The organism is Pseudomonas sp. P1.31 (assembly GCF_001269815.1).
Lineage (GTDB): Bacteria > Pseudomonadota > Gammaproteobacteria > Pseudomonadales > Pseudomonadaceae > Aquipseudomonas > Aquipseudomonas rustica.
In genome coordinates, this window is sequence record NZ_LHVN01000026.1 from 1 (window position 1) to 57,671 (window position 57,671).

Consider the following 57,671-nt stretch of genomic DNA (forward strand, 5'->3'; position numbering starts at 1 on the left):
TCTTTTGATCCTGTTTTTTTACCATCAAGATCAAAAGATCGCAGCCTGCGGCAGCTCCTACAGGGGATCGCATAACAATAATAAGAATGCTACATCAGAGGCTGACTGCCATGGCCGCACCTGCCCCGCCGCTGTCCCACGACGCGATCGTCCAGAATTCCTGGCAACGTTGCCGCGCGTTCGGTCTCGACCACCAAACCACGCCCGCCTTCGACCAGCTCCCCGCCGCCGGCATCATGCACCTGCTCGACCGCCATCACTCACTGGTGCAGACCACGCATCAGGAAGTCCTGCCCTATTACGAAAACATCCTGAGCAATTCCAACTGCCTGATCATGCTCGCCGACAATCAGGGCCAGGTGCTGACGTCGTGGGGCACGCAGCGTTTTATCGAACCGAATCTGGCCCGGGGTTTTCAGGCCGGTGCGAGCTGGATGGAACGCTGCAGCGGCACCAACGCGATCGGCACGGCACTGGCGTGCGAACAAGCGGTACACATCGAACACGATGAACACTTCCTCAAGGCCAACCGCTTTATGACCGGTTCCGCCGCGCCGATTTTCGATGCCGAGCGCAAGGTGATCGCCGTGCTCGATGTGTCCAGCGACAGTTATCTACCGCCGTCGCACACCTTGGGCATGGTCAAGATGATGAGCCAGACCGTGGAGAACCGGCTGATCCTCAACCTGTTCCATGGCCAGCATTTTCAACTGACCTTCAATACCGGGCTGAACAACCTCGACAGCCAGTGGGCCGGGTTGTTGATTTTTGATGAGAGCGGGCAAGTGCTGTCGGCCAATCGTCGGGCGGATAACCTGCTCGGTGTGCGCTTGTCGCGGGTCAGTGTTGAGAGTTTGTTTAATGTGTCGCTGCTGGAGTTGCTCAATCAGCCGGATGATCTGCCGTTTGCCTTGCAGACTTCTGGGCGCAACCGCTTTCAGTGTCTATTGAAACGGCCGAAGCAGGCGTTGGTTCAGCCACGGGTGTTTGTTGCGGAAGCCAGAACGGCCGCACCATCGGGCATCAGTCTCAACACCTTGCACTTCGGTGACAGTCGCGTTGAAAAAGCCGTGCGTCAGGCGGAACGGCTGTTGGAGAAAGACATTCCACTGCTGATCCACGGCGAAACCGGCGTCGGCAAGGAAGTCTTCGTCAAAGCCCTGCATCAAGCCAGTTCGCGCAGCAAACAGGCCTTCATCGCCGTCAACTGCGCAGCGATCCCCGCCGAACTGGTCGAATCCGAACTATTCGGCTACGAGAAAGGCGCGTTCACTGGAGCCAATCAAAAAGGCAGCATCGGCCTGATTCGCAAGGCGGACAAAGGCACGCTGTTTCTTGATGAAATCGGCGACATGCCGCTGCCGACTCAGGCGCGGTTGCTGCGGGTATTGCAGGAGCGTTGTGTGCAACCGGTGGGGAGTAGCGAGTTGTTCCCGGTGGATTTGCGGATTATCTCGGCGACCAATCGCTCTTTACGCGAACAGGTGCAATTGGGTCGGTTCAGGGAGGATTTGTATTACCGCATTGGTGGGCTGACGCTGGAACTGCCCCCGCTGCGGGAGCGCAGTGATAAAGAGGCGTTATTTAAACGCTTGTGGGAGCAGCATCGCGAGCCGACGCAATGGGCGGGATTGAGCCAGGAAGTGCTGGATTTGTTTGATCGGCATCCGTGGCCGGGCAATTTGCGTCAAGTCAGCAGTGTGATGCAGGTGGCGCTGGCCATGGCCGAGGAGCAGCCTGTAAGACCGGAGCATTTGCCGGATGATTTTTTTGTCGATCTGGAGATGGAGCCGATGGAAACCTGCGCCCCGTTAGGGATTGATCTGAACGATGTCGAGGCGCTGAACCGGGAGCTGAAGGCTTCCGGGGGCAATATCTCGCATTTGGCGCGGCGGTTGGGGGTGAGTCGCAATACGCTTTATAAGCGGTTGCGGCAATTGGGGGGTTAGCAGCGCAGATCAAAAGATCGCAGCCTTCGGCAGCTCCTACATGAGACGCGATTTCTGTAGGAGCTGCCGAAGGCTGCGATCTTTTGACTTTAAATGGCTGGCTCAACCTGCACAGCAGAAGCCGCCGCCAATGTGCGCAACCCCACCCGCACAACGACCACCATCATCAAACCCGCACCAATAGCCACCGCAAATCCCGCTCGCGCGCCAAAGGCATCGATCACCATCCCCGCCAGCATGCCACCGAGTGCAACACCCACGCTGATACCGGTAGTCATCCACGTCAGCCCCTCGGTGATCCGCGACGGAGGAATAATGATCGTGCCCATTTTCATCACCACAACCATCGTCGGTGCAAACGAGATGCCGGCGATAAACAGCGCTGCGGTCAGCACATAAACGTCCGTCGCAAAAACTGGCAGCACACCGGTAAACGCCGTGACCAATATCCCGATCAGGAACTGTTTTTCAATCGCCAGGGAAACCCTCATCGCCCCGAACGTCAGGCCCGCCACCAGCGAACCAAAGGCATAAGCCGCGAGAATGAATGTCGCCGACGCTGGCCAGCCTTGCGCATTGGCGAACGCAACGACGGCGACATCGATTGCTCCGCCGATAACGCCCATCGCCAGCAGCGCCAAAACAATGGTGCGGACGCCGGGGATCAGCAAGGTTGAGCCGGCATGACTGCTGTGGCCCACGACAACCTTGGGTTCGGTCTGGCGTTGCAGCACAAACGCCGTGACCCCGATGGCCAGCAATCCGACCGCGACCAGCGGCCCCGCTTCGGCGAAAAAGCTCACGCTCAGTCCGATTGCCAGTGGCGGGCCGACGATGTAGGCCATTTCGGTCAGAACCGTGTCCAGCGAAAACGCCGTGTGTAACTGCGGCTTGCCCCGGAATAGCTGCGTCCATCGGGCGCGGATCATCGACGGCATGCTCGGCATCGTCCCTGCCAGAGCCGCCAGAATAAACAGCCATGCGGCGGGCGCGCGAATGTACACGGCGATGATCAGCGCCAGCAGCATCACGATGCTGAACGCCGTCACGACCGGCAGCACGCGGCTCTGGCCGCGCTGGTCAACGAGTTTCGAGATGTACGGGCCGAGCAGTGCATTGGCCAGGGTGAACGTGCCGGCGACTGCACCGGCCAGCCAGTACACACCGGTTTGCTGAACCAGCATGGTGATGATGCCAATGCCGATCATCGCCTGCGGCAACCGCGCGATGGAGCTCGCGAGCACTAACCCGGTGGCGCCAGGGGTCGCGAACAGTTCGCGGTAGTGATTGGCCATGATTTCTCCGTTGCAGAATCGTCATCGACGCAGCATCCGGCTGCGTCAGACATCAAGACCTACGCGCAGAGCAAAAGCAACCTCGGCTAAAAACACAGATCAAAAGATCGCAGCCTTCGGCAGCTCCTACAGGAATCGCATCTCATGTAGGAGCTGCCGAAGGCTGCGATCTTGATCGTTCCCACGCTCCGCGTGGGCATGCAGCCGGGGACGCTCTGCGTCCCTGCAAAGACCGAACGCGGAGCGTCCGAAGAGGCATTCCCACGCAGAGCGTGGGAACGATCAAAACCAGTCGATTACGGATTCGGTACAGCACGCTCAGGTCGGCGTATCTCTTGAGCATCCCCCACTCAGTCCCCTGTCCCTCCGTGAGAGGGTTAGGGTGAGGGGCTCTTCTCGCGGCCAAACAAAAACCCGCACAAGGCGGGTTTTGTTTTGCAGCACTCAAGCAATCAGTCAGCCAGACGCCAGGTAGTCCCACCCTTGCCGTCTTCCAACACCACACCCATCGCCGTCAACTGATCACGAATCCGGTCCGACTCAGCCCAATCCTTCCCGGCCCGAGCCGCCAGACGCGCGGCAATCAGCGCATCAACTTCAGCCGCATCGACACGCCCTTCAGCGCCCGCCTGCAGGAAGTCATCGGCCTCAAGTTGCAACACACCCAACACGCTCGCCAGTTCTTTCAAACGCGCCGCCAGACCCGCCGCTGCATCGAGATCGCTCTCACGCAGGCGGTTGATCTCCCGCACCATCTCAAACAGCACCGCGCACGCTTCCGGGGTACCGAAGTCGTCGTTCATCACGGTAGTGAAGCGTTCAACAAACGCTTCGCCGCCCGCCGGTGCAACAGTCGGCAGGCCTTTCAAGGCGTGGTAGAAACGCTCGAGTGCGCCTTTGGCGTCCTTGAGATTGTCTTCCGAGTAGTTGATCGCGCTGCGGTAGTGGCTCGATACCAGCAGGTAACGCACGACTTCCGGGTGGTATTTTTCCAGCACGTCGCGAATGGTGAAGAAGTTGTTCAAGGACTTGGACATCTTCTCGCCATTGATGCGAATCATGCCGCAATGCATCCACGCGTTGGCGTAGGTCTTGCCGGTGGCCGCTTCGCTCTGCGCGATTTCGTTTTCGTGGTGCGGGAACTCAAGGTCGCTGCCGCCGCCATGAATGTCGAAGGTCTCGCCGAGGCAGCAGGTGGACATCACCGAGCACTCGATGTGCCAGCCCGGACGCCCGGCGCCCCACGGCGATTCCCAGCTTGGCTCGCCCGGTTTGGTGGCTTTCCACAGCACGAAGTCCAACGGATCCTGCTTGGCTTCGTCGACTTCAATACGCGCGCCGATGCGCAGGTCTTCGATTTTCTTGCGCGACAGTTTGCCGTAGCCCATGAACTTGGCGACGCGGTAGTACACGTCGCCATTGCCCGGGGCGTAGGCGTAACCCTTGTCGATCAAGGTCTGGATCATGCTCAGCATGCCCGGAATATGATCGGTGGCACGCGGCTCCATGTCCGGTTTGAGGATGTTGAGACGCGCCTCGTCCTCGTGCATCGCGGTGATCATGCGCTCGGTCAGCGCGTCGTACGGCTCGCCGTTTTCGCGGGCACGATTGATGATCTTGTCTTCAATGTCGGTGATATTGCGCACGTACGTCAGGTTGTAACCGCTGAAGCGCAACCAGCGGGTCACCAGGTCGAACGCGACCATGCTGCGGCCGTGGCCGATGTGGCAGTAGTCATACACGGTCATCCCGCAGACGTACATGCGCACATTGTTGCCATCCAGCGGTTTGAAGACTTCTTTGCTCTTGGTGAGCGTGTTGTAAATCGTCAGCACTTTTAATTTCCTTGACGCTGAATCACTGGCCCCACGAATCACGCAGGGTCACGGTACGGTTGAATACCGGCTGACCTGGTTTCGAGTCCTTCAAATCGGCGACGAAGTAACCTTCGCGCTCGAACTGGAAACGGTCTTCCGGCTGTGCATTGCCAAGCGATGGCTCCGCACGACAACCGGTGAGTACCTGCAGCGAATCAGGGTTGATGTTGTCGAGGAAACTCGCGCTGTCTTCTGCCTTCTCAGGGTTGGCCGAACGGAACAGACGATCGTACAGACGCACTTCGCACTCGACGCTGGCGGCGGCCGGTACCCAGTGGATCACGCCCTTGACCTTGCGGCCTTCAGGGTTTTTACCGAGGGTTTCCGGGTCGTACGAGCAACGCAGTTCGACGATGTTGCCATCGGCGTCCTTGATCGCTTCGTCGGCACGGATCACATAGCTGCCGCGCAGACGCACTTCACCGGCCGGTTCCAGGCGCTTGTAGCCCTTTGGCGGCTCTTCCATGAAGTCGTCACGGTCGATGTAGATTTCCCGGGCGAACGGCAGCGCGCGCACGCCCATGTCTTCTTTCGGGTGGCGCGGCAGTTCGAGGTTCTCGACCTGGCCTTCCGGGTAGTTGGTGATCACGACTTTCAGTGGACGCAGGACGCACATGGCACGCGGCGCAGTGTGGTCGAGGTCATCACGGATGCTGAATTCGAGCATGCCGAAGTCAACCACGCCGTCGGAACGGTTGGTGCCGACCATTTCGCAGAAGTTGCGGATCGATTTCGGCGTGTAGCCACGGCGGCGGAAACCCGACAGCGTGGACATGCGTGGATCGTCCCAGCCATGCACGTGCTTTTCATCGACCAGTTGCTTGAGCTTGCGCTTGCTGGTGATGGTGTAGTTGAGGTTCAGACGGCTGAACTCGTACTGACGCGGGTGCGCCGGCACTGGCAGCGCGTCGAGGAACCACTCGTACAGCGGACGATGGCTTTCGAATTCCAGGGTGCAGATCGAATGAGTGATGCCTTCGATGGCGTCCGACTGACCGTGGGTGAAGTCGTAGTTCGGGTAGATGCACCACTTGTCGCCGGTCTGGTGGTGATGGGCGTGGCGGATGCGGTACATGATCGGGTCGCGCAGGTTCATGTTCGGCGAGGCCATGTCGATCTTCGCACGCAGCACGCGGGCGCCGTCCGGGAACTCACCGGCGCGCATGCGGGCGAACCAGTCGAGGTTCTCTTCGACGGAGCGGTCGCGGAACGGGCTGTTTTTGCCCGGCTCGGTCAGGCTGCCACGGTATTCCTTGGCTTGCTCCGGCGTGAGGTCGTCGACGTAGGCCTTGCCAGCCTTGATCAGCTCAACGGCCCAATCGTGCAACTGGTCGAAATACTGCGAGGCGTAGCGCACTTCGCCGGACCATTCGAAGCCCAGCCATTTGACGTCGGCTTCGATCGCGTCGATGTATTCCTGGTCTTCCTTGGCCGGGTTGGTGTCGTCGAAACGCAGGTGCGTGACGCCGCCGAACTCCTGGGCAAGGCCAAAGTTCACGCAGATCGACTTGGCGTGGCCGATGTGCAGGTAGCCGTTGGGCTCAGGCGGGAAACGCGTGACGATCTGGGTGTGCTTGCCCGAGTCCAGGTCTGCCTGGATGATCGGCCGCAGGAAATTGACCGGCACGGCGGGGCCGGACTTGGCATTCGAGGTAGGGTCGACAGTGGGCTTGCTCATAGGATCCTTGACTTACAGGTGCGCGGCCGCAGTGGGGGCCAGACAAAACAAAGCCGCTATCATAGCCGATGCTGTCAAGGGGCTGACAGAGCAGGCCCTATAAAGGCATGCATTTAATCGCCGGGATTTGAAAAACTGCCTCGAAATTCGCGCCTGTCACGCTAAACTGCGCACCTTGGCCCACGCTGGCTGAACCGGTTTGGGGGCTCGATGTCCCAAAACCACGAATTCCTCTAAAGAGAAGCGATCATGACTCAAGTCAAACTGACCACCAACCATGGCGACATCGTCATCGAACTGAACGCTGACAAGGCGCCGATCACCGTCGCCAACTTCATCGAGTACGTGAAAGCCGGTCACTACGAAAACACTGTTTTCCACCGTGTCATCGGTAACTTCATGATCCAGGGCGGCGGTTTCGAGCCAGGCATGAAAGAAAAGAAAGACAAGCGTCCAAGCATCCAGAACGAAGCTGACAACGGTCTTTCCAACGACAAGTACACCGTTGCCATGGCCCGCACCATGGAGCCGCATTCGGCTTCCGCGCAGTTCTTCATCAACGTTGCCGACAACTCTTTCCTCAACCACAGCGGCAAGAACACTCAGGGCTGGGGTTATGCGGTATTCGGTAAAGTGACCGCCGGCACCGACGTTGTCGACAAGATCAAAGGCGTGTCGACCACCATGAAGTCCGGCCACCAGGACGTACCAGCAGACGACGTGATCATCGAGAAAGCCGAGATCATCGAAGCGTGATATTGCTGATTTCAGACTTGCATCTGGAAGAGGAGCGCCCGGACATCACCCGGGCGTTTCTGGATTTGCTCGCCGGACGCGCCCGCTCGGCGAGTGCGTTGTACATTCTTGGCGACTTCTTTGAAGCGTGGATTGGCGACGACGCCATGACGACCTTCCAGCGTTCCATCTGCCAGGCCCTGCGCCAATTGAGCGACAGCGGCACGGCGATTTTTCTGATGCACGGCAATCGCGACTTCATGCTCGGCAAGGCGTTCTGCAAAGAAGCCGGCTGCACGCTGCTGAAAGACCCGAGTGTCGTGCAGTTTTACGGCGAGCCGGTGCTGCTGATGCACGGCGACAGTCTCTGCACCCGCGACGTCGGCTATATGAAGCTGCGCCGCTACCTGCGTAATCCGGTCACCCTGTTTATCCTGCGCAATCTACCGCTGAGCAGCCGCCATAAACTGGCGCGCAAACTGCGCAACGAGAGCAAGGCACAGACGCGGATGAAGGCCAATGACATCGTTGATGTCACACCGGAGGAGATTCCGCGGATCATGCAGGAGTTTGGCGTGAAAACCCTGATCCACGGCCACACCCATCGCCCGGCGATTCACAAGTTGCAGATCGGTGATGAAGCGGCGAAGCGGATTGTGCTGGGGGATTGGGATCGTCAGGGTTGGGCGTTGCAGGTGGATGAGAGCGGCTATGCGCTGGCGCCGTTCGATTTCGCCCCACCGCTGGCATTGCCGCACGGCTGAAGATCGCCACCCCCTCACCCCAACCCTCTCCCGAGGGAGAGGGAGCCGATTTGTGGGCTTTTCAAAACCTGAGTTCGACTCGGTATTGCAAGTCGGTGTAGTTCAAACATCCATCTCGGTCAGTCCCCTCTCCCTCCGGGAGAGGGTTAGGGTGAGGGGCTTTTGACCTCAGTGCCCCGAAGCGGCCGGGCCTGCCTTCGCGGCAAACGGCGGCTTCGCCAGCCACACAATCAGGATCAACCCCATAAACCCCCACCCCAGCAGCGTGAAGTAATCCACGGTCGACAACATATACGCCTGACTGGTCAGCACATGATCCAGCTGCGCATACGCCGGGTTGCTCGCCCCGCCCAACTGGTTCAGCGCCTCCCGCGTCGCCGGTTCATACGTGCTGATGCTCTCGCTCATATACGCATGATGCTGGTCAGCCCGACGAATCCAGATCCAGGTAGTCAGCGAAGCCGCGAAGCTACCACCCAACGTCCGCAAAAACGTCGCAAGACCGGCGCCATCAGCAATCTGGTTCGGCGGCAAGTCCGACATCAGAATGCTCAGGGTCGGCATAAAGAACAGCGCCACGCCAATGCCCATGAACAGTTGCACCAGCGCGATATGCTGGAAATCGACTTCGTTGGTGAACTCGGCGCGCATAAAGCAACTCAAGCCAATCGCCAAAAACGCGATGCCGGCGAGTAATCGCAAGTCGAACTTGTGCGCGTACTTGCCGACAAACGGCGACAGCAGCACCGGCAGAATCCCGATCGGCGCCACGGCCAGACCGGCCCAGGTCGCGGTGTAGCCCATTTGCGTCTGCAACCACTGCGGCAGGATCAGGTTGATGCCGAAGAAGCCGGCGTAACCCAACACCAGCACCAGCGTGCCGATGCGGAAGTTGCGGTAAGCGAACAGCCGCAAGTTGACCACCGGATGGCGGTCAGTCATTTCCCAGATCACGAACACCGCCAGCGCCACCACGGAAATCGCCGCGCCGATGATGATGAAATTCGACTCAAACCAGTCGAGGTCGTTGCCCTTGTCGAGGATCACCTGCAACGCACCGACGCCGATGATCAGCGTGATCAGACCGACGTAGTCCATCGGCTGACGGCTGGTTTCCACCGGACGTTTGGCCAGTTGCGAACGCACCACCATCACCGCAAAAATCCCGATCGGCACGTTGATGAAGAAGATCCACGGCCAGCTGTAGCTGTCAGTAATCCAGCCACCGAGAATGGGGCCTGCAATCGGCGCGACCACCGTGACCATCGCCAGTAACGCGAGGGCCATGCCTCGCTTCGCTGGGGGATAGACCGCGATCAACAGGGTTTGCGTCATCGGATAGAGCGGCCCGGCGACCAAGCCTTGCAGGACGCGAAAGCCGATCAGTTCTGGCATCGACGTCGAGATACCGCAGAGAAACGAGGCCAGCACGAACAGAATCGTGGCCCAGAGAAACAGTTTCACCTCACCGAAACGCCGACTGAGCCAACCGGTCAACGGCAGCGCAATCGCGTTACTCACGGCGAACGAAGTGATCACCCAAGTGCCCTGCTCCGAACTCACCCCGAGGTTGCCGGAAATCGTCGGCAACGCCACGTTGGCGATGGTGGTGTCGAGCACTTGCATGAACGTCGCCAGCGACAGACCGATGGTGCTGAGCAACAGGCTGGGCGGCGTGAAAGAAGCGTTATTGCTCATTGTGAATCCTTTGGAACCTGATTAGCGCCGCATCTGTTACAGATGCAGCAGCCTCTGTGGGATGCAATCTTTGTGGTAATGAAAGTTTTCTGTGGCCTGAGAATTTATGGTGGAGAGTGAATTCATTGTGGCGAGGGGATTTATCCCCGATGGACTGCGCAGCAGTCCCGTCTTTTCTGAATCAAAAGCGGGGCCGCTCCGCGACCCATCGGGGATAAATCCCCTCACCACAATAAATCCCCACTCAACAGGTAATTCCTTTTCCTCAGACAAATCCCTGGCCACAGGTAAAACCTGGATCCCCAAGCCTGTTCCCACAGGGGGACGTATCAGCGTTGCGCGGTTTTGCTCGCCGCAGCGCTGTTGTCGTGGATCAGTTGCGCGATCATCGCGTCGGCGTCGGCCAGTTGCTGATCGTAGATATTGGTGGTGAACGAGGCCTTTTGCGGTGGCTGCTGCGCCAGCATCGGGCCGCTCTGGTCGTGCAGGTTCACTTCAACGTTGGTCGACAGACCGACGCGCAGCGGGTGCTTGGCCAGTTCTTCGGCGTTGATATGAATGCGCACCGGTACACGCTGAACGATCTTGATCCAGTTACCCGTGGCGTTCTGCGCAGGCAGTAGCGCAAACGCACTACCGGTACCAGCGCCGAGGCTGTCGACGGTGCCGCTGTATTTCACGTCGCTGCCGTAGACGTCGGATTCGATATCCACCGGCTGACCGATGCGCATGTCGCGAAGTTGGGTTTCCTTGAAGTTGGCGTCGATCCACAGTTGATCCAGCGGAATCACCGCCATCAGCGCAGTACCCGGTTGCACACGCTGACCAAGTTGCACGGTGCGCTTGGCCACGTATCCAGTGACCGGCGCGATCAAGGTGCTGCGCGCATTGGTCAGGTACGCCTGACGCAATTCAGCCGCGGCCTGCATCACGTCCGGGTGCGAAGAGACCACGGTGTCATCGACCAGCGCGCTGGTGGTTTTCAGTTGCTGTTTGGCATTGGCCAAGGCGTTTTGCGCCGAGGTCAGATCATCGCGAGCGTGGGACAGTTCTTCCTGAGAAATCGCACCGCCAGCGGCAAGGTTCTTCCGGCGATTGAAGTTGTCCTGCGCCTTCTGCACTTCGGCCTGTTGCGCGTTGACCTGGGCTTTCATGCCATCCACGTTGCTGTACAGACCGCGCACCTGACGCACGGTGCGCGCCAGTTTCGCTTGCGCACTTTGCAGGCCGACTTCTGCGTCGTTGGGGTCGAAGTTGATCAGCACCTGACCTTCGTGAACCAGATCACCGTCGTCAGCACCGATGCTGACCACGGTGCCAGTCACCAGCGGGGTGATTTCCACAACGTTGCCATTCACGTAGGCGTCGTCGGTGCTTTCGTTAAAGCGCCCGATGAATTCGTGATACGCCCACACGCCAGCGCAGGCGAGCAGGACGACAACGGCCAGCGCCACCAGCATCACTTTGCGTTTGCGCGGGTTGCCGTTGTCCGGGGTGTTGTCTTGAGCTTGAGTGTTTTCGGCAGTGGCCATGACAATTACCTTGAATTAGTTGTGCGGCGTGGCTGGGGTGGCGTTGGCTGCGGTCAGGGTCTGCCCCTGGAAGCCGCCGCCCAGCGCTTGCATCAGTTGAATCGACAGGTCGATCTGCTCGGCATTGAGGTTGGCCAGTTGACGCTGGGCCTGCAGCAGTTGCTGCTCGATGCTGAGCACGTCCAGGTAGTTGCCGATGCCGGAACCGTAACGCTGGACGACGGTGTTGTAAGAATCCTGGGCAATCTCGGTGGCGTGTTGCTGCGCGCCGATCTGCCGGCCGATGTCACGCAACTGGTTGATCGTGTCGCTGACATCGCCCAGTGCTTGCACCAGATTTTTGTTGTACTGCGCCACTGCCAGATCGTAATCGGCGTCGCGCGCGTCGAGGTTGGCGCGCAGGCGTCCGCCGTCGAAGATCGGCACCGAAATGGTCGGGGCAATGTTGAAGAAGCGACTGGCCGAACCAAACATCGCGTCACCCAACAAAGATTCGGCACCGGCCGAGGCCGACAGGTTCAAGTTGGGATAGAAGCGGGTTTTCGCCGAGTCGATGTCTTTGCTCGCCGCTTCTACACGCCAGCGTGCGGCGACCAGATCCGGACGACGACCCAGCAGCTCGGCCGGCAATACCGACGGCACTGCGACAGCACTGGCTTGCAGGACTTTCGGCCGGGCAATTTCATTGCCGCGATCCGGGCCTTTGCCGAGCAGCACGGCCAGCGCAATTTTGGCGCTGTTCAGGCGCTTTTCCGCGTCGATCAGGTTGGCCTCAGAAGTGGCCTCCAGACTTTGCGTTTGTTGGTATTGATACTGGCTGTCGATCCCGGCGCTCAGGCGACGCTGGCTCAGGTCGAGCATTTGTTTGGTGCGTTTGAGGTCGTCGTTGGACAGGTCATAAACGATGTGCGCCTGACCGAGATCGCTGTAAGCGCGAGCGACGTCGGCAGCGAGGGTCAGCTGTGCCGCCTGACGATCGACTTCGGCGGCGCGGGCCTGACCGAGTGCAGCTTCCCAGGCATCGCGCTGGCCGCCCCACAGATCGAAGTTGTAATTGAAACCGGCGCTGACATTACGCACGGTGGCGTAGGCATCGCCCTGCCCCAGCGGATCCTGATCCTTGGCCAGGCGCGAACGGCTGATGCCGGCGCTGGCGTCGAGGGTCGGATAGCGTTCGGCATCGGCGGCATAGGCGGCGGCGCTGGCTTGATGGGCGCGTGCTGCGGCGATCTGCATGTCCGGGCTGTCGTGCAGGGCTTCGCGGATCAAGCCGTCGAGTTGCGGATCGCCGAGGCTGGTCCACCAATCGCTTTTCGGCCATGCGGCTGGCGACAGGGTCACGCCGTTGAGGGATTGGCCGACTTTCAGGTTTTTCGCATCAAGGTTCTGGCCTTGAGTGTCGAGGCCGCTGTAGTTGGCGCAACCGGCGAGGATCATCGCCGACAGCACCAGCGTCAGGCTGCTGCGCAAGGTTTTACCGCTCATTGTGTTCACCTAACCGCTGGAGAGTGATCGGGTCACCGGCTGCCAGCAGAATTTTCTTGAGGATGTATTCCAGGGTCTTCAACTCGTCCGGAGTGACGGCGCCCGCCAGTTCATTCATCGCGTTGGCGCCGATGTGCGGCAGGCGATCGGCCAGTAACTGGCCTTGCTCGGTCAGGGTCAGTTGCACCTGACGGCGGTCGCCTTCGCTGCGTTGGCGAGCCAGAAAACCTTTCTGCTCCAGACGATCGAGCATGCGCGTCATCGAACCGCTGTCGAGCGACAGATGCCGGCACAGTTCGGCCGGGGTATCGACGCCGTACTGGGCCATGATGATCAACACCTTGAACTGCGCGGCGGTGATGCCGTGGGGTTCCATGTGGGTGTCGATGATCCGGTCTTTGAGCAGCGCAGCACGGCCAAGCAACAGGCCGAGATGGCAGTGTTTGAATTCGTCCGGGGTGAAATGCTTCATTTGCTCACCTAATAACTGCCTAGGCAGTGAATGTATGTCGAGATGTTACTGCCTAGGCAGCGAATGTCAACGCAATAGTTAGGTTGCTTAGCAATTAGTTGACCAGTGGAGTGGGTTTTTTTGTTGCACGCACGGACGCCATCGCGAGCAGGCTCACTCCTACAAGGGAACGCATTCCAAATGTAGGAGTGAGCCTGCTCGCGATTGAAGCGACTCGGTTTAGGAGGGAGCGCGGTCTAGAAATCGCGCTTGTAGAAGATATCCAGCGAACTCGCAGCTTGGTTTTTGTGTTGCCCGCGCGGACGCCTTCGCGAGCAGGCTCACTCCTACAAGGGAACGCATTCCAAATGTAGGAGTGAGCCTGCTCGCGATTGAAGCGACTCGGTTTAGGAGGGAGCGCGGTCTAGAAATCGCGCTTGTAGAAGATATCCAGCGAACTCGCGACGCCACTCGCCGCTTCGACGTAGACCTTTTTGCTCAGCTTGTAGCGCAGCGCGATGGTGCTGGCCGGTTCAAACACGCCAACGCCATAACGCAAACTGAGCTTCTCGGTAATGTTGCCGCTGGCCACCACGCTGGTGGCATCGCCGCTGCCCGCCGTGTCGAGCTGGAAGTCCTGAATCCCGAGATCCTTGGCCAGGCTGCTGGTCACCCCGGCGCTGCCCATCAAGCCCAACCCCAACGCCGCTTGCGCGAGCATGTTGTTGTCTTCGCCGTTAGTGCTCAGCGGACGGCCGAGTACCAGATAGGACAGCGCCTGCTCCTGGCTCATCGCCGGTTCGGAGAAGATCTGCGTGGTCGGCTGTTCGGCGCTGCCGCTCAGGCGGATACCGGCGATCACGTCGTCGGTCTGGCGAATCGCTTCGATGTCCAGGTACGGCTGATCGATGGGCCCGGCGAACAACAGGCGAGCACGCCGCACGGACAGGCGCTGGCCGTAGGCACTGTAGCGGCCGTCGTTGAGCCACAATTCGCCACGGGTATCCATGTTGTCGCCGATGTGCACATGCCCCTGCACGTTGGCGGTCAGGCCAAATCCGGCGAAGGCGAGTTTGTCGTCGCCAACCTCCACGTCGATGTCCATTTTCATGGCCATCGGCGGTTTGCCCTCTTCGGTCTGCGCGCCGACGATGATCGTGTCGTCAGAGACTTTCACCGTCGATGGCGGCAGTTCACGCACGGTGATTTCGCCTTTCGGCACCCGCACTTTACCGGCGATTTTCAGCTCATCGCCGGCCATGGAAATTTTCAGATCCGGCGCCATTTCGAGTTTGGCGTACGGTTCGACAGTGACCGGCAACTGCGTGCCTTTCAGCGAAAGATCGACCACCAGCGCCTGACCCCAGGCGACGTTACCGTTCAAGCTGCCCTGCCCGCTCTTGCCGCTTTTCCAGCCGCCGTCCAGACGCACCGATTCACCGGCGATCAATGCGGTGAGTTGCAGATCTTGCAGCTCCATCGGCAACTCGGCGCCGGACACTTCGCCGTCACTCAGTTGCACCGTGCCGTTGACCAGTGGCGCCAGCAGGCCACCGGAAATCGTGCCGCTGCCGTTCAGGCGCCCGGTGAGTTTCTCGACCATCGGCACAAACGGCCGCGCCACCGACAGATCCAAACCGGTGAGGCGGAACGAGCCGCTCAGTGGTTTGTTTTTCGGCAACGGATTGAGCTGCGCCTGCACCATCAGTTCGCCGAGCTTGCCGCCGACGAAGTTGAGATCAGTGTCGACGCGCTTCGGCGTGAGTTTGCTGGTGAGCTTGAGCGTCTGGTACGGGAAGTCCAGCCACTGATCCTTTTCTTTCATGCGCAAAGTGCCGCCGCTGGCATCGACGCTGATCACACCGTTCGGGCCGCTCGCCGGCAAGTCCAGTTGCAGATCGGCATTGAGCTTGCCCTGCCAGGCGAAGTCTTTTGGCAACCATTGCGCGAGGCTTTCAATCGGGAACTGCTTGAGGTGGTAGCGCAGTTTCGGCTCAGGCATCAGGCGCTGATCTTCACCGCACAGGCTCGCGCCGCCGGACAGCCAGCAATGCGCGCCGAAGTTGATTTTGCCGTCAGCCAGACGTTCGAGTTTGGCCGGGTTTTGCAGCTTCCAGTCCTGGCCACCGGCCTGAATATCACCGCTGGCCAAACGGCCGCGCCAGTTGCCCTTGTCCAGATTGCCGTCGAGACCGAGGGCCAGTTTCAGCTTCGGCCCGAGCAGGTCGAGGCTGAGTTTCTGGCTCTTGATGTCGCCTTGAGCGCTGGCGGTCAGCGTGCCCAAAGACGTATCACCGGCCTGAATGCCGCTGCCCTTAAGGTCGATTTTCGCCCGTTGCGCACTGTCGAGGGTGGCGTCGAGGTTGAGGCTTTGCAGGCGATTATCCTGGAACGCCAGTTGTGAACCTTGCAGACCGAGTTTGCCCTGCGGGGCTTTCAGCGTGCCGGCGACGTCGACGCGGCCATTAATCTGCCCGCGCAGTTCTGGCCAAAGCTGGGCCAGACGCGCCAGTTTGATGTCGATCTGCCCGGTGAGTTTCTGTTGCAGACTGCCCTTGCCATTGATGCTGTTGTCGCCGAGGCGGATTTGCAGGGCATTCAGGTTCCACTGTTCGCCAGCGCCGTCGGCCTTGGCTTGCAGGATCGCCGGTTGCCCGCGCAGTTTGCCTTTGAGGTCGAGATCAGCGGTCAGGCTCAGGCGCTGGTTTTTCATCTCGCCTTGGCTTTTCAGCGGCCCGGCCAAGGTGCCCGGTAATTCGGCAACCCAGTACGCCGGGTTCAGCGCCGACAGATCGAGCGCCGTGTCCCAGGCGATGCCGTCGGCGAACTGCACGTTGATGTGCCCTTCAGCCTTGCCCTGCCCCGCTTGCATTTTCAGTTGCGGCAAAGCGATCTGTTTCAGGTTGCCGCTGAACGGACTGCTCAGAGTGAACGCGCCCGCCGGGCCATCCAGTGCGGCGGCGAAGTTACCGAGGTATTGACCGTCGGTGTAGGAGACTTCGCCAGTGAAGGTACGCAAAGCGACTTGCGGCTCGTCGATTTCGTTATAGAGCCGGTGCCACGGGAAATCCTGCCAATTGATGTTGGCTTGCGCCGTGAGGCCTTTGCTCCAGTCAACGCTGCCGGTGAGTTTGAGGCTTTGCTTGTCGTTGGCGCTCAGGTCGAGGCCGGCGATTTGCGCACCACTGGCGTCGACTTTGCCTTTCAGCAACAACGCGACCGGGCCTTTATCGGCGGGCAGCGCAGCGTTGCCGTTTAACTGGTAACCGTTTTTCAGGTCGCCTTCGGCGCTCAGCTGCAGTTGATTGAGTTGCAGGGTGTCCGGCAGATCGGCGCTCGGTTTGAACGCGTCGCTGGTGATACGCAGCTTGGCTGGCAGGTTTTCCACCAGCGGTTGCAACTCGCCGCTCAATTGGCCGTCGAGGTAGCCACGACTGTCGGCGTGCAGGTTGAGGGTTTTCAGCAGGTCGCCGTCGATTTTTAGCGCCAGCGTCCATGGGCCCTTATCCGGCGATGGCAACGTCAGGTCACCGGCGATATTCAGCGGCCAGTTGCCGGTCGGCGCCAGGGTGCCGGACAGGTTCAGGCTGAGGGCGTCGCGCTGCAACTTGATGCTTTCAATCTGCATGCCCTGCGCCGTCCAGTGCGCCGCCAGTTGCAGGCCCTTGAGCTGTTCGCTGCCGTTGAACAACAGACTGCCGACCTGCACGTCGCCCAGTTCGATGGCCACCGGCAATTGCAGATCCGGCAGTTTGATCGGGCCGCTTTCAGTGGTTTCTTCACTTGGCGGAAATTGCAGGATGACCTGATCAGCCTTGAGCTGTTCGATGCACAGAGTCATGCGCGTCAGGCACAGCGGCGACCAGGCGAAAATCGCCTTGTTCAGCTCGACGCGGCTGGTGTCTTGCTGCCAGAGCAGATGATCGGCGCTCCACTGACCGCCGAGGCGACCCTGAAAATTCTCGACGCTGAGGCCCGGCACCAGACCCAACACCCAACGGCTGCCGGCCTGCGTGCCGAGCACCGTGGCGACGCTCAATGCAATCAACAACACCAACGCCAATAGCGCGAGTGCCGTTATTTTCAAACCACGCTTCACAGCTCAGGCCCCATGGAAAAGTGCAGCCGGATGCCGCCGTCGTCGTCGAGTGCGTGGGCCAGATCGAGGCGGATCGGCCCGACCGGCGAGACCCAGCGCACACCAATACCAACCCCGGTCTTGAGGTTCGGCAGTTCGAGTTTATTGAAAGAGTTGCCCTGATCGACGAAGGTCGCGACCCGCCATTTTTCCGCGATCGAGTACTGATACTCGACGCTGCCGGCGACCATGTAACGGCCACCGATGCGATCGCCCTCGGAGTTTTCCGGGGACAGGCTCTGGTAGTCGTAACCGCGCACGCTCTGATCGCCACCGGCGAAGAAGCGCAGCGACGGCGGCACCGATTTGTAGCCGTTGGTGGCGCTGCCGCCGACCTGCACGCGACCGAGCAAGCGGTGTTTGTCGAACACCGTGGTCAGGCCTTTGACCAGCGCGGTGCCATATAGAAGGTTGTTATCTGAACCCAGACCTTCTTTCGCCACTTTGCTTTCGAAGCTCAGGCGATAGCCGTTGTGCGGGTCGATGCGGTTGTCGCTTTTCAGGTACGAGTAGCTGATGCCGGGCATCAGCAAAGTGCTCAGCCCTGAGTCGTCACCGAGTTCGTACTCTTCACGCTGCCATTTCAGCGAGATCACCCGCTGCCAGCCGCTCGGCAATTTGCTGTGCCATTCCGGGCCGAAGGTCAGCAGCTTGCTCAGCGTGTCGGAGCCGTCGATGTCTTCAAATTGATAGCCGCCGGCCCAGCGCAGTTTGTCGGTCAGTGGCGGGTCGAGCGGGATGTCGTAGAACAGCCCGACGTTTTGCCGTGGCGCCGAGAGTTCGGCCTCCCAGCCATAACTGTCGCCCTGCGGGTTGACCCAGTGGCGCGTCCAGTTGGCTTTGATACGTGGGCCGACGTCGGTCGAGTAACCGAGGCCAAGGCCCATGGTGCGCGGTTTGCGCGTGTCGAGTTTGACGTCGACCGGGATCACATCATTCTTTGCGGCAGTCGGTGCGGCATCGACGCGCACGCCTTCGAAATAGCCGCTCGATTGCAGGTCGCGGTTGAGTTCGGCGATCAGCTCCGAGTCGTACGGCTCGCCTTCCTTGAACGGCACCATGCGTTGCAGCAGGTCTTCGTCGAACGGCGTGTCGCCTTCGAATTTGACTTTGCCCAGCGCGTAACGCGGACCGCTGTCGTAGATCAACTCAACATCGGCGACACCCGCGCGCGGGTCGACCAAGAGTTTTTGGCTGGTGAAGTGGCCGCTAAAGAAACCGAAGCGTGAAGCCTGATTCTGAATAATTCTTTTGGCGTCTTCATAACGCCCATGATTGAGCACCGCGCCGGACTTGAGCACGTCGCTTTTCGGTACACGAAAGGATTTGAGGGAGGCAGCCGGGCCGTCGACACGGATGGTGACGTTGCGCAGACGAATCGGTTCGCCGGGATCGATGTTCAGCACCAGGCGCGGTTTTTCGCCGCCCTTCACGTCACTTTCAATCTGCGGCTGGTAGTAGCCCAACGCCTGGGCCGCTTTGCGCGCCTGCTCTTCGGCACCGCGACTGAAGCGCAGCAAGGCTTCTTCGTCACGGTCACCGAGGCTGCCGATATAGCCTTCTATATTGGCCTTCAGTTCATCGTTGGACGGTTTGATCCGCACATCCAATTCACTTTGCGCCAGCGCCGCGCAGCTGGATAACAGCATGAGCACGCCACTGGTAAATCTTCCTGGAAACTTCATAGGCGCGGATGCTATCACGAGCTTGGGAGCGTGATAGATCAAGACTTGTCTCGAAAAGTTCGACGCTTAAGCAGTCGCCGTTTGTAACACTTGCGGATTGGCGTGGAAAAATACGTGTTCTCGTACCGGGCCGACGGCAACCTCGCCGATCTCCTCGTAACCCTGCCTTTTATAGAATTCCAGATAACGTGGATTGCCGGTGTCGAGCACCACGCCTTGCGAAGTTTCATCGACGGCGCACCAGTTGTGCACGGCGGTCAGCAGTTGCTCGCCAAAGTGTTTGCCCTGGAACTGCGGATGAATGCCCAGCAGCGGCAGCATGTGCACTGACTCGGTCGGCACGCACGCGGAAACGGCGTCGTGGTATTCGAGATAGCGGCGGGTGCAGCGGAAACCGGTGCTGAGCACCATGCGCAGGCGCCAGGCCCAACTTTCGGTGATGCCCAAGCGTCGTTGCGGTGGCGCGATCAGGGCGATGCCGATCAAGCGGTCGTTGACCAACAGGCCGATGGCCGGCAAGTCCTGGAGGAAATGCTGTTTGACCAATTCACGCACGGTGGCGCGAACGCGCTGTTCGTAGCCTGGGCGCTCGGCTTCGAACAGGTAGCCGAAGGTCGGTTCGTGGCGATAGGCCTGATAAAGCAGCGATCGGGCTTCGCGGGAATAACCGCGGTCGAGCATATGAATGTCGGCGATGGCGGTCTGGGTTTCAGGCATGACAGTGATTCTCCCCGGGGCGCGTCAAATGGCGGCGCTCTTGTTGGTACGAACCTTTTGGCGTTGGCACAGTTCCCCACAGGTATAGACCAAGCTTGGATCTTCATCGACCGGGTGGACGCCTTCGCGAGCAAGCTTTGCTCCTACAAGGATTCTGGGCGCCTGCTTTTGTAGGAGCAAAGCTTGCTCGCGATGGCGCCATTGCACACACCACAAATCCCACAGCCAAAAATGATTTCTCCCACCCCACACTGGCCCATCTCCCCCATGTCAGCTAGCATCGCCCTTTTGCCAGGACTGCCGACCATGAAGATCGTTTCCTTCAACATCAACGGACTGCGCGCCCGTCCGCATCAGCTGGCAGCGCTGATCGAAAAACACCAGCCGGACGTGATCGGCCTGCAGGAAACCAAAGTCCACGACGACCAGTTCCCGCTCGAAGAAGTCCGCGCCCTCGGCTACCACGTGTACTTCCACGGGCAGAAAGGCCATTACGGCGTAGCGATGTTGTCGCGTCAGGAACCGATCGCCATTCACAAGGGTTTCGCCACCGACGACGAAGACGCCCAGCGCCGCTTTATCTGGGGCACCTTCGCCGACGCCAATGGCGTGCCGGTGACGATCATGAACGGCTATTTCCCACAGGGCGAAAGCCGCGACCACCCGACCAAATTCCCCGCCAAGCAGCGTTTCTACAGCGATCTGCAAGCACTGCTGGAAAGCCAGTTCCACAACGAACAACCGGTCGTGGTGATGGGCGATGTGAACATTTCCCCGGAAGACTGCGACATCGGCATCGGCCCGGACAACATGAAGCGCTGGCTGAAAACCGGCAAATGCAGCTTCCTGCCGGAAGAGCGCGAGTGGATGGCGCGCCTGAAGAACTGGGGCCTGACCGACAGCTATCGCCACCTCAACCCGGACGTGACCGACATGTTCAGCTGGTTCGATTACCGCAGCCGTGGCTTTGAGGATGAGCCGAAGCGCGGGCTGCGCATTGACGTGATTCTGGCGTCGCATGGTTTGCTGCCGCGAGTGAAGGCGGCGGGCGTGGATTATGAATTGCGCGGGATGGAAAAACCGTCCGACCATGCGCCGATCTGGCTTGAATTGAGCTAAAAGCAAAGATCGCAGCCTGCGGCAGCTCCTACAATTGGAATGCGTTCCCCTGTAGGAGCTGCCGCAGGCTGCGATCTTTTGATCTGTCATCTTTTGGTCATGCGCCTGACTTAATCTCCCCGGCAATCCCCTTGGCTTGATTCGGTGCCGGCATGACCCTGCGTGTTCTGTGCGTCTTTCTCTTGAGTGCGTGGCTGACGGTGTCCGCCGCCGGTTTGCCGGTGCCCGACGATGGGCCGGCGTTGCGCATTCAGGGTTCCAACACCATCGGTGCCGAACTCGGCCCGGCATTGGTCGAAGGTCTGCTGCAACAGCAAGGCCTGCTGAAGATCCACCGCGAAACCCCGGGCACCGCCAACGAATTGCGCATTGTTGGCCAGACGGCTGAAGGCAAACGCGTGCTCATCGACGTCGCCGCTCACGGCTCCAGCACCGGTTTCACCGCCCTGAAAAACGCCAGCGCCGACCTCGCCGCCTCCTCCCGCGAGATCAAGGACAGCGAGCTGCTCAGTCTGCAATCCCTCGGCGATCTGAAAAGCGCCGCCGCCGAACAAGTCATCGCCATCGATGGCCTGGCGATCATCCTTCATCCCGAAAACCCGTTGCAGCAACTCGACACTGAGCAACTGGCGCGGATCTTCGCCGGCGAAGTGAAAAGCTGGGAAGACCTCGGTGGTCGCGGCGGTGCGATTCATTTATATGCGCGGGATGATCAGTCCGGCACCTATGACACGTTCAAGGAATTGGTGCTCAGTCGTCGTGGGAAAACCCTGAGCAGCGCGGCGAAACGTTTCGAATCCAGCGAGGAATTGTCCGACGCGGTGAGTAGTGATCCACAGGGCATTGGATTTATCGGTTTGCCTTACGTGCGTCAGGCCAAAGCCGTGGCGATTGCCGATGGCGCGTCGCAATCGATGCTGCCGCTCAATAGTCTGATCGCCACCGAGGACTATCCGCTGTCTCGGCGACTGTTCTTTTATCTGCCGCCGGACAGCAGCAATCCATGGGCAAAAGCGCTGGTGGCGTTTGCGCAAAGTCGTCAGGGTCAGGAGATTGTTGCGCGCAACGGTTTTATCAGTCAGACCGTGCACGCCATGACGGTCGCGCCGAATGCACTGATGCCCGAGGGTTATCAATCCCTCAGCCGTCACGCCCAACGTCTGACGGTGAACTTCCGTTTTGAAGAAGGTAGCGCGAGTCTGGACAACAAGGCGCGTCAGGATCTGGCGCGGGTGTTCGACTATATAAAGCGCCATGACAAGACCGATCGTGCGGTGACGCTGGTGGGCTTTGGTGATGTAAAGGACGACCCGGCGCGCGCGGATCTGTTGTCGAAGTTGCGGGCGATGGCGGTGCGACGGGAGTTGGTGAAGAGCGGCGTGGTGTTGCGCGAGGTGCGCGGGTTTGGCGCGCAGATGCCGGTGGCGACCAACAGTGCGGATGAGGGAAGGATCAAGAATCGGCGGGTTGAGGTTTGGGTGTATTGAGTCTGATGGTTATGTACTGAATGGGCTGGCCCTTTCGCGAGCAAGCTCGCTCCCACAGGGAACGCATTCTTCCATTTGGAATGCGGTTTAATGTGGGAGCGAGCTTGCTCGCGAAGGGGGCGACGCGGTCTTACTGACCGCTACGCAACATTTCCTTCGGCACGTATTTGCCGATCTCAAACTTGCCAATCGCCGCACGGTGCACTTCGTCCGGGCCATCAGCCAAACGCAATGTCCGTTGCATCGCATACATATAAGCCAGCGGGAAGTCGTTCGACACCCCTGCCCCGCCATGCATCTGGATCGCCCGGTCGATCACGCGCAGCGCGACGTTCGGCGCAACAACCTTGATCTGCGCGATCTCGCTTTTCGCGATTTTGTTACCCACGGTGTCCATCATGTACGCCGCTTTCAGCGTCAGCAGGCGCGCCATGTCGATCTCCATGCGCGAGTCGGCGATCTTGTCGACGTTACCGCCCAGACGCGCCAGCGGTTTGCCGAATGCGGTGCGGCTCACCGAACGTTTGCACATCAATTCCAGCGCACGCTCAGCCATGCCGACCGAACGCATGCAGTGGTGAATCCGGCCTGGGCCAAGACGACCTTGCGCAATTTCAAAGCCGCGTCCTTCACCCAACAGTACGTTTTCGTACGGCACACGCACGTTGTCGAACAGTACTTCGGCGTGACCGTGGGGCGCATCGTCGTAACCGAACACTGGCAACGGACGAACGATTTTTACGCCCGGCGTATCGACTGGCACGAGGATCATCGAGTGCTGCGCGTGGCGTGGCGCATCGGGATTGCTCAGGCCCATGAAGATCAGAATCTTGCAGCGCGGATCGCAAGCACCGGACGTCCACCATTTTTTGCCGTTGATCACCCACTCGTCGCCATCACGCACGGCGCGGGCGGCCATGTTGGTGGCGTCAGAGGAGGCAACATCGGGTTCGGTCATGGCGAACGCCGAGCGGATTTCGCCGCGCAGCAACGGTTCCAGCCAGCGTTGTTTTTGCTCTTCGTTGGCGTAACGCACCAGCACTTCCATGTTGCCGGTGTCCGGTGCCGAGCAGTTGAACGGCTCCGGGCCGAGCAGTGAGCGGCCCATGATTTCCGCCAGTGGCGCGTATTCGAGGTTGGTCAGGCCGGCACCCAGTTCCGATTCAGGCAGAAACAGATTCCACAGGCCTTCGGCTTTGGCCTTGGCTTTGAGTTCTTCCATGATCGCCGTCGGCTGCCAGCGATCGCCTTCGGCAACCTGGCGCTCGAACACGGCTTCGGCCGGGTAAACGTAAGTGTCCATGAACGCGGTTACGCGCTCACGCAGTTCTTGCACCTTGGGCGAATAAGCGAAATCCATGAGCAGCTCCCGATGGTTAAGGCAGTTCTTGAGCAGAGGTTGTTTAGGTCATGCAATCGATGCTAGAACAGCGCTGATAATTTACCTAGCCTATTCTCGGCGTGTATAAACATTCATCACCGATATATGATCGGCTGATTGCCAGCCCCCCAAACACCGCACTAAATAACAAGAGAAGCCGCGTTATGAATCTGAGCAAGGTCGACCTCAACCTTTTCATCGTCTTCGACGCGATCTACACCGAAGCCAACCTGACCCGCGCCGGGCAGATTGTCGGCATCACCCAGCCGGCGGTGTCCAATGCGCTGGCGCGGTTGCGCGAAACCTTCAACGACCCGCTCTTCGTGCGCACCGCCCAAGGCATGGTGCCGACGCCGATGGCGCAGAACATCATCGGTCCAGTGCGTAACGCGCTGTCGCTGCTGCGCGTGTCAGTGCAGGAAAGTCGTATTTTCAACCCGGCGCAAGCGGTCAAGACCTATCGCATCAGCATGACTGACCTCACCGAAGCAGTGATTTTGCCGCCGCTGTTTCAACGCCTGCGCCGTCTGGCGCCGACCGTGATTATCGAAAGTTTCCTGTCGAAACGCCGTGAGACCACCAAGGAACTGGCGGCCGGGCGTCTGGATTTCGCTGTGGACGCGCCGCTCAACACCGACCCACAAGTGCGCCACGTCAAGCTGATGGAAGACCGTTACGTCTGTGCGATGCGCAAGGGCCATCCGATGGCGGGCAAGGAAAAGCTGTCGCTGGATGATTATTTGTCGCTGACCCATATCCATATTTCCAGCCGCCGTAGCGGTCTGGGCTATGTCGATCTGGCACTGGGCAAAATGGGCATTCAGCGCAAGATCGCCCTGCGCTCGCAGCATTATTTGATGGCGTCGCAGGTGATGCAGCAGACGGATATGGTCATGACCGTGCCGGAGCGCTTTGCCCGTCGGCATGAGCTGCAGGCGTTTAATCTGCCGGTGAATGATGTGCCGCCGGTGGAGACGCATCTGTATTGGCATGAAAGCACTGACCAGGATCCGGCGAATCGCTGGATGCGCGAGCAGATGATTGAGTTGTGCCAGCAGGTGACGGCGCAGGAGAAGAAGCTGGATAAGCAGGTGGTTTGAGGAAAGATCAAAAGATCGCAGCCTTCGGCAGCTCCTACATTTGGAATGCGTTTTACTGTAGGAGCTGCCGAAGGCTGCGATCTTTTTCTTGCTTGACGTAAACGTCAACCTGCCATTAGCTTAGCGCCAAGACCTTTTTCCGAGCGCTTCCATGAGCAGCCAGACTTACAGCATTTCCGACCTCGCCCGCGAGCTGGACATCACCACCCGGGCGATCCGCTTTTATGAAGAGCAAGGCCTGCTCAGCCCTGAGCGCCGTGGCCAGGAACGCATCTATTCGCCGCGCGACAAGGTCAGCCTGAAGCTGATCCTGCGGGGCAAGCGCATCGGCTTCTCCTTGGCCGAATGCCGCGAACTGATCGAACTCTACGACCCGTCCAGCGGTAACACCAAACAGCTCAACAGCATGCTGGCGAAAATCACCGAGCGCCGTGAGCAACTGGAGCAGCAGTTGCTGGATATCGAACAGATGAAACTGGAGCTTGATACCGCGGAAGAGCGCTGCGTGCAGGCGCTTGAACAAACCCTCAAGAGCCAGCAGGCCATCTAACCGACAACACAAATCCCCTTGTAGGAGTGAGCCTGCTCGCGATAGCGGTGTGTCAGATAATATTTGTTCGACTGACACCCCGCTATCGCGAGCAGGCTCACTCCTACAAAGGATCTCCACGAATTCAAAAGAGCAGGTCAGCCCATGTCCCTCCCCTCCCAAGTACGCCTGATCGAAGTCGGCCCGCGCGATGGCCTGCAGAACGAAGCCCAACCCATCAGTGTCGCCGACAAGGTACAACTGGTCGACGCGCTCAGCGCCGCCGGCCTTGGCTATATAGAAGTCGGCAGTTTCGTTTCGCCCAAGTGGGTGCCGCAAATGGCCGGTTCCGCTGAAGTGTTCGCGCAGATCCAGCGCAAACCCGGCGTGACTTATGGCGCACTGGCGCCGAACCTGCGCGGTTTTGAGGATGCGATTGCTGCCGGGGTCAAGGAAGTCGCGGTGTTCGCCGCCGCGTCCGAAGCCTTCTCGCAGCGCAACATCAACTGCTCGATCAGCGAAAGCCTGGCGCGCTTCGCCCCGATCATGGATGCGGCGAAGCAACACGGCGTTACCGTGCGCGGTTACGTGTCCTGTGTGCTCGGCTGCCCGTACGAAGGCACGGTCGCGCCGGAGCAAGTGGCGATGGTCGCCCGCGAGCTGTACGCGATGGGCTGCTACGAGGTTTCGCTGGGCGACACCATCGGCACCGGCACGGCTGGCGCGACTCGCCGATTGTTTGAAGTGGTTTCGGCGCAGGTGCCACGGGACAAACTCGCCGGGCATTTCCACGACACTTACGGTCAGGCGATGGCCAACATCTACGCCAGTCTGCTCGAAGGCATTTCCGTATTCGACAGCTCTATCGCGGGCCTCGGCGGCTGTCCGTACGCCAAAGGTGCGAGCGGTAACGTTGCTACCGAAGACGTGGTGTACCTGCTCAACGGCCTCGGCATCGAGAGCGGAATCGACCTGGACGCCTTGATTGCCGCGGGTCAGCAGATCAGCGCGGTGCTCGGTCGCCCGAGCGGTTCGCGCGTGGCGAAGGCGCGCAGCGCACAGTGAGGGGAGATGGTGTTACCGCTGTGTCCGGAATGTGGGCTTAAGCGAGTAACACGGAAACAAATTGTCTGGATTGGCCTGATCGAAAAATCCTACAAAATCACAAGCCATTGATTTACAAGACTTTTTAAAAGTTGGCACGCGTAATGCTATCTCTATGGCATAACAAGAATAAAAAGCAGCAAACCAATAAAAATAAGACGTACCGACTCTGACATAACAAAAACAACACGGCAGAGACGCAGCTAACAGATTTTTTTGGAGAAGGTGTGCTTTTCAGGGTGCTCTCAGGAGTGACCCGCAACCGGGCAGAGAACAATAAAACTACCTTCAGGTAGCTCCCGAATCGGTTGGATCGTTTAACGAGAAAGCAGATCAGCGCTCAAAAAAATACGTTTGCTCTTGACCCCGGATGGGGGTCGCCAAAAACAGCGGTAAAGGGCCACGGTTGCCAAAAACAACAACAGACCGACCCTCAATAATAAAAAAGAGCACGCGACGACAAAATTAAAGGGGAGCCTCGGCTCCCCTTTGTGCTTTCTGCGATTCCTCTTTCCAACACCGCCCATTCCCCTGTGGGAGCGAGCTTGCTCGCGAAAGCGGTGTGTCATCAACAAAGATATTGGCTGACCTGACGCCTTCGCGAGCAAGCTCGCTCCCACAGGGGTGGTGGTTACCGTTCGATTGTTTTCAGTTCTTGGATGCTTATTTCGCGCATCCTGAATTTCTGAATCTTACCCGTCACCGTCATCGGAAACTCTTCGACGAACTTGAAGTGCCGTGGCGTCTTGAAGTGCGCGATGCGTTCCTTGCACCAGGTTTGCAGCTCCAGCTCCGAGGCGTTGTGGCCGGGATGGAATTTGATCCAGGCGACAATCTCTTCGCCGTAACGCGAACACGGAATGCCGATCACCTGCGCATCCGCCACCGCCGGATGGGTGAAGAAAAACTCTTCCAGCTCACGCGGATAAACGTTCTCGCCGCCGCGAATGATCATGTCCTTGTTACGCCCGGCGATGTTGACGTAACCCTCCTCGTTCATGCTCGCCAGGTCGCCGGTGTGCATCCATCCTGCTTCATCGATGGCTTCAGCGGTGGCTTGCGGGTTTTGCCAATAGCCGAGCATCACGCTGTAACCACGGGTGCACAGTTCGCCGATAGTGCCGCGCGGCACGAGGTTGCCGGCCTCGTCGATGATCTTGCTTTCCAGTTGCGGCTGGGTGCGGCCGACGGTGGTCACGCGCAGTTCCAGTTCATCGTTGGGGCCGGTTTGCAGCGACACCGGGCTGGTCTCGGTCATGCCGTAGGCGATCTGCACTTCGCTCATGTGCATCTCGCTGATGACCCGGCGCATCACTTCAATCGGGCAGGTGGCGCCGGCCATGATCCCGGTGCGCAGGCTCGACAGGTCGAATTCGGCGCGTTGCGGCTGATCGAGCATGGCGATGAACATGGTCGGCACGCCGTAGAGGCCGGTGGCTTTTTCTTCGGCGACGGTCTGCAGGGTCAGCAACGGATCGAACGCATCGTTGGGGTAAATCATCGTGCTGCCGTGAGTGACGCAGCCGAGATTGCCCATGACCATGCCGAAGCAGTGATACAGCGGCACCGGGATCACCAGGCGATCGTGCGGGGTCAGGCCGATGCTTTCGCCAACCATGTAGCCGTTGTTGAGGATGTTGTAGTGGCTGAGGGTCGCGCCTTTGGGGAAACCGGTGGTGCCGGAGGTGTATTGAATGTTTACCGGTTGATCGAAGTGCAGGCTGTTGCTGCGTTCGTTGAGTTGTTGCGGGGAGATGCTCGCGGCCATATCAGTCAGTTGCGACCACGGCAGGAAACCTGATGGCGGTTTCGCGTCGAGGCTGATCACGCCGCGCAATTCTGGCAGGCGCTCGCTGCGCAGTTGGCCAATGGATTGTTCGGCCAGTTCTGGCACCAATCCTTGCAACATGCCGTGGTAGTTCGACGACTTGAACGCGCCGGCGCAGACCAGCCATTGGCAGCCGGATTGTTTGAGCACGTATTCCAGTTCGGAGCTGCGGTAGGCCGGGTTGACGTTGACCAGGATCACACCGATTTTCGCCGTGGCAAACTGGGTGATGCACCACTCAGCGCAGTTCGGTGCCCAGATGCCGAGGCGATCGCCGGCCTGTAAACCCAGGGCGAGCAGCGCTCTGGCGTGCACGTCGACGGCATCGGCCAATTGCCGCCATGAGTAGCGCAACTGCTGATGGCGCACGACGAGCGCTTCGCCGTCGGGGTATTGCGCGACGGTGTGATCGAACTTCTGCCCGATGGTCATCGCCAGCAAGGCTTTGTCCTGTGAGCCACGGGTGTAGCTGCGCTGCGGGTTTGCACTGGGTTGATCCATGACGACCCCTATTGTCTTTATTTATGGGTTGCCGACGGTCACTTGTAGGAGTGAGCCTGCTCGCGATCTCGATCCATTAGTCAACACTTACGTCGACTGACACGACGCGATCGCGAGCAGGCTCACTCCTACAAAAACTAATCAGCTTTCAATCTTGAACTGCCCCTACTCTCGCTCAAGTTGACGTTAACGTAAAGGGTGATTGACAGCTATTCGTCACAGGCTTACGTTAACGTAAAGGTGAGAGCCGAGTGACCGCCCTCCCCACCCTACAAAAAAGCCAAAAGGTGACCCATGAGCTATCCATCCCTGAATTTTGCCCTCGGTGAAACCATCGACATGCTGCGCGATCAGGTTCAGTCCTTTGTCGCCAAGGAGATCGCCCCGCGTGCGGCGCAGATCGACAGCGACAACCTGTTCCCCGCCGACATGTGGCGCAAATTCGGTGACATGGGCCTGCTCGGCATTACCGTGCCGGAAGAGTACGGCGGTGCTGGCCTCGGTTACCTGGCACACGTCGTGGCGATGGAAGAAATCAGCCGTGGCTCGGCTTCGGTGGCGCTGTCCTACGGCGCGCATTCCAACCTCTGCGTCAACCAGATCAACCGCAACGGCAACCACGAACAGAAAACCAAGTACCTGCCGAAGCTGATCAGCGGCGAGCACGTCGGCGCATTGGCGATGAGCGAACCGAATGCCGGTTCCGACGTGGTTTCGATGAAATTGCGCGCCGACAAACGCGGCGACCGTTACGTCCTCAACGGCAGCAAAACCTGGATCACCAACGGCCCTGACGCCAACACTTACGTGATCTACGCCAAGACCGATCTGGAAAAAGGCCCGCACGGCATCACCGCATTCATCGTCGAACGCGACTGGAAAGGCTTCAGCCGCAGCAACAAGTTCGACAAGCTCGGCATGCGCGGCTCCAACACTTGCGAGCTGTTCTTCGATGACGTCGAAGTGCCGGAAGAAAACATCCTCGGCGTGCTCAACGGCGGTGTGAAAGTGTTGATGAGCGGCCTCGATTACGAGCGCGTGGTTCTCTCCGGCGGCCCGACCGGGATCATGCAGTCGTGCATGGATCTGATCGTGCCGTACATCCATGACCGCAAGCAGTTCGGTCAAAGCATCGGCGAGTTCCAGCTGATCCAGGGCAAAGTCGCTGACATGTATACCCAACTCAACGCCAGCCGCGCTTATCTCTACGCGGTTGCGCAGGCTTGCGAACGTGGCGAAACCACGCGTAAAGATGCCGCTGGCGTAATCCTTTATACCGCTGAGCGCGCCACACAAATGGCCCTCGACGCGATCCAGATTCTCGGCGGTAACGGTTACATCAACGAATTCCCGGCGGGCCGTCTGCTGCGCGACGCCAAGCTGTACGAAATCGGCGCCGGCACCAGTGAGATCCGTCGCATGCTGATCGGTCGCGAACTCTTCAACGAAACGAAATGAATTTCGTCAGCTGCGAGCTGCAAGTTTCAAGCTGCAAGAGAACAGCTTTAACTTGCCGCTCCAAGCTTGCAACTCGTAGCTGCTTACGGAGTAAGCCATGATTCTGCATACACAGCTCAATCCTCGTTCAGCGGAGTTCGCCGCCAACAGCGCGGCGATGCTCAAACAGGTCGACGCCCTGCACACCCTGCTCGCCCAAGTGGCGCAGGGTGGTGGCGCGAAAGCTCAGGAGCGTCACACCTCGCGCGGCAAATTGCTGCCGCGTGAACGCATCAACCGTTTGCTCGATCCGGGCTCTCCGTTTCTGGAAATCAGCCAACTGGCCGCCCACGCCGTCTATGGCGAAGACGTGCCGGCGGCCGGTGTGATTGCCGGGATCGGCCGGGTCGAAGGCGTCGAATGCATGATCGTCGCCAACGACGCGACGGTTAAGGGTGGCTCGTACTATCCGCTGACTGTGAAAAAACATCTGCGCGCACAAACCATCGCTCAGCAGAATCGTCTGCCGTGCATCTATCTGGTCGACTCCGGCGGCGCCAACCTGCCGCGTCAGGACGAAGTGTTCCCGGATCGCGAGCACTTCGGGCGGATCTTCTTCAACCAGGCCAACATGAGCGCGATGGGTATTCCGCAAATCGCCGTGGTCATGGGCTCGTGCACTGCGGGCGGCGCTTACGTGCCGGCGATGGCCGACGAAGCGATCATGGTGCGCAATCAGGCGACGATTTTCCTCGCCGGCCCGCCGTTGGTGAAAGCCGCGACCGGTGAAGTGGTCAGCGCCGAAGACCTCGGCGGGGCCGACGTGCACTGCAAGATTTCCGGGGTCGCCGACCACTACGCCGAGAGTGACGAACACGCCCTCGCCCTCGCCCGCCGCAGCGTTGCCAACCTCAACTGGCGCAAGCTCGGTGAAGTGCAGCAGCGCGCACCGATAGCGCCGCTGTATGCCAGCGATGAGTTGTACGGCGTGGTCTCAGCGGACGCCAAGCAGCCGTTCGACGTGCGCGAAGTGATTGCAAGACTGGTCGACGGTTCGGTGTTCGATGAGTTCAAAGCGCTGTTCGGCACCACGCTGGTCTGCGGTTTTGCGCATCTGCACGGTTACCCGATCGCGATTCTGGCGAACAACGGCATCCTCTTCGCCGAAGCCGCGCAGAAAGGCGCGCACTTCATCGAACTGGCCTGCCAACGCAACATTCCACTGCTGTTTTTGCAGAACATCACCGGCTTCATGGTCGGCCAGAAATACGAGGCCGGCGGTATCGCCAAGCACGGTGCAAAACTGGTGACCGCTGTGGCGTGCGCCAAGGTGCCGAAGTTCACCGTGATCATCGGCGGCAGTTTCGGCGCCGGTAACTACGGCATGTGCGGCCGCGCTTACGATCCGCGTTTTCTGTGGATGTGGCCGAATGCGCGCATTGGTGTGATGGGCGCTGAACAAGCGGCCGGCGTGTTGGTGCAGGTCAAACGCGAGCAGGCTGAACGCAGTGGCCAAAGCTTCAGTGCCGAGCAGGAAGCCGAGATCAAGCAACCGATCCTCGACCAGTATGAAGAGCAGGGTCACCCCTACTATTCCAGCGCACGGCTGTGGGACGACGGCGTCATCGACCCGGCGCAGACCCGCGATGTGCTGGCCCTGGCCCTGTCCGCGTCGCTGAACGCGCCAATCGAACCGAGCCGCTTCGGCGTGTTCCGGATGTGATTCGATCCTGTAGGAGCAAGGCTTGCCCGCGAAGGCGATGTGTCAGTCACATCAATGGTGGAATGACCACTTTCGCGGGCAAGCCTTGCTCCTACAAGAACCGTGGAGACGGATGAAAATGAGCGACTTCAACACCCTCGAACTGCAAAACGACCCACGCGGTTTCGCGACGCTGTGGCTCAACCGCCCAGAGAAAAACAACGCGTTCAACGCCGAGATGATCCGCGAACTGATCCTCGCCCTCGACAAAGTTGCAAGCGACGCCAGCCTGCGTTTCCTGCTGGTGCGCGGGCGTGGCAAGCACTTCAGCGCCGGCGCCGATCTGGCGTGGATGCAGCAATCGGCCGAGCTCGATTACCACACCAACCTCGACGACGCCCGCGAGCTCGCCGAGCTGATGTACAACCTCGCCAAGCTGAAAATCCCCACCGTGGCCGTGGTGCAAGGCGCGGCATTCGGTGGCGCGCTGGGTTTGATCAGTTGCTGCGACATGGCGATTGGCGCCGACGACGCGCAGTTCTGTTTGTCGGAAGTGCGCATCGGTCTGGCGCCGGCGGTGATCAGTCCGTTCGTCGTACAAGCCATTGGCGAACGTGCAGCGCGGCGTTATGCGCTGACCGCTGAACGTTTTGGCGGTCAACGGGCACGGGAAATCGGTTTGTTGTCCGACAGCTATCCGGCCGCTGAACTGGAGCAACAGGTCGAACAGTGGATCAATAATCTGCTGCTCAATAGCCCCGCTGCCATGCGCGCCAGCAAGGATTTGTTGCGTGAAGTCGGCAACGGCGCGTTGACCCCGGCGCTGCGCCGCTACACCGAAAATGCCATCGCTCGCATCCGCGTCAGTCCGGAAGGTCAGGAAGGTCTGCGGGCCTTTCTGCAAAAACGTCCGCCGAGCTGGCAAGCCGAAACCACCACCAAGGAGCCGCGTTGATGAGCGCACCTGTTCTCACCACCCTGCTGGTGGCCAACCGTGGCGAAATCGCATGCCGCGTGATGCGCACCGCCAAAGCCTTGGGCCTGACCACCGTCGCCGTGCACAGCGCCACCGACCGCGAGGCGCGGCACAGCCGTGAAGCGGATATCCGCGTCGATCTCGGCGGCAGCAAAGCGGCTGACAGTTATTTGCAAATCGACAAACTGATCGCGGCGGCAAAGGCCAGCGGCGCGCAGGCGATTCATCCGGGTTACGGCTTTCTATCGGAGAACGCTGGGTTTGCCCGCGCGATAGAAGCGGCAGGGCTGATTTTCCTCGGCCCACCGGCCTCGGCCATCGACGCGATGGGCAGCAAATCGGCGGCAAAAGCGCTGATGGAAACTGCCGGCGTGCCTTTGGTGCCGGGTTATCACGGAGAAGCGCAGGATCTCGAGACCTTCCGTGCTGCCTGCGAACGCATCGGTTATCCGGTGTTGCTTAAGGCTACGGCCGGCGGCGGTGGTAAAGGCATGAAGGTTGTTGAAGAGGTCAGCCAGCTCGCCGAAGCACTCGCCTCCGCTCAGCGTGAAGCGCAGTCGTCGTTCGGCGATTCGCGGATGCTGGTGGAGAAATATCTGCTGAAACCGCGTCACGTCGAAATTCAGGTGTTCGCCGATCAGCATGGCAATTGCCTGTACCTGAATGAGCGTGATTGCTCGATTCAGCGGCGGCATCAGAAAGTCGTCGAAGAGGCGCCGGCACCGGGCCTGTCCGCTGAACTGCGGCGGGCGATGGGCGAAGCGGCTGTGCGTTCGGCGCAGGCGATCGGTTATGTCGGCGCCGGCACGGTGGAGTTTCTGCTGGATGCGCGTGGCGAATTCTTCTTTATGGAGATGAACACGCGCCTTCAAGTTGAACACCCGGTGACCGAGGCGATCACTGGTCTGGATCTGGTCGCCTGGCAGATTCGCGTGGCGCGGGGTGAAGCGCTACCGATCACCCAAGAGCAGGTGCCGCTTAACGGTCATGCGATCGAAGTGCGCTTGTATGCCGAAGACCCTTCGAATGATTTTCTGCCGGCCACCGGGCGTCTGGATTTGTATCGCGAGTCTGCTGAAGGGCCAGGGCGTCGAGTGGACAGCGGGGTTGAGGAAGGTGATGAGATTTCGCCGTTCTACGACCCGATGCTCGGCAAACTGATTGCCTGGGGCGAGGATCGTGAACAGGCGCGCCTGCGTTTGTTGAGCATGCTCGATGAATTTGCGATTGGCGGGTTGAAGACCAACATCAACTTTCTGCGGCGGATCATCGCGCATCCGGCGTTTGCGGCGGCGGAACTGGATACCGGGTTTATTCCGCGCTATCAGGAGCAATTGCTGCCTGCGCCGAGCGAATTGAGTGACGGGTTCTGGCAGGCGGCGGCGCAGGCGTTTGCGCAGAGTTTGCCGAGCGTTGTGCGGGCGGATGATGCTGCTTCACCGTGGTCGCGGAACAGCGGATTGCGCGCGGGTTTGCCTCGGGAAATTACCCTGCATTTGAGTTGCGAGGGGCAGGATCGGGCGTTGACGCTGGGGGCTGGCGGTGATGCAAAACTGCTGGGCGATTCGCTGGTTGTTGAACACGAAGGCGTGCGTCGGACCTTGCGGGCTATTCGTCAGGGTGATGCGCTGTATCTGCAATGGGAAGGCGAGTTGCGTCGCGTCGAAGCTTACGACCCGATCAGTGCGGTGGAAGCCAGTAACAGTCATCAGGGCGGTCTGACGGCACCGATGAACGGCAGCATCGTGCGGGTCTTGGTCGAGGCCGGGCAAACGGTCGAAGCCGGTGCGCAACTGGTGGTGCTGGAAGCGATGAAGATGGAGCACAGCATCCGTGCGCCGCATGCCGGGGTGATCAAAGCGCTGTATTGCCAGGAAGGTGAAATGGTCGGCGAAGGCAGCGCTTTGGTTGAACTGGAAGCAGTGTGAATAAACAGACCGATCCTACGCCTGGCGAGGATCGGTCTGACTAGAAGCGCGCCGTTGCCTGCACCACCACGCCGAGGATTCGACACTCCTCGGTGAACAAGGCTTTCGGCCACGTCGGATTGAGCGGTATCAGGTAACGCTGGCCGCCCTCTTCGTCGAGCTTGCGGAAAATTGCTTCATGGCTGTCCGACCACTGGGCGATCACCAGTTTGCCGGGCACTGCCTCTGCCTCCGGATCGACCAGAATCAACATGCCTTCAGGGATGCTCGTGCCTTTGGGCGCGGTCATCGAATCGCCTGACACCCTCAGCCAGAACGCGGCGCCGCGAGCGTGATAATCCGTCAGCTCGAAGCGTTGCCTGTCCTCGTGTTTGCCGTAGGGCTGCGGCGCACTTTCCCGCGCTTGCAGTGGCGCGCTCCATTCGCTCACCGGGTAGCGAAAGTAAGGGTTATATTTCTGCGTCAGCGGCATGTCGTCGTTCGCCACGGGCTGCGGCTCGCGAATGACCATCGCCACTTCGAGAAAATCCATGCCCAGCGCTTGCAGCACGCGGTTCATCTCCGCGACGCCCGGTTCACGACGTTTGTTCAGCCAATGGCCGATGCCGCCCTGGGACATGCCAACACGCTCTCCGAGCTCCGTTTGAGTGATTTTGAGTTCACTCATTTTGGCCTTGACCAACTCAATCCATTTATCCATGTGCGGCACCTTACGCGTGACGCCTTCGGCCAGCAAAACACAAATTGTCGTATTTAAATTCTGGTCACAACTACGCATCGTACTATGCTGACAGCACGGACAGTTAATCAAACAAGGAGTGACCTTTCATCATGAACATCAGCAGCAAAGACTTGCCCGACCTGCAAATGGACACCACGTTCACCTCGCCCCAAGGCAACGCCGCCGCGCAACGAGCGCTCGATTATTACTTGAAACCAACTGTGTCGACACCCGAGGTCGATGAGCGTTTTTTCGACGTCAACCGTCATGTCAGCGGCGAAGAAGCACTGGTACACGCCTCCGACCTATTGCGCTGCGCAGCCGCCACCGCTTTCAAGGCAGCAGAAAACCTGCAAGGCGCGAGTCGCGATCTGGCATTTTCAGTGGTGCACATGGTGGATATGGCGCGGGCGATGGTCGACCACTCGCTGGATGGCGATGAAGTCTGAGGAACGGGGGTTCGAACGGACAGGAAAGAATTTTCCAATCGCGCAGATAAAAACATTTGACTTGCAAATGATAATGATTATTATTGCATGCAGCTGGTCGCGAGATCAGTCGATGGACCAGAGACCTTAGGTCGGTCTTCTGGACTATCTCCTCATCAGGCTAATCACGGTTTTTGACCCGGATTTTTTCCGGGTCTTTTTTTTACCCGTTTTTCGGGCTTGTGGCTTCAGGCTAATGAAGTCTTTAGGTGCTGCAAATTCGATGGCGCGGATAATATCAAAAGAATATCGATTGGCAAGCCAAGCCCGGCCACATTGGGGCAAACTAACGACAAATAGCACTTGAGAATCAATCGCATAATCTCTAAGCTGCCTCCGCGTCATGGAGGACGCCCCCCGCCACAACCCCGCAATTCCCCTCGGTTTCAGCCCAATCTTGTGTAAAGTATCGGCCATAACAATCCTGATCAGGAACCGATATGACCGTGGCCAAATCTTCGTTCGACATCAGCGCCAATTTCGACAGCGGCAACATCCAAGTCATCGACATCAGCAATCCGCTCAGCCCGGTTCTGGCTATCCGCCCGGACACGCGCAGCGCCCATTTTCAGTGGTTCCACTTCAAGGCCAGCGGCTTGCACGTCGGTCAGGAACACTGGTTCCGCCTGAACAACGCCAGCCAGTCCTCGTACAACAAAGCCTGGGATGGCTATCAAGCCGTGGCCTCCTACGATCACGTCAACTGGTTCCGCGTACCAACAATTTTCGAAGGCGATTGCTTGCGCTTCTGCCTCGAAGCCACGCAGACCCACGCCTGGTTCGCCTACTTCGAACCGTACAGCCGTGGCCGTCACGACTGGCTGATCGAGCAGGCGCTGACCAAGGCCGGCACTGAACTGCTCGCCACGGGCAAAAGCGTCGAAGGCCGCGACATCCAGTTGCTGCGCAAAGGCAGCGGCGCTGAAGGCCAGCGCAAAGTCTGGATCATCGCCCAGCAACACCCCGGCGAGCACATGGCCGAATGGTTCATGGAAGGCATCATCGAACGTCTGGAACGTCACGAAGATCCGGTGCTCAACAAGCTGCTGGCCAGCGCCGATCTGTACCTGGTGCCGAACATGAACCCGGACGGCGCTTTCCACGGCCACCTGCGCACCAACGCCATGGGCCAGGATTTGAACCGCGCCTGGCAGAACGCCAGTCAGGAACTCAGCCCCGAGGTACTTTTCGTACAGCAGCAGATGGAAAAGTACGGCGTCGATCTGTTCCTTGACGCACACGGTGACGAGGAAATCCCTCACGTGTTCACCGCCGGTTGCGAAGGCAATCCGGGTTACACGCCGCGCATCGAGAAGCTTGAAGAACACTTCCGCAGTCACCTCAAGCACACCACCAAAGACTTCCAGACCAAGTACGGCTATGTTCGCGACGAACCGGGCCAGGCCAACATGACCCTGGCTTGCAACAGCGTCGGCCAGAAATACGACTGCCTGTCGCTGACCCTGGAAATGCCGTTCAAGGATCACGACGACCATCCCGACAAAGAAACCGGCTGGTCGGGCAAACGCTCGAAACAACTGGGCAAAGACGTGCTGACCACCATCGCCGACATGGTCGACACCCTGCGTTGATCCCGTGCTCTCCCCGCAAATAAAAAGATCGCAGCCTGACTGCGATCTTTTGCTTCAGGCCGTAGCTTTACGCGCCGGCCCGCCCCCTGACTCGATCAATGACGATCGCGACCGCGCAACATGCTGTCGAGTACTTCATCGCGGCGCACCCAGCCATGAAACAACGCCGCCGCCAGGTGCAGCAGCACCGTCAGAAACAGCAGGTACGCCAGATAACCATGGGCCTTGCGCAGCAACGCAAACAACTGCGCATCGGCCGGCACAATCGACGGCAACTGCAGCGTGGTGCTGAGCATCACCGGTTCACCCGAGGCGCTGATCATCGCCCAACCGAGCAGCGGCAACACCAGCATCAACGCGTACAACAACAGATGCGAAGCCTTGGCCGCCAATACCTGAAAGTCCGGCAGATCCGCTGGCAAAGGGGGTTGGCGCGTGGTCAAACGCACCAGCAGACGCACGACAACCAATACCAGAATCGCAATGCCCAACGGCTTGTGCAGATGGATCAGCCATTCATGCCGCTCTGAAACAGACGTCACCATGCCCGCGCCAATAAACAGCATGGCGATGATCATCAGCGCCATCAGCCAGTGCAGCAGTCGCGCCAACAATACGAAATGCGTCGGTTGAGTTCTCATGGGCGAGCCTCCTGTTTGGCGGCGGGCAACTGGCTGACTTCGCTGGTTCGACGCAGGTAGGAATCGGCGTACCCGGCGGAGCGCGCGGCGAGCAACGGATCGGCGGTGCCTTGAATCCCGGCCGGCAACACCAGCGGGTCGTAGTTGATGTCGCGGCACTCGCCACTCAGTTGTGGCTGGGTTTTCTCCAGCACCAAGGTGCCGGCGTTGACCACTTTGCGCCCCGCCGGCCAGGTTTTACTGGCGTCGTTGACCGGATCCTCAGGATTGGCCAAGGTGATATTCAACTGAAACCGCAGCGGTGCGGCGGCCAGTTTTTGCACCAGATCTTTCTCAAGAAAATCGCCGCCCTCAGGTGCCGTCGCCCCCGCTGCATCCTGCGCCAACGGCGTCATGCTCCAGCGCACCGCCTGCTTTTTACCGCTGGCGTCGACCAGATAAAACGCGTTGACGCTGTTATAGGTTTCCGTGGCGTAACTGGCCGACGGCTTGGCGGTCTTCACCCACGTCAAAAACGGCACCGCTTCCGGGTGCGAGGCGAAAAAGGCTGGCACCTTGCTCGGATCCGGTTTGCCCGTCGCAGGATCCGGCGACTGCGCCTGTTGCAACTGATAAAACGCCTCGGGCGTGCCGACCGGGAACACCGGCATGCTGTTCATCCCGGTGCGCCACTGCTGCCCGTTGGCCTGAGTGAAACGCAGCGCCAGACTGCGAATCGGCACGCTGCTGTCCGGCGCATAAGGGTTGCCCGCCGGCAGTGCGAAACGTCCGACCACCGGGGTACTCGGATCATTGAACACCTGGGCGGTGGAGAACACCCGCGCCTCGCCGCTGCTCTCGAAATGGCCGATCACGCAGACGCCTTTGGCATGATTACGGCGAAATCCCGGATGCACGCCGTTGTTCTTTTCCAGCACATCGACCAGCGCTTTCGGCGTCAGACGCTGTGGGTCAAAGTTGCCATGCACGTAGGCAAACGCCCCGGCTACGGCGGCGACCACCACGGCGATGCCGCCTAGACGCAAGATCAGGCTCGCGGCACTCAAGGGCGGGCGCTGCGGCCTTTCGGGCGGGGCAGCGTTGGGGGATGAGCGATCAACCATGAACGACTCCAGGGCCATCGGCCACGAGTAGGAAGAATCAGCAAGACGCGCCCCGTCGCGGTTTATTCCACGGCCCGGTATTTATTTTTCCGAACGTGGAATAACCTGCCACGGCGGACGTCTCCCTAGTCCACAGCGTAGTGACTAGCAGAACTTCATGAGCGAATTCGACGAACAGTTGAGAGAAATCATTCCCAGATTGCGCCGCTTTGCCGTGTCGTTGACGCGCAACAGCAGCAGCGCTGACGATCTGGTGCAGGCGAGCCTGGAGCGCGCCCTGTCGAGTTGGGGCGATAAACGTGCCGACGGCGACTTGCGTGCCTGGCTATTTGCGATCCTCTATCGGCAGTTTCTCGACGCCCACCGCCGCTCCCGGCGCTATGCGCGGATGCTCGAATTTTTCACCGGACGTGACGACGCCGAACCCTCGGTCGAACGCACAGTGATCGCCCAATCGACCCTGCAAGCCTTCGACCGACTGCCGACTGAACAGCGCGCCCTGCTGCTGATGGTCTCGGTCGAAGGCCTGACTTATAAAGAGGTCGCCGAGATTCTCGGCGCCCCGATCGGCACCGTGATGTCGCGCCTGTCCCGCGCCCGCCAGGCCTTGCGCCAACTCAGCGACGGCGAAATCAGCAGCCCTTCTTTGCGGATACTCAAATGATCAGCCTGCCTCCCAGCGAGCGTGATTTGCACGCCTACATCGACCACCAGCTCAGCGACGCCGACCGGCGTGTGCTGGAAACCTGGCTGGCCGCTCACCCGGATGAAGCCGCGCAAGTGCGCGCCTGGCAACAGGACGCCCAGCAACTGCGCGCGGCCCTCAGCGGCGCGTTGCAGCAACCAGCCAATCCGGAGCTTGACCCGGCGCTGATTCGTCAGCGCCGCCAACGCCAGTCACGGCGCCATCTGGCCAGTGCGGCGATGTTGCTGATCGCGGTCAGCATCGGTGGTTTCAGTGGTTGGCAGGCACGGGAAATGACCCTTGTGCGTTCTTCGATGTTGCCGATGACCGACGCCCTTCAGGCCTATCGATTGATTGCCCAGCAAGGCATGTTGCCGGCGGATTACAAGGTCGACAGTGACGGCGACATGCAGCGTTGGCTCGATCGATATTTCAATCAGGCCAGCCGTTTGCCGGATCTGAAAGCGGCCGGGTTTGAACCGGTCAGCGGGCGCCTGCTGAGCACCGACGAAGGCCCGGCGGCGATGGTGTTGTATGAGGATGGCAGCGGGCACAAGGTGAGTTTCTACGTGCGCCCGCCGGGGCCGAAGAACACCTTTTTGCCGCGCGGTAGCCGCAGTGACGGGGATTTGCAGGCTGAGTACTGGTCGGGTGGCGGGTACAACTATGCGGTGGTGAGCCCGATCGAACTCAAGCCATCACTGCCATTCTGATGTCATGTAGGAGCTGCGGCACGCTGCGATCTTTTGATCTTGCTTTCAAAAAGTCAGGGGCAAAAGATCGCAGCCTCGTTTCACTCGACAGCTCCTACAGAGGTACGCTGCTTCAGAAACCGACGTCGAGCACTACGTTATCCAGATACGTGCCTGCCGGCGGCGTGGTCTGGTCGGTGTAGATTTTTGCGTTGTAGTTGAAGATCTGGCTGCCTGTGCCCAGTCCGTTGCCGGGGTTGACCTCGGCATCGGTGCTCGACCGACGTGCCGTGCCGACACTGCCCCAGCGCGTTGTGCCGGCGCTTTTGAAGATGTCGTAGGCCAGATAATTGCTGCCGGAAATCATCCGCCGCCGCCCGCCCACGCTCACTGCATTCTGCCCGTCGCTCAAGCCCACGGTGTAAGCGCTGCCCTTGGTGCACGCCAGATTGATGGTCTGCCCGCTCACCGGCGTGAATGCACTGATCACTGGCGCGCTGCCGAAAGCGATGTTCGGCGCGGTGATCGTGCAGTCATTGGACACGGTCAGGTTCACCGTCAAAGTAGTCGTAGCGTTGTTGATATCGCGGCCGATGCAGATCGCCCCAATGCCGATCCCCGAACAGTAATTCCAGTTCCAGAAAATGCTCAGCGTCTCGGTGTAGACCCCGGCGGCGACGTTGCTGCCAATGGTTGTGCCCAAATACAGCGGCACGGTTTTCGGCGTCGTGCCGTTGAGCAGGCCCAAGGCATCAATGATGCCGTTGCGGGCGAAGTCATAAGCGGTGCCACGGGTCAGCGGGTAGCTGGTGCTGTTGTTGGCGTAAATCGTGTAACTGATGACGTCGCCGGTCGGCCCGACCAAACCGCTTTGGGTCGAAGACACGGTACCCCAGAAATGGTCGTTGCTGGTCAGCAAGGACAGCAGCGATCCGGTGCAGCTCAACCCGCCATTCAATGTCGAACTGGGTTGAGAGGTGGTGCGCACGGCGATCGAACTGATCGAACCGAACGACGCTGGGGTCGTCCCCACCACCGAGCACAACGCCTGCGCCGCCCCCGGCAGCATCAGCGCGAGCCACAAAAACATCCGTGCAACAGTCATTGGCACACCAGCGGGCCGATCAGCGGCACCTGGTTCTGCTGCATATCGACCGGGAATTGCACTCGACAGGTGCTGCCATCGGCCAGCGTCACTTCCAGCGAATTCTGCGCTTCGAGATTTTCCAGATAGACCAGACCGTCCCAGCCCACCACCGTCCGCGCACCACTCTGCTCGTGCAGCACACCCGCGCCCAACGGCAGTTCGCGTTTCTGCGCGTCGACCAGCACGATGCTCGCGGCAATCACCCGCGTCAGCGGAAACTCCAGCAGATAACCACTGCCACGCCGCACGGCAATGCGCTGTTCGACGTTGGGGCTGCGCACATTTGGCGGCAGGTTGAGCGGATCGATCTCGTATTTGCCGCGGTAATAGGCGCTGCTCCACGGCACCAGCAAATGGCCGTTCTTGTCCGTCTCGCCGACTTGCTGATTTTCGTAGCGCACCGGAATGTTGGAAAAGCCTTCAGTGCTGACCACGACAAAAGCATCGTCGATGCGGTTGGCGGCGAACACCTGCTTGTCCATCCACACCAACGAACCACTGGCATCGGCCCAACGGGTTTCGGCGTCGGACGAACCGTAAACCCCGGCCTGCAACTGCACCGATTGTAGACGCCAAGTCACGTCGGCCTGTCGATAGTCCGGGCCATCGCCCTTGGCGTAACCCAAATTGAAACCTACGCCGCCCTCGGTCGGCACCGCCCGGCTGTAGTTGACCCGCTGCTGGCTCTGCCCGGTTTTGCTGCGCTCGGTGCTGATCGCCAGGCTGCCGCGTAAATCGAACGGAATCACCACTTGCGCCTGCACCGCCCAGTTGCTGTCGCCGATCTCGCGGTTGGCTGACAGGTAGAAACTGCTGTTGCGCCACAGCGGTTTGCTCCAGCTCAGATTGAGCAATTGCGTGCGTGAATCGTCCGCCGCGCGCACATCGAAATAGCCAGCGCCGAGGCTGCCCCAGCGGTCGAGGTTAACGCTGAGGGTCGCCTGTTCACTGCGCCGACTGAGACTGATGTAGGGCGTGTCGACCACGGTCAGATCGGCGTATTGATCGTGGCGTTGCAGGCGCTGATAAGAAAAGCTGAAACGCTGATTGCTGTACTGATAGCCGAGGCTTAATTGCTGACCGCCCTCGCCGTCGAAACGGCTCTGGCTCATGGCGCTGTTGAGCACACCGAAATTGCCCAGCCGCAGATTGCCGCCGAGGCCACCGAGGGTCAGCGAATCGGAGGCTTCAGCGTGACTTTCCAGGGTAAAGCTGTCGCTGACGCCGTAGCGCAGGCTGCCGGAGGTTACGCCCGGGCCGTAGTTGAAATCCTTCAAAGCGTAATCGCGACGCAGGGAACCGGCGGCCACGGAAAAATCGCTCAAGCCTTTTTGCAACAAGCTGCTGGTGACATAGAACGGCACCGTGGTCGACACCTGTCGACCCAACGCATCCGTGGTCACCACCACGGCTTCGCCCGCGCCGTTGATGAACGGAATGTTGGTCAGCGTGTACGGCCCCGGTTGCAGTTCGGCACTGCTGGATTTGTAGCCGTTGATAAACAGATCGACCGAGGACGGCACCGCCGCTTCGCCAGCAAATTGCGGCAACGGATAGGTGACCAGATCCGGGCGCACAGCGAAATCACGCGAGAACTGCACGCCACCGAGACGCACCGAACTGCTCCAAGGCAAGGCGCCGCTGATCACGTCGCCGGCTTCGTAAGTGAGCATCCGCTCGTCATCGGAATAACGCCAGGTGGTGTCGTAACGCAGGTAACCGTTGTCCAGCGTGCTGACTGAATCACCGGACAATGTGCGTCGATATTGCCCGGTGTTGGACAACGTGCCCCAACTGTCGAACAGGCGCACTTCGTTCCACGCCGCTAAATAGGTGCCGGCATCGTCGGTGTCGTTGAGGTAGAGGTCATAGTTGAACAACGCGCCGAAACTGCTCAGCGCCGGAGTGCGCGGATAGGCCTGGCGATTACCGATGAACTGTTCTGGCAGCCATTCCGGCGGCACGTTGAGCAGCAAGCGTTGACCGACGCTGTCGTACTCGCTGTGCAGACCGGGCAGGCTGTCGAGGTCGACTTCAGTGCTGATGTTTTCAGGCAGTTTCATACCGGTTTCACGCAGCGCCGTGGCGGGTAAAAACAGGCGCCCGCCGCGCTGCTGCACCGCCACCACTTGCCCGGTATTCATCTGGTTGACCACCAGTTCGAGAAACAACTGTGCATCGCTGACGGCCTCCATGCCGCTGGGCGGTGGCGGCAGTTCGCCGGCCCCGGACGGTTGAACGAACACCAGGCAGCACGCGCCGGTGAGATGCCACAACGGACGCTGAATACGGCGAGCCCATCCTCGGCTCATACGCGCTTTACGTCCGTCAATGGACTGAATCCTCCTGATACTGCGGGTGGCCATGACCACTTTCACTGTGGTCAGTGAACCCTGTGGCACTGGTGAATCCCTTTGCCATGACACCGAATCAGCCCATTCATTTCGCCGGGGTAATGCTCTGCACCTGCGCCCCGCCATTCACCCGCACCTGCAACGCCGAATCCCCCGCCAGCCCTCCCGGTGCCGGCCAGCGCATCACCGCGCCTGGTAGCACGTAGCCGAGCAAGCCTTCCGCCAGCGGTTTGTTCTGCCCACCCTGTTTGATCGCAACATCTGTCAGCCGCGCATGCACCGCGCCCTGATTGCGCACTTCGACATACGGCCGGCCGTCCACCGCCACCGTGCGCCAGGTCAATTGTGGCAAACCAATCCCCTTGGGATCGCGCTGGCGGGTGCTGTCTTCTTTGCTCCACAGACCGGCGCCGTAAGCGAACAGCGGTACCGAATAGCGCATCTGAAAACGAATCGCCGCCGCTGTTTTGCCACCTTCAGCACTGGGCGGTTGTGCGGACGGGATTTCGTCGATGATGATTCGGTAGGCCAGTTCCTGCCCGGGCGGCACGTCCTTGGTGCGGGTCAGACGCACCAGTTGTTTCTGACCCGGCTCGATCTTCGCCACCGGCGGGCTGCCGATCACATCGCGCTGGTTCTGGTATTGCTCCTCGTACCCGTTCTGGCTCCAGCCGAACACGCGGATCTGCAGGTTGGCGGTTTCAGTGCCGCGATTTTCCAGCCACAACGCGCTGGCCTGTTGATCAGCCTCCAGCACCGGATCGATCGGCCAGATCAACACCGAACTGGCGGCGTGCGCATAACCTGTCCCGAGCGTGAACAGCGCCAACACCGCGCGCCGCATGAACGTAACTGCCCCCATAAACCTGCTCCTTCTCGGCACATCAAACCTCGCCTCACCACGACAGTTGCACCTGCAACACATCGCTGTACGTCCCCCCAGGCTGATTGCCCGGCAATTGCACCTGACCGTAAATCGGCAGGCGGATGTTGTTTGCATCGCTGTACGCCACCGCCACGCTCTGGCCGATGCCCAGACTCTGGCTGTACGCCGCATCGCGGAACAGCGTGTACGCCACTCGCGCGCTGCCGCTATTGACCTGCATGTGCCGGCCACTGCTGTTGTACTGGCCGCCATCGACGCTCATGTTCAACGTCACCCCCGGCGTGCATTGCAACTGCACGCCGCCAGTCAGTGCGACCTGCACCGTGCCGGTGGCCAGCGCCGACCGTGAACCGAAATTCAACCCGCCATAGTTCGACACCCCGCCCACCACCAGGCACCCTGCCGTGACCGTGGCGTTGACCTGAAAGCTCTGACTGGTCGCCGCCGTCAGCGGCAGCGGTGCACTGCCCGCACAGAGCAGGAGCAACGCGATGCCGCCATGGCGAAACATGGCATCAGAACGTCAGTTCAACAGCGACGGTGTCGGTGTAGGTGCCGGCCGGCAAACCGGCCTTGCCCACGGCCTGACCATAGATATTCACGGTCTGCGCGACACCGGTACTCGCGGCGAGATTGATCGTCCCGTCGATCGCCAACAGCTGCGAATGCCCGGCATCGGTGTAAAAGTCGTAGGGCACGTAATTCGCCACGCCGTCGTACAACGCACGGGTGCCGCCCGGCGACATGCCGTCATGGGCACCGGCGCGCACTTTTACCGTCGGCGTGGTGCCGCTGGAGCACAGAATCGACAGCGCCCCGCCGCCACCGCCCAGCACTTGCCCGGTGGCCGTGGTGAACAGGCTGTTGGCGGTGCCGAAGTTCAAGGCACCGAAGTTCAGACCGGTGGAGCCACCGGCGCCGTTGACCTGACAGCTGCTGATCAGGATCAGGCTGGAGGTGATCTGGCCAGTGACCGTGGTGGCTGCATTGGCGCTGGAAACCAGCGCCAGACCGAGCAGCGGCAAACCTATCCTTGATGCAAACGTACGCATGGTGTCCGTCCTCTACGGGGTTACCAGTCGAGCGTCACCGTCAGGGTGTCGGTGTAGACCCCTGCCGGAACCGCGCGGGTATTCGCCACCACCGAGCCAAATACCGGAATGGGTATTTGCGCAGCGCTGGTGACAGCGAAATTGTGTTGTTGGCCGATGCTGTAGCTCTGCGCGCCCGAGGGGTCGAGAAACAGCTGATAAGGGAGGGTCTGGCGACCGTTGCTCAGGCGCCGGGTGTTGCCGTCGCCATGGGTGCCGCCGTCGATGGTGACGGTAAAACCGGTGACCGAAGGGTTGCAGGCGACGTTGAGTTTGCCGCTGGTGTCGCCGTCGAGGGCTGCTTTGATCGGCGCGTTCCAGGTCGGCCCCTGCTGACCGAAATCCAGCGTGCCGAGATCGCTGACCGGGCTGGCGGGATTGGAGGTGTTGGTGACTTCGCAGCCGGCGATCAGGATCAGCCGCGCGTGGATCTGCCCGCTGACCGCTGCTTGCGCATCGTCCGCGAGCAGCGCCAGCGTACCTGCTGCCATGACCATCCAGTATTTGCCTGCCATTGCGCCCGTCCCTACTCCTTCAGCGACTGCATCCATTGCGCTCATCATTGAGCACTGCGTTGTTGCTGTCCGTTGCGATCACCAGGTGACCGTGACTTTCACTACATCCGAATAGCGGCTGACTTTCGGCACTTGCGCCAGCCGCTCGATCCGCGCATACAGCGGCAACTCCACCGTGCCGGTGTCCGGCACTCGCCCACTGACCGCTACGTCCACCACCAGCGGCACTCGCCGCGCCGCATCCTGAAACAAGCGGTAAGGAATCGGCTTGCTGCCCTCCGTCCCGGCCATGTACCGCACCTCGCCAACGCCGCCGTGCAAACCGCCGTCAACGCGCATCTGATAAGGCGTGTCCGGGTTGCATTCCAGCCGTGGCAAGCGTTGATTGGTCAGCGCCGCACTCAATGGCCCGTCAGGGTCGTCGAGGCGCGCGGAGCTACCAAAGTCGAGCACGCCAAGCTGCTCAATCCCGGCCTCGCGCTGCTGGCCGATCAACTGGCAGCCGCGCTGCACGTCGACTCGCACTTCGACCTGTAGATCCGCCGCGTATGCAGGTGCAGCAAGCACACCCAGCAGGCCCATGACCACTCGTTGTTTCACTGCGCCATTCCTTGTCAGCACTGGCTTGCGCTGTCGTGACTGTGTTTCAGGTTAGCAACGCACGGCGATTGCGCCAGTCAATTGGATCCATGGATCGGCCCGGTTATGTTTCGAAAGGTTGGCAACACGCGGAAAATGTTCTGTCACCGAACGGCCTCGACAGCCCGAGGTAGAAGCCGTTGACGTCGCCTGGTTACAATGTCGCGCCGCACTCCGGGGAGGCGGCATGACCGATACGGAGTGACCGCAGAGTGCCCGCCCGACCGCCGAAACGATCACACCTGAGCCAACGCTGGCCGGTGCTGCGCCGCTTGTTCGGCAAGGGCATTGGCGCCAGCGCCGGGCACGAGGCGAGCGCACAGTCGATCCGCGATTATTTCCGCAACAAGGCGCACCAGCAGGGTTACACCCTCAGCCACAGTCAGCAGCGCGTCATCGATTGCATGGCGCAACAGGCCAGTCTGCTGTTCGGCGCCACCGCACAAACCCCGCCGAGCCTGTACCTGCACGGCGCGGTCGGGCGTGGCAAGAGCTGGCTGCTCGACGGTTTCTTTCAGGCGCTGCCGATTACGCAGAAGCGACGGCTGCACTTCCATCAGTTCTTCGCGCAATTGCATCAAGGCATGTTCAGCCATCGCGAGCAGGACGATGCCCTCGCCACCACCCTTGATGAGCTGCTGCAAGATTGTCGGGTGTTGTGTTTCGACGAGTTTCACGTGCATGACATTGGCGACGCGATGCTCATCACCCGGCTGTTCAAAGCGCTGTTCCAGCGTGGAATTCTGCTGTTGGTGACCTCTAACTATCCGCCTGAAGGTTTGCTGCCCAACCCGCTCTATCACGCGCGTTTCAAACCGGTGATCGAGTTGATCAATACGCGCATGCAGGTCATGGAAGTTGGCGGCCCGCATGATTACCGCAGTCTGGCGCGCAATCATGAGCATCAAGTATTTACCCATGGGCATTATGTCTGGCCGGGTACGGCCGATCAGCGCATGGCCCTGAACCTGCCGGCACAAGATGCCCCGCCATTGTCGCTGGCCGTCGGTACCCGGCATTTTCGGGCGCGACGGTGTGACGACAGAAGCGTGGCTTTTACCTTTGATGACCTGTGCGAGCAGCCGACGGCGGTGATGGATTATCTGGAGTTGTGTCGGCGCTTCGACCACTGGGTGATTGATGATTTGCCACTGCTGGGCGACTGCTCGATTGCGGCGCAACAGCGCTTCATTAATTTGATCGACGTGCTTTACGACCAGGATAAACACCTGACGTTGATTGGCCGCTTGTCGCTGTGCGAAAGCCTGGGCGGCGATGCGATTGATCTGGGGCGTACGCGTAGCCGGTTGGGGCAGCTTCAGGTTATCCCTCAACTAGCCTGACGCCAGCCTCTGTAGGAGCTGTCGAGTGAAACGAGGCTGCGATCTTTTGACCCTCGGTTTGCCAAATCAAAAGATCGCAGCCTGCGGCAGCTCCTACACCTGCATTAGCTTCTGCCGTTATCATGGCGGTCATTTCGGCGCCTTGCGCTTGTCCTCTTTCTAAAGTGAACACCTACATGCATACCCTTGCTCAATTGCGCGCCGGCGAGTTGTCGGGCATCACGCGGCTGGATCTGTCGTGCGGGCTGACCGAGTTTCCGCGCGAGATTTTCGAGCTGGCCGACACCCTCGAAATCCTCAATCTCAGCGGCAATAACCTGAGCAGTCTGCCGGACGATCTGCACCGTCTGACCCGCCTGCGCGTGCTGTTCTGCTCGGAAAACCCGTTCACCGAACTGCCCGCCTGCCTCGGCCAATGCGCGGCGTTGACGATGATCGGTTTCAAGGCCAACCGCATCGTCAACGTTCCCGGTGTCGCGCTGCCGCCGCTGTTGCGCTGGCTGATCCTGACCGATAACTGCATCGAAACCCTGCCGAGCGAACTGGGCGAGCGCCCCTATCTGCAGAAGCTCATGCTGTCTGGCAATCGTCTGCAAGCGCTGCCGCCGTCGCTGAGCCAATGCCACCGACTCGAGCTGCTGCGCATCTCCGTCAACCAATTCAGCGAATTGCCGCAATGGCTGCTGAACTTGCCGAGCCTGACGTGGCTGGCCTACGCCGGTAATCCGCTGGAAACCGAAGCCGATGCTGCCGCCCTCGAAGCCACGCCACTGATCGACTGGTCAGCGTTGCGTCTGGAGCAGAAGCTAGGCGAAGGTGCCTCCGGGGTGATTCATCGGGCGATCTGGCAACGTGCCGATCACAGCGAAGAGCCGGTCGCGGTGAAGTTGTACAAAGGTGAGATGACCAGCGACGGCTCACCGCTGCACGAGATGAACGCGTGCATCACCGCCGGCCTGCACCCGAATCTGATCCGCGTTGAAGGGAGAATCGACGGCCACCCCGACGGTCAGCAAGGCTTGGTCATGCAGTTGATCGATCCGAGCTTTCTCAATCTCGCCGGGTTGCCAAGTCTGGCGTCGTGTTCGCGGGATGTTTACGCCGATGACCTGCGCTTCACGGCTGACGTTGCGCTGCGCATTGCCAAGGGCGTTGCCTCGGCGGCGGAGCACCTGCATAAGCAAGGCATCACCCACGGCGACCTCTACGGCCACAACATTATGTTGAACGACCGAGGCGATTGCTTGTTGGGGGATTTTGGCGGGGCGTCGTTCCATGCCACGACGGATAACGCGCAGACGCAGGCGCTGCAACGCATTGAAGTGCGGGCGTTCGGGGTTTTGTTGGGGGAATTGCTGGCGCGTATCGATTCGGGGTTGAGTGAAGAGCGGCGTTTGCAACTGGAGGAGCTGGAGCGGCGTTGCTGTCAGGCGGATGTGCTGGCGCGGCCGGGGTTCGGTGAAGTGATTGAGGTATTGGAAAACCTCTGACAGCTAAAAAGATCGCAGCCTGCGGCAGCTCCTACAGAGAACGCGATCCCCTGTAGGAGCTGCCGCAGGCTGCGATCTTTTGATCTTTAGCCAGCCAGACCCACAAACATATCCTGCACGTCATCATGGTTGTCGAGGCCTTCAAGGAACGCCTCAACTTCAGCCATCTGCTCATCGCTCAACCCGGTCACCGGGTTTTTCGGCTGGTAGCCAAGCTTGGCCGACAACACGGTGAAGCCTTGCTCCGGCAGGGCTTTCTGCACGGCATCAAGGTCAGTCGGGTCGGTCAGGAACAGTGTCGCGCCGTCTTCGCCCGGCTCGAAATCCTGAGCACCGGCTTCGATCGCGGCCATTTCCGGATCGGCGTCCGGGGTGTCCGGCGACGCTTCGATCATGCCAACGTGATTGAAATCCCACGCGACCGAACCGGAAGCGCCCAGTTGGCCCTTGCGGAACGCGACGCGGATTTCGGCGACGGTGCGGTTGACGTTGTCGGTCACGCACTCGACGATCAGCGGCACCTGGTGCGGGGCGAAACCTTCGTAGGTCACGCGATGGTATTGCACCGCTTCACCGAGCAGACCGGCGCCTTTCTTGATCGCGCGATCGAGGGTTTCTTTCGGCATCGAGGCTTTCTTGGCCTGTTCAACCACCAGACGCAAGTGTGCGTTGGTGGTGGTATCGGCACCGTTACGCGCAGCAATGGTGATTTCTTTCACCAGTTTGCCGAAGATTTTGCCCCTGGCGTTGGCTGCCGCTTCTTTGTGTTTAACCTTCCACTGTGCGCCCATTACTCACTCTCTTGATCTGTGGCGCCGAGACATCTATTGGCCGACGCGTGGCGCCAAGTTTATACGGCCTAAAGTCGGCAATCGACCAAAAATATTGATTGGCGAATCGACATCTTCACCACAACGTGTAGGGCGATTCTGAAAAGCTGCCTTGCGGTGACTATTCCGCGCTGCGGTTTCGTACCCTCTGCCGTCCGTATTGACCGACAGAACCTGTACGAATGCTCAATGACATGGAAAGTCCCTTCACCCTGACCCTGATCGATGGCGGATTGTGCCTGCCGGTGGTGCGTTTCAGCGGTGATGAAGCGCTCAATCAGCCCTTTCGCTTCGAGGTCGATGTCATTGGCCTGGCGCCCGCCGTCCTGCCCGACAGCTTGCTGGAGCAACCGGTGTATTTACGCCTGAGCGAGCAGCACGGTGTGCATGGCCTGATCCACAGTGTCCGTTGCGAACATCGCGGCACGCACCGGATCGGTTATCGATTAGTGCTGGTGCCTTATCTGCAACGTCTGGCGCAATCGCTTAAACGCCGGGTGTTTGTGCAGTTGAGTGTGCCGGCGATCCTTGCACAATTGCTCACCGAGCATGGGCTGCCAAAGAACAGCTTTCGCATCGAAATGACCGTCGGCCACTACCCCGTGCGGGACTTTTGCATTCAATACGAGGAAAGCGACCTGGCGCTGCTGCAACGTCTGTGTGAAGAGGAAGGCATCCATTATCACTTCCAGCATCGGCCTGACGGGCATGTAGTGGTGTTTGCCGATGACAGCCTAAGCCTGCCGCAGGAACCTACGCTGCTGCCCTTCAGTCTCGACGATGACACGCCGTCGCCACGGGTCAGCGCGCTGTTTCAGCAACATGACGCCGCGCCAATTCGAGCGCTGCACAGGGTGCGCAATCGTGGCCAACAGGCGTCGGGCGAGGACTCGGCCAATCAAACCGTGCCTGTCCTCGCACCGCAGATGTTGTCCATTGAACAACGTCATGCCGAACAGCGCAGCCGCCGCCATCTGGAGCGCCAGCGCTGCCAGTACCGCTCGATTCACGGTCGCTGCGACAGCCCCGGATTGCACAGCGCCGACCTGCTGCAAGTGACCGAACACCCGGTCAACACCTTCAATGAGCAATGGTTGATCACCTCAGTGCGCCATCAGGGTCAGCAACCTTGCATCCTTGATCCAGCGCCGAGTGTGTATCGCTATCACTGTGATTTCACGGCTTTGCCATGGTCGACGGATTTTCGCCCGGCGCTGAAACAATCACGGCCGAGCATTCCGGGGATTCACTTGGCACGAGTGCTCGGCACGAAGGGGCAACCATCGAAACTGGATGACAAGGGGCGAATCAAGGTGAGTTTGTGGCCGAGGCCAACATCGCCTGATTCTGAGGGGATTTGGCTGCCGATTGCGTTGACCAACGCCAATGGCCGCATTGCCGCGCATGAGTTGCCCCGTGCGGGCAGTGAGGTGTGGGTGAGTTTTCTCGACAGCGATCCGGATCGACCGATTTTGTGTTTGGGAGCGCAGCGCGAATCCGCGCCGGTTGAAGCACCGCCAGCACGCGACAGCAGCCTCTTACTCGACTGGCTGATCAACCGCTCCTGACCACAAATCGAGACCTGTAGGAGCTGCCGATGGCTGCGATCTTTTGCTGTTGATTGTAAGAAACAAGATCAAAAGATCGCAGCCTTCGGCAGCTCCTACAGGGGTTGTTTTCAACCCTTCAGGCTTTGTCGGCTTTGCCGGCGGCAGCGGCGAATTTCGCCAGGCGCACGTCCAGATGCCGTGGCCGGTGGCCGTGATCTTCGGCGCGTTCCTTGCGGCGGATGGCGTTGCGCACCATCAACGAGCCCAGATAACGAATCGGCTCCGGCGGGAAATACCCCAGCGGCCCGTTCACAATCGGCGAGCGCGTCCAGGCGTTATCCAGCCCCTGCACCAGCGACGCCAGAATCTGCCCGCCCATATGACAAGGCCCAACCCCGCTGCCGGAATAGCCAAACCCGTAAAACACATTACCGCTGCTGCTCATCTGCCCAAAAAACGGCAAACCGGTCACCGAGCGATCCGACGGCCCGTTCCACGTCGCATCGACTTTCACATCGCTGAACGCCGGGAAGAAGTCATCCAGACTGCGCTTGAGCAACCCGGCATACGGCGACGGCTGATCGAACACCGGCAGCATCCGCCCGCCAAAGGCAAAGGTGTTGCCGCCCTTGCCAAGCATGATCCGGCCGTCCGGGGTGTTGTGGTAGTAGTGCACGAAAATCCGCGAATCGAGCACGGTGACACCGCTGGTCAAACCGATCTCCTGCAACAGATCCGGGCGCGGTTCGGTGATCAGCATGTCGCTGGAAACAATCGCCACGCTGCGTTCGAACTGCGGAAAGGCCCGGGCCATCCATGCGTTCATCGCCAGCACCACGCGGTCGGCGATGATGTTGCCGTTGGGCGTCTGAATGCGCGCCGGGCGCCCTTCCTCCAGCCCGGTCATTGCTGTGTTTTCATGGATCGTCACGCCCAGTTGCAACGCCACGCGGCGCAATCCGCGCACCAGTTTGCCCGGTTGCACACTGGCCGCCGCTGGCGAAAACCAGCCTTCCAGATGTTTGCTGGAACCGGCCATGCGCTGCACATCCGCGACCGGCCGCTGGGTGAACGAGTTGATGCCGTTACGCTCCAGCGCCGCGATCACCGCATCGGTCGAGCCGATTTGCGCGCGGTTGGTCGCGGTGTATAGCGTGCCGTCGAGGCGGTAATCGGCATCGACGCCGTACTGCTCGCAAAACTCGCCGATCGCATGAATGCTTCGCTCGGATTCCTTGACCAGACGCACCGCCTCCTCGACGCCAAACAGGCGTTCCAGGGTGAAATATTTCGCCGACCATGACAGCGCACAACCGCCGTTACGGCCACTGGCGCCAGCGCCGCAGATGTCGGCTTCGATCAGCCGCACATCGAGTTCAGGGTTCTGTTGCTTGAGCATGATCGCCGTCCACAACCCGGTGTAACCGCCGCCGACGATGCACACGTCGGTGCGCACTTCGCCTTGCAGCGGCGGGCAAGTCTCGGACGTATCAGCCTGCAAGGCCTGCTCCAGCCAAAACGGTCTCATGGGATTTCTCCAGTCAGTGGGCCACGGCGCAGCCTGCCGCGAACGTCGCAGCAGGCCACACGGCAGCGGGTTTTCAGGTACGCAGAGGTTTGATGGTCAGCGGGCAATTGGGGATCGAGGCGCGCGGTTCCATGACGCCGACCGGGCGGCTGTTCCAGTGCGGGATCAGCACCAGTGCCGAAAACAATGCGCAACCGGCGAAGACGATAAACACCGTCACCGAGTCGAAGTAACCCGGCAGCAAACCGCCGAGCACCGCACCGACCGAGCCGCAACCGTTAACGAAACCGGCCGCCGTGGCGCCCGCCTTGGCTTTACCGAAATCGATGGCGGCTGCACCGCTGATCATCGAGTCCGGGCCATACAGGGTCAGGCCCATGACAAACAGCAGCGCGACCACCAGCAACACACTGCCGGTTTGCAGCGCGGCCATAAACAGCGCCAGCGTCACGGTCAGCGCGAGCAAACTGATGACGCAGGCCGGCATGCGCCGCGCGCCGAACAGTTTGTCCGAGGCCAGACCGATGAGGATCGGCCCAAGCAATCCGGCCAGTTCGAACGAGGTCGGAATAATCGCCGCGCCGACCTTGCCGACACTCGGCATCTGTTCAAACACGATCACCGGGCCCCATAACAGAATCGCGTAACGCGCCGGTTTCAACATGAAATACGCCAGACCGAGCACCAACACCGTGCGGTTGCGCAGGATTTCCTTGAGCGGCTCCCACACGCTGAGTTTGCTGTTGGCTGCGGTTTCCTCAGCGGTCAGTACCGGCTCCGGATCGACTTCCGGCAGGCCGACGTCTTCCGGTTTATTGCGCTGGAAGATAAAGAACAGTACCGCGACCACCGCCACCACCACCGCGCTGGAAATAAACGCCGCGTGCCAACTGCCAATCAGCGTATACGCCCACCAACCGGCGAACGGCGAGGCCACCAGTCCACCAAACGCGTAGCAGGAACTCCACAAGCCGAGCACCCGCCCGCGTTCTTTCGCGGGAAAGAAACTGCCAAGGTTTTTACACAACCCCGACCATCCGGTGGACTGCGCCAGGCCTTGTATCAGCATGCAAGTGGCGAAAATCGGAAGTGTGGCGTAACTGCCCATCACCAACGCGGCTGCGGCGGAAATCAGCAAGCCGCCGAGCACCACGACCCGTGGGCCAAAGCGGTCGGCGAGCATGCCCCAGGTGAATTGGCCCACGGCATACGCCGCCAGATAGATGGCGTCGAGGTTGGCCATGGCCATTTTGTCGAGCATGAAGGTCGGGTCTTCGGCGATGCCCAGTTTGGCCACCGAAAAGGCTTTGCGGGTGAAGTAGAAAGCGGCGTACGCAAGCCAGGTAATCGCGAAAATCTGCACGCGCCAACGTGCGATGGTGCCGATGTGCTTGTTCATTGTGGTTCTGACCTCAGGGTGTGAGTGTGCCGGCAGAATCGTTAAGCAAAACGCCTGTGTTTTTATTGTTGAGCACTGCGATATCACCCTTCCCTCTGGCGATACCGGTCAGATGAGGCCTGCTGTTGCACGCACAGGCTCATGGCCAACGCCGCTGCTCAACCGAGCAGTCAGCGATGGCGTGAGCCGATCAAAGCAATTACTGTTTAATAAATAAAATCGATTTATCGTATTTCACTCATAAGCTCAGCTTGTTACTGAACTGATCTCGCACCAGGAGTCGCCATGGCAGTCTCCCACGCCCAACTCAAAGCCTTCCACGCCGTCGCGGTGCATGGCAGCTTCACCAAAGCCGCCGAGCGGCTCTACCTCACGCAACCGGCGATTTCCGACCAGGTGCGCAAACTGGAAGAACGCTTTGGCGTTTTGCTTTTTCACCGCAATAAACGTTCCGTGCGCCTGACCGATCTGGGCGAACGCTTGCTGGCGATCACCCAGCGGCTGTTCGTGATCGAAGCCGAAGCGCAGGAATTACTCCAGGAATCCCAGGCCTTGCAGACCGGTAGCCTGATTCTGGCGGTGGATGCACCGGTGCACGTGCTGCCGCAGATCGCGCGGTTCTGCGAGCGCTATCCGGGGATCAGCGTGAAGATCGAGACCGGCAACACCGACGAATCGCTGTTTCGCCTGTTCAACTATCAGGCCGATCTGGCCCTGCTCGGGCGTGATGTCAGCGATGAACGCTTGCTCTGTGTTCCGTTGCGTAACGATCCGATGGTCGCGTTTGTGTCGCGTAATCACCCGTGGGCCGAGCGCGAGTCGATCTGCCTGGCGGATCTCGATGACACGCCGTTGGTGTTGCGCGAACACGGTTCGGTAACCCGGCAAACCCTGGAAGAAGAAATGGCCCGGGCCGGGTTTCGCATACGTCCGGCGATTCAGGTCGAAGGCCGGGAAGCGGCGCGTGAGGCCGTGGTGGTGGGGATTGGTGTCGGGGTGGTGTCGGCGGCAGAATTTGGGGCGGATTCGCGGGTGTGCGCGTTGCCGATCATCGACTGCACGCGACGCCTCACGGAAACGTTGGTGTGCCTGCGCGAACAGAGTTCGCGGCGCGTGGTGGCGACGTTTCTGGAGATGGTGCGCGAGAGTCTGGCGTAACGTCGGAATTTTCGTATTCAGTCGGATCGAGATCGTCGGCTACACTGGCGCCTGAGCTCCTGTGACAAATTATTTCCCAACACCTTTCGCAGAGTTGCGATCACGGAGTCGAAGAACGCATCGTGAAAAAACTAATCAATTCCGTTCGAGATCATTTCTGGAAGAAATGGATTCGCCAGCACGATTGCAAAGTCGCCGGTGGCATTTCCTCGTTGCACAAGCGATCCAGGCTGACGCTCGAGGAGCACGTGTCCATCGGCTATGTGGCCATCGAGTCGAAACACCTGACCATCGGTGCGCACACCTACATTCGCAGCGATTGCGTGCTGTCCGCCGTGTCCTCGATTGGGCGGTTCTGCTCGATCAGCACCCGCTGCTTTATCGGCCAGCAAAAGAGTTCTCACCCGACAGACTGGCTCAGTTCCCATCCCTTCCAGTACACCGACACCGCCCTGACCTTCGACCCGGTGGTGGCCGACGTCACCATCGGCCACGACGTGTGGATCGGGCACAGCGCGATGATTCTTGAAGGGGTGCAGATCGGCACTGGCGCGATTATCGCGACGCGTGCGCTGGTGACTCAGGATGTGCCGCCCTACGCGATCGTTGCCGGTACGCCGGCAAAAATCATCAAGTATCGGCATGACCCACAGACCATCGAAAGGCTGCTCAAGAGTCAGTGGTGGAATCTCGATGTGAAGCTGTTGCAGACGCTGCCGTTGA

The 57,671-nt window shown here is 59.9% G+C and carries 47 protein-coding genes (1 of these 47 running past the window's edge); 21 read left to right on the forward strand and 26 right to left on the reverse strand.

Annotated elements, in window-relative coordinates; translation table 11 throughout:
• The first annotated feature begins 110 nt into the window (after positions 1 to 110).
• Positions 111 to 1,949, forward strand: coding sequence for a sigma-54-dependent Fis family transcriptional regulator (locus tag AD669_RS16575; protein ID WP_053121676.1), 1,839 nt, complete (start codon positions 111 to 113; stop codon positions 1,947 to 1,949).
• 89 nt (positions 1,950 to 2,038) lie between these two features.
• On the opposite strand, the gene AD669_RS16580 is transcribed toward AD669_RS16575, so the two are convergent.
• From AD669_RS16580 to AD669_RS16590, 3 genes are all read right to left on the reverse strand, one after another.
• The gene (locus AD669_RS16580) at positions 2,039 to 3,244 is read right to left on the reverse strand and encodes an MFS transporter (RefSeq protein ID WP_053121677.1); all 1,206 of its coding nucleotides are present in this window, start codon (positions 3,242 to 3,244) and stop codon (positions 2,039 to 2,041) included.
• A gap of 452 nt (positions 3,245 to 3,696) precedes the next feature.
• On the reverse strand, positions 3,697 to 5,079 hold the full coding sequence (gene cysS / locus AD669_RS16585; protein ID WP_008082133.1) for a cysteine--tRNA ligase: 1,383 nt from the start codon (positions 5,077 to 5,079) through the stop codon (positions 3,697 to 3,699).
• Between the two features lie 22 nt (positions 5,080 to 5,101).
• Complete coding sequence (locus AD669_RS16590; RefSeq protein WP_008082132.1) at positions 5,102 to 6,799, reverse strand: glutamine--tRNA ligase/YqeY domain fusion protein; 1,698 nt, start codon at positions 6,797 to 6,799, stop codon at positions 5,102 to 5,104.
• Between the two features lie 249 nt (positions 6,800 to 7,048).
• On the opposite strand from AD669_RS16590, the gene AD669_RS16595 reads away from it, so the two are divergent.
• Both AD669_RS16595 and lpxH read left to right on the forward strand, forming a co-directional pair.
• Entirely contained in the window at positions 7,049 to 7,555 is a 507-nt protein-coding gene (locus AD669_RS16595) for a peptidylprolyl isomerase (RefSeq protein WP_053121679.1), read from the forward strand.
• Entirely contained in the window at positions 7,552 to 8,298 is a 747-nt protein-coding gene (gene lpxH / locus AD669_RS16600) for a UDP-2,3-diacylglucosamine diphosphatase (protein ID WP_053121681.1), read from the forward strand. The genes AD669_RS16595 and lpxH overlap by 4 nt, the downstream gene beginning before the upstream one ends.
• 168 nt (positions 8,299 to 8,466) lie before the next feature.
• Here the strand turns inward: lpxH and AD669_RS16605 are convergent, their stop codons facing one another.
• The 7 genes from AD669_RS16605 to AD669_RS16635 all read right to left on the reverse strand — a co-directional run bounded on the left by AD669_RS16605 (position 8,467) and on the right by AD669_RS16635 (position 20,004).
• Positions 8,467 to 9,996: a DHA2 family efflux MFS transporter permease subunit gene (locus AD669_RS16605; RefSeq protein ID WP_053121684.1), complete on the reverse strand. Its 1,530-nt coding sequence runs from the start codon at positions 9,994 to 9,996 to the stop codon at positions 8,467 to 8,469.
• 329 nt (positions 9,997 to 10,325) lie between these two features.
• Complete coding sequence (locus AD669_RS16610) at positions 10,326 to 11,528, reverse strand: efflux RND transporter periplasmic adaptor subunit (protein ID WP_053121686.1); 1,203 nt, start codon at positions 11,526 to 11,528, stop codon at positions 10,326 to 10,328.
• 15 nt (positions 11,529 to 11,543) lie between these two features.
• Positions 11,544 to 13,013: an efflux transporter outer membrane subunit gene (locus AD669_RS16615; protein WP_053121688.1), complete on the reverse strand. Its 1,470-nt coding sequence runs from the start codon at positions 13,011 to 13,013 to the stop codon at positions 11,544 to 11,546.
• On the reverse strand, positions 13,003 to 13,485 hold the full coding sequence (locus AD669_RS16620; protein ID WP_053121689.1) for a MarR family winged helix-turn-helix transcriptional regulator: 483 nt from the start codon (positions 13,483 to 13,485) through the stop codon (positions 13,003 to 13,005). Before AD669_RS16620 ends, AD669_RS16615 begins: the two co-directional genes overlap by 11 nt.
• Before the next feature lie 403 nt (positions 13,486 to 13,888).
• Positions 13,889 to 17,563 carry a translocation/assembly module TamB domain-containing protein gene (locus tag AD669_RS16625; protein WP_053121690.1) on the reverse strand — a complete coding sequence of 1,225 codons (3,675 nt, stop codon included), beginning with the start codon at positions 17,561 to 17,563 and terminating at the stop codon, positions 13,889 to 13,891.
• Positions 17,560 to 19,287 (reverse strand): autotransporter assembly complex family protein, encoded by a 1,728-nt coding sequence (locus tag AD669_RS16630; RefSeq protein ID WP_053121692.1) that lies wholly within the window; start codon positions 19,285 to 19,287, stop codon positions 17,560 to 17,562. Before AD669_RS16630 ends, AD669_RS16625 begins: the two co-directional genes overlap by 4 nt.
• 66 nt (positions 19,288 to 19,353) lie before the next feature.
• Entirely contained in the window at positions 19,354 to 20,004 is a 651-nt protein-coding gene (locus AD669_RS16635; RefSeq protein ID WP_053121694.1) for an N-acetyltransferase, read from the reverse strand.
• Positions 20,005 to 20,310: 306 nt separating this feature from the next.
• On the opposite strand from AD669_RS16635, the gene xthA reads away from it, so the two are divergent.
• Positions 20,311 to 21,123, forward strand: a complete 813-nt coding sequence (xthA, locus tag AD669_RS16640; protein WP_053121696.1) for an exodeoxyribonuclease III — start codon at positions 20,311 to 20,313, stop codon at positions 21,121 to 21,123.
• Between the two features lie 152 nt (positions 21,124 to 21,275).
• Positions 21,276 to 22,610 (forward strand): substrate-binding domain-containing protein, encoded by a 1,335-nt coding sequence (locus tag AD669_RS16645; protein WP_053121698.1) that lies wholly within the window; start codon positions 21,276 to 21,278, stop codon positions 22,608 to 22,610.
• 130 nt (positions 22,611 to 22,740) lie between these two features.
• Here the strand turns inward: AD669_RS16645 and AD669_RS16650 are convergent, their stop codons facing one another.
• The gene (locus tag AD669_RS16650; protein WP_053121699.1) at positions 22,741 to 23,970 is read right to left on the reverse strand and encodes an acyl-CoA dehydrogenase; all 1,230 of its coding nucleotides are present in this window, start codon (positions 23,968 to 23,970) and stop codon (positions 22,741 to 22,743) included.
• Positions 23,971 to 24,155: 185 nt separating this feature from the next.
• On the opposite strand from AD669_RS16650, the gene AD669_RS16655 reads away from it, so the two are divergent.
• The 3 genes from AD669_RS16655 (at position 24,156) to AD669_RS16665 (ending at position 26,685) form a co-directional block, all read left to right on the forward strand.
• The gene (locus AD669_RS16655) at positions 24,156 to 25,091 is read left to right on the forward strand and encodes a LysR family transcriptional regulator (protein WP_007917233.1); all 936 of its coding nucleotides are present in this window, start codon (positions 24,156 to 24,158) and stop codon (positions 25,089 to 25,091) included.
• Positions 25,092 to 25,242: 151 nt separating this feature from the next.
• Positions 25,243 to 25,641 carry a MerR family DNA-binding transcriptional regulator gene (locus AD669_RS16660; RefSeq protein WP_007917234.1) on the forward strand — a complete coding sequence of 133 codons (399 nt, stop codon included), beginning with the start codon at positions 25,243 to 25,245 and terminating at the stop codon, positions 25,639 to 25,641.
• 144 nt (positions 25,642 to 25,785) lie between these two features.
• The gene (locus AD669_RS16665; RefSeq protein ID WP_053121701.1) at positions 25,786 to 26,685 is read left to right on the forward strand and encodes a hydroxymethylglutaryl-CoA lyase; all 900 of its coding nucleotides are present in this window, start codon (positions 25,786 to 25,788) and stop codon (positions 26,683 to 26,685) included.
• 670 nt (positions 26,686 to 27,355) lie between these two features.
• Here the strand turns inward: AD669_RS16665 and AD669_RS16670 are convergent.
• Positions 27,356 to 29,053 (reverse strand): AMP-binding protein, encoded by a 1,698-nt coding sequence (locus AD669_RS16670; protein WP_053121703.1) that lies wholly within the window; start codon positions 29,051 to 29,053, stop codon positions 27,356 to 27,358.
• A 294-nt stretch (positions 29,054 to 29,347) separates the two neighbouring features.
• Here AD669_RS16670 and AD669_RS16675 point away from each other — a divergent pair, with 294 nt between their 5' ends.
• The 4 genes from AD669_RS16675 (at position 29,348) to AD669_RS16690 (ending at position 35,096) form a co-directional block, all read left to right on the forward strand.
• Entirely contained in the window at positions 29,348 to 30,511 is a 1,164-nt protein-coding gene (locus AD669_RS16675; RefSeq protein ID WP_053121705.1) for an isovaleryl-CoA dehydrogenase, read from the forward strand.
• 97 nt (positions 30,512 to 30,608) lie between these two features.
• A complete protein-coding gene (locus AD669_RS16680; RefSeq protein ID WP_053121707.1) occupies positions 30,609 to 32,213 on the forward strand; it encodes a carboxyl transferase domain-containing protein in 1,605 nt (534 codons plus the stop codon).
• Between the two features lie 118 nt (positions 32,214 to 32,331).
• A complete protein-coding gene (locus AD669_RS16685; RefSeq protein WP_053121779.1) occupies positions 32,332 to 33,147 on the forward strand; it encodes a gamma-carboxygeranoyl-CoA hydratase in 816 nt (271 codons plus the stop codon).
• Positions 33,147 to 35,096 (forward strand): acetyl/propionyl/methylcrotonyl-CoA carboxylase subunit alpha, encoded by a 1,950-nt coding sequence (locus tag AD669_RS16690; RefSeq protein WP_053121709.1) that lies wholly within the window; start codon positions 33,147 to 33,149, stop codon positions 35,094 to 35,096. Before AD669_RS16685 ends, AD669_RS16690 begins: the two co-directional genes overlap by 1 nt.
• 40 nt (positions 35,097 to 35,136) lie before the next feature.
• Here the strand turns inward: AD669_RS16690 and AD669_RS16695 are convergent, their stop codons facing one another.
• A complete protein-coding gene (locus tag AD669_RS16695) occupies positions 35,137 to 35,796 on the reverse strand; it encodes a LexA family transcriptional regulator (protein ID WP_053121711.1) in 660 nt (219 codons plus the stop codon).
• 131 nt (positions 35,797 to 35,927) lie between these two features.
• Here AD669_RS16695 and AD669_RS16700 point away from each other — a divergent pair, with 131 nt between their 5' ends.
• Entirely contained in the window at positions 35,928 to 36,266 is a 339-nt protein-coding gene (locus tag AD669_RS16700) for a DUF6124 family protein (RefSeq protein ID WP_053121713.1), read from the forward strand.
• Between the two features lie 144 nt (positions 36,267 to 36,410).
• Here the strand turns inward: AD669_RS16700 and AD669_RS16705 are convergent, their stop codons facing one another.
• Positions 36,411 to 36,722 (reverse strand): hypothetical protein, encoded by a 312-nt coding sequence (locus AD669_RS16705; protein ID WP_053121716.1) that lies wholly within the window; start codon positions 36,720 to 36,722, stop codon positions 36,411 to 36,413.
• Between the two features lie 23 nt (positions 36,723 to 36,745).
• Here AD669_RS16705 and AD669_RS16710 point away from each other — a divergent pair, with 23 nt between their 5' ends.
• Complete coding sequence (locus AD669_RS16710; protein WP_053121719.1) at positions 36,746 to 37,897, forward strand: M14-type cytosolic carboxypeptidase; 1,152 nt, start codon at positions 36,746 to 36,748, stop codon at positions 37,895 to 37,897.
• Positions 37,898 to 37,992: 95 nt separating this feature from the next.
• Here AD669_RS16710 and AD669_RS16715 read toward each other — a convergent pair whose 3' ends face one another.
• Entirely contained in the window at positions 37,993 to 38,538 is a 546-nt protein-coding gene (locus tag AD669_RS16715; RefSeq protein WP_053121720.1) for a cytochrome b, read from the reverse strand.
• On the reverse strand, positions 38,535 to 39,641 hold the full coding sequence (locus AD669_RS16720) for a catalase family peroxidase (protein WP_053121722.1): 1,107 nt from the start codon (positions 39,639 to 39,641) through the stop codon (positions 38,535 to 38,537). Before AD669_RS16720 ends, AD669_RS16715 begins: the two co-directional genes overlap by 4 nt.
• Before the next feature lie 157 nt (positions 39,642 to 39,798).
• Here AD669_RS16720 and AD669_RS16725 point away from each other — a divergent pair, with 157 nt between their 5' ends.
• Complete coding sequence (locus AD669_RS16725) at positions 39,799 to 40,305, forward strand: sigma-70 family RNA polymerase sigma factor (RefSeq protein WP_053121724.1); 507 nt, start codon at positions 39,799 to 39,801, stop codon at positions 40,303 to 40,305.
• Positions 40,302 to 41,039 carry an anti-sigma factor gene (locus AD669_RS16730; protein WP_053121725.1) on the forward strand — a complete coding sequence of 246 codons (738 nt, stop codon included), beginning with the start codon at positions 40,302 to 40,304 and terminating at the stop codon, positions 41,037 to 41,039. The genes AD669_RS16725 and AD669_RS16730 overlap by 4 nt, the downstream gene beginning before the upstream one ends.
• Positions 41,040 to 41,151: 112 nt before the next feature.
• Here the strand turns inward: AD669_RS16730 and AD669_RS16735 are convergent, their stop codons facing one another.
• The 7 genes from AD669_RS16735 to AD669_RS16765 all read right to left on the reverse strand — a co-directional run bounded on the left by AD669_RS16735 (position 41,152) and on the right by AD669_RS16765 (position 47,593).
• Positions 41,152 to 42,123 carry a spore coat U domain-containing protein gene (locus tag AD669_RS16735; RefSeq protein ID WP_053121727.1) on the reverse strand — a complete coding sequence of 324 codons (972 nt, stop codon included), beginning with the start codon at positions 42,121 to 42,123 and terminating at the stop codon, positions 41,152 to 41,154.
• A complete protein-coding gene (locus tag AD669_RS16740; protein WP_053121729.1) occupies positions 42,120 to 44,477 on the reverse strand; it encodes a fimbria/pilus outer membrane usher protein in 2,358 nt (785 codons plus the stop codon). Before AD669_RS16740 ends, AD669_RS16735 begins: the two co-directional genes overlap by 4 nt.
• Positions 44,478 to 44,604: 127 nt before the next feature.
• Complete coding sequence (locus AD669_RS16745; protein ID WP_053121731.1) at positions 44,605 to 45,381, reverse strand: molecular chaperone; 777 nt, start codon at positions 45,379 to 45,381, stop codon at positions 44,605 to 44,607.
• Between the two features lie 34 nt (positions 45,382 to 45,415).
• Positions 45,416 to 45,916 carry a spore coat U domain-containing protein gene (locus tag AD669_RS16750; RefSeq protein ID WP_053121733.1) on the reverse strand — a complete coding sequence of 167 codons (501 nt, stop codon included), beginning with the start codon at positions 45,914 to 45,916 and terminating at the stop codon, positions 45,416 to 45,418.
• Positions 45,917 to 45,920: 4 nt separating this feature from the next.
• A complete protein-coding gene (locus tag AD669_RS16755; RefSeq protein WP_053121735.1) occupies positions 45,921 to 46,457 on the reverse strand; it encodes a spore coat protein U domain-containing protein in 537 nt (178 codons plus the stop codon).
• A 20-nt stretch (positions 46,458 to 46,477) separates the two neighbouring features.
• Positions 46,478 to 47,011 (reverse strand): spore coat U domain-containing protein, encoded by a 534-nt coding sequence (locus tag AD669_RS16760; RefSeq protein ID WP_053121737.1) that lies wholly within the window; start codon positions 47,009 to 47,011, stop codon positions 46,478 to 46,480.
• Positions 47,012 to 47,089: 78 nt separating this feature from the next.
• A complete protein-coding gene (locus AD669_RS16765; protein ID WP_053121739.1) occupies positions 47,090 to 47,593 on the reverse strand; it encodes a spore coat U domain-containing protein in 504 nt (167 codons plus the stop codon).
• Between the two features lie 269 nt (positions 47,594 to 47,862).
• On the opposite strand from AD669_RS16765, the gene zapE reads away from it, so the two are divergent.
• Positions 47,863 to 48,993: a cell division protein ZapE gene (zapE, locus tag AD669_RS16770; protein WP_053121741.1), complete on the forward strand. Its 1,131-nt coding sequence runs from the start codon at positions 47,863 to 47,865 to the stop codon at positions 48,991 to 48,993.
• Positions 48,994 to 49,169: 176 nt separating this feature from the next.
• Entirely contained in the window at positions 49,170 to 50,483 is a 1,314-nt protein-coding gene (locus tag AD669_RS16775; protein ID WP_053121743.1) for a leucine-rich repeat-containing protein kinase family protein, read from the forward strand.
• Positions 50,484 to 50,569: 86 nt separating this feature from the next.
• Here AD669_RS16775 and AD669_RS16780 read toward each other — a convergent pair whose 3' ends face one another.
• Positions 50,570 to 51,274 carry a YebC/PmpR family DNA-binding transcriptional regulator gene (locus AD669_RS16780; protein WP_053121745.1) on the reverse strand — a complete coding sequence of 235 codons (705 nt, stop codon included), beginning with the start codon at positions 51,272 to 51,274 and terminating at the stop codon, positions 50,570 to 50,572.
• A 221-nt stretch (positions 51,275 to 51,495) separates the two neighbouring features.
• Between AD669_RS16780 and AD669_RS16785 the strand changes: the two genes are divergently transcribed.
• Positions 51,496 to 52,881 carry a type VI secretion system Vgr family protein gene (locus AD669_RS16785; RefSeq protein ID WP_053121747.1) on the forward strand — a complete coding sequence of 462 codons (1,386 nt, stop codon included), beginning with the start codon at positions 51,496 to 51,498 and terminating at the stop codon, positions 52,879 to 52,881.
• A 118-nt stretch (positions 52,882 to 52,999) separates the two neighbouring features.
• On the opposite strand, the gene AD669_RS16790 is transcribed toward AD669_RS16785, so the two are convergent.
• Together AD669_RS16790 and AD669_RS16795 are read right to left on the reverse strand one after the other, a co-directional pair.
• Positions 53,000 to 54,391, reverse strand: a complete 1,392-nt coding sequence (locus tag AD669_RS16790) for an FAD-dependent oxidoreductase (RefSeq protein WP_053121748.1) — start codon at positions 54,389 to 54,391, stop codon at positions 53,000 to 53,002.
• 73 nt (positions 54,392 to 54,464) lie between these two features.
• Complete coding sequence (locus tag AD669_RS16795; protein ID WP_053121750.1) at positions 54,465 to 55,790, reverse strand: MFS transporter; 1,326 nt, start codon at positions 55,788 to 55,790, stop codon at positions 54,465 to 54,467.
• A gap of 285 nt (positions 55,791 to 56,075) precedes the next feature.
• Here AD669_RS16795 and AD669_RS16800 point away from each other — a divergent pair, with 285 nt between their 5' ends.
• The gene (locus AD669_RS16800) at positions 56,076 to 56,948 is read left to right on the forward strand and encodes a LysR family transcriptional regulator (protein WP_053121752.1); all 873 of its coding nucleotides are present in this window, start codon (positions 56,076 to 56,078) and stop codon (positions 56,946 to 56,948) included.
• A gap of 122 nt (positions 56,949 to 57,070) precedes the next feature.
• On the forward strand, positions 57,071 to 57,671 hold the 5' portion of the coding sequence (locus AD669_RS16805; RefSeq protein WP_082341458.1) for a CatB-related O-acetyltransferase. The gene runs 128 nt beyond the window's last position; 601 of the gene's 729 nt are visible here — the first part of the coding sequence; the start codon lies at positions 57,071 to 57,073; its stop codon lies beyond the right edge, outside the window.

Excerpts from the sequence above, each read along its gene's own strand:
- AD669_RS16620 (WP_053121689.1), bottom strand. The coding sequence starts at position 13,485 with ATGAAGCATTTCACCCCGGACGAATTCAAACACTGCCATCTCGGCCTG.
- AD669_RS16685 (WP_053121779.1), top strand. The coding sequence starts at position 32,332 with ATGAGCGACTTCAACACCCTCGAACTGCAAAACGACCCACGCGGTTTC.
- AD669_RS16595 (WP_053121679.1), top strand. The coding sequence starts at position 7,049 with ATGACTCAAGTCAAACTGACCACCAACCATGGCGACATCGTCATCGAA.
- AD669_RS16665 (WP_053121701.1), top strand. The coding sequence starts at position 25,786 with ATGTCCCTCCCCTCCCAAGTACGCCTGATCGAAGTCGGCCCGCGCGAT.
- AD669_RS16630 (WP_053121692.1), bottom strand. The coding sequence starts at position 19,287 with ATGAAGTTTCCAGGAAGATTTACCAGTGGCGTGCTCATGCTGTTATCC.
- AD669_RS16745 (WP_053121731.1), bottom strand. The coding sequence starts at position 45,381 with ATGGGGGCAGTTACGTTCATGCGGCGCGCGGTGTTGGCGCTGTTCACG.
- AD669_RS16720 (WP_053121722.1), bottom strand. The coding sequence starts at position 39,641 with ATGGTTGATCGCTCATCCCCCAACGCTGCCCCGCCCGAAAGGCCGCAG.
- AD669_RS16580 (WP_053121677.1), bottom strand. The coding sequence starts at position 3,244 with ATGGCCAATCACTACCGCGAACTGTTCGCGACCCCTGGCGCCACCGGG.
- AD669_RS16680 (WP_053121707.1), top strand. The coding sequence starts at position 30,609 with ATGATTCTGCATACACAGCTCAATCCTCGTTCAGCGGAGTTCGCCGCC.
- AD669_RS16635 (WP_053121694.1), bottom strand. The coding sequence starts at position 20,004 with ATGCCTGAAACCCAGACCGCCATCGCCGACATTCATATGCTCGACCGC.
- AD669_RS16715 (WP_053121720.1), bottom strand. The coding sequence starts at position 38,538 with ATGAGAACTCAACCGACGCATTTCGTATTGTTGGCGCGACTGCTGCAC.
- xthA (WP_053121696.1), top strand. The coding sequence starts at position 20,311 with ATGAAGATCGTTTCCTTCAACATCAACGGACTGCGCGCCCGTCCGCAT.
- AD669_RS16755 (WP_053121735.1), bottom strand. The coding sequence starts at position 46,457 with ATGCGTACGTTTGCATCAAGGATAGGTTTGCCGCTGCTCGGTCTGGCG.
- AD669_RS16610 (WP_053121686.1), bottom strand. The coding sequence starts at position 11,528 with ATGGCCACTGCCGAAAACACTCAAGCTCAAGACAACACCCCGGACAAC.
- AD669_RS16695 (WP_053121711.1), bottom strand. The coding sequence starts at position 35,796 with ATGGATAAATGGATTGAGTTGGTCAAGGCCAAAATGAGTGAACTCAAA.
- AD669_RS16655 (WP_007917233.1), top strand. The coding sequence starts at position 24,156 with ATGAATCTGAGCAAGGTCGACCTCAACCTTTTCATCGTCTTCGACGCG.
- AD669_RS16785 (WP_053121747.1), top strand. The coding sequence starts at position 51,496 with ATGCTCAATGACATGGAAAGTCCCTTCACCCTGACCCTGATCGATGGC.
- AD669_RS16740 (WP_053121729.1), bottom strand. The coding sequence starts at position 44,477 with ATGAGCCGAGGATGGGCTCGCCGTATTCAGCGTCCGTTGTGGCATCTC.
- AD669_RS16730 (WP_053121725.1), top strand. The coding sequence starts at position 40,302 with ATGATCAGCCTGCCTCCCAGCGAGCGTGATTTGCACGCCTACATCGAC.
- AD669_RS16710 (WP_053121719.1), top strand. The coding sequence starts at position 36,746 with ATGACCGTGGCCAAATCTTCGTTCGACATCAGCGCCAATTTCGACAGC.
- AD669_RS16575 (WP_053121676.1), top strand. The coding sequence starts at position 111 with ATGGCCGCACCTGCCCCGCCGCTGTCCCACGACGCGATCGTCCAGAAT.
- AD669_RS16760 (WP_053121737.1), bottom strand. The coding sequence starts at position 47,011 with ATGGCAGGCAAATACTGGATGGTCATGGCAGCAGGTACGCTGGCGCTG.
- AD669_RS16645 (WP_053121698.1), top strand. The coding sequence starts at position 21,276 with ATGACCCTGCGTGTTCTGTGCGTCTTTCTCTTGAGTGCGTGGCTGACG.
- AD669_RS16765 (WP_053121739.1), bottom strand. The coding sequence starts at position 47,593 with ATGGGCCTGCTGGGTGTGCTTGCTGCACCTGCATACGCGGCGGATCTA.
- AD669_RS16700 (WP_053121713.1), top strand. The coding sequence starts at position 35,928 with ATGAACATCAGCAGCAAAGACTTGCCCGACCTGCAAATGGACACCACG.
- AD669_RS16605 (WP_053121684.1), bottom strand. The coding sequence starts at position 9,996 with ATGAGCAATAACGCTTCTTTCACGCCGCCCAGCCTGTTGCTCAGCACC.
- AD669_RS16590 (WP_008082132.1), bottom strand. The coding sequence starts at position 6,799 with ATGAGCAAGCCCACTGTCGACCCTACCTCGAATGCCAAGTCCGGCCCC.
- AD669_RS16790 (WP_053121748.1), bottom strand. The coding sequence starts at position 54,391 with ATGAGACCGTTTTGGCTGGAGCAGGCCTTGCAGGCTGATACGTCCGAG.
- AD669_RS16800 (WP_053121752.1), top strand. The coding sequence starts at position 56,076 with ATGGCAGTCTCCCACGCCCAACTCAAAGCCTTCCACGCCGTCGCGGTG.
- AD669_RS16650 (WP_053121699.1), bottom strand. The coding sequence starts at position 23,970 with ATGGATTTCGCTTATTCGCCCAAGGTGCAAGAACTGCGTGAGCGCGTA.
- AD669_RS16705 (WP_053121716.1), bottom strand. The coding sequence starts at position 36,722 with ATGGCCGATACTTTACACAAGATTGGGCTGAAACCGAGGGGAATTGCG.
- AD669_RS16660 (WP_007917234.1), top strand. The coding sequence starts at position 25,243 with ATGAGCAGCCAGACTTACAGCATTTCCGACCTCGCCCGCGAGCTGGAC.
- AD669_RS16735 (WP_053121727.1), bottom strand. The coding sequence starts at position 42,123 with ATGACTGTTGCACGGATGTTTTTGTGGCTCGCGCTGATGCTGCCGGGG.
- AD669_RS16795 (WP_053121750.1), bottom strand. The coding sequence starts at position 55,790 with ATGAACAAGCACATCGGCACCATCGCACGTTGGCGCGTGCAGATTTTC.
- AD669_RS16775 (WP_053121743.1), top strand. The coding sequence starts at position 49,170 with ATGCATACCCTTGCTCAATTGCGCGCCGGCGAGTTGTCGGGCATCACG.
- AD669_RS16615 (WP_053121688.1), bottom strand. The coding sequence starts at position 13,013 with ATGAGCGGTAAAACCTTGCGCAGCAGCCTGACGCTGGTGCTGTCGGCG.
- AD669_RS16690 (WP_053121709.1), top strand. The coding sequence starts at position 33,147 with ATGAGCGCACCTGTTCTCACCACCCTGCTGGTGGCCAACCGTGGCGAA.
- AD669_RS16670 (WP_053121703.1), bottom strand. The coding sequence starts at position 29,053 with ATGGATCAACCCAGTGCAAACCCGCAGCGCAGCTACACCCGTGGCTCA.
- AD669_RS16750 (WP_053121733.1), bottom strand. The coding sequence starts at position 45,916 with ATGTTTCGCCATGGCGGCATCGCGTTGCTCCTGCTCTGTGCGGGCAGT.
- AD669_RS16725 (WP_053121724.1), top strand. The coding sequence starts at position 39,799 with ATGAGCGAATTCGACGAACAGTTGAGAGAAATCATTCCCAGATTGCGC.
- AD669_RS16675 (WP_053121705.1), top strand. The coding sequence starts at position 29,348 with ATGAGCTATCCATCCCTGAATTTTGCCCTCGGTGAAACCATCGACATG.
- AD669_RS16780 (WP_053121745.1), bottom strand. The coding sequence starts at position 51,274 with ATGGGCGCACAGTGGAAGGTTAAACACAAAGAAGCGGCAGCCAACGCC.